The organism is Terrabacter sp. 2YAF2 (assembly GCF_052114705.1).
Lineage (GTDB): Bacteria > Actinomycetota > Actinomycetes > Actinomycetales > Dermatophilaceae > Terrabacter.
This window is the reverse complement of sequence record NZ_JBFRFG010000029.1, coordinates 1-43,029: the sequence shown is the minus strand read 5'-3', so window position 1 is coordinate 43,029 and position 43,029 is coordinate 1. Positions and strand designations below refer to the sequence as shown.

Annotated in this window: 35 protein-coding genes, 1 other RNA gene and 1 pseudogene; 27 read left to right on the top strand and 10 right to left on the bottom strand. The window is 71.1% G+C overall.

The genetic code is table 11. The features are described from left to right. Window positions 1-731, top strand: a pseudogene (locus AB4030_RS21030) (glycosyltransferase family 4 protein); the annotation flags it as partial. Window positions 732-764: 33 nt separating this feature from the next. After that, window positions 765-1,733 (top strand): lysylphosphatidylglycerol synthase domain-containing protein, encoded by a 969-nt coding sequence (locus tag AB4030_RS21025; RefSeq protein WP_442281150.1) that lies wholly within the window; start codon window positions 765-767, stop codon window positions 1,731-1,733. 27 nt (window positions 1,734-1,760) lie between these two features. Here AB4030_RS21025 and AB4030_RS21020 read toward each other — a convergent pair whose 3' ends face one another. Together AB4030_RS21020 and AB4030_RS21015 are read right to left on the bottom strand one after the other, a co-directional pair. Further along, entirely contained in the window at window positions 1,761-2,195 is a 435-nt protein-coding gene (locus AB4030_RS21020) for a nitroreductase family deazaflavin-dependent oxidoreductase (protein ID WP_442281149.1), read from the bottom strand. A 61-nt stretch (window positions 2,196-2,256) separates the two neighbouring features. Beyond that, window positions 2,257-3,000: a DUF3105 domain-containing protein gene (locus tag AB4030_RS21015; protein WP_442281148.1), complete on the bottom strand. Its 744-nt coding sequence runs from the start codon at window positions 2,998-3,000 to the stop codon at window positions 2,257-2,259. A gap of 125 nt (window positions 3,001-3,125) precedes the next feature. Here AB4030_RS21015 and AB4030_RS21010 point away from each other — a divergent pair, with 125 nt between their 5' ends. Beyond that, on the top strand, window positions 3,126-4,052 hold the full coding sequence (locus tag AB4030_RS21010) for a DNA-3-methyladenine glycosylase family protein (RefSeq protein WP_442281147.1): 927 nt from the start codon (window positions 3,126-3,128) through the stop codon (window positions 4,050-4,052). Window positions 4,053-4,106: 54 nt separating this feature from the next. On the opposite strand, the gene AB4030_RS21005 is transcribed toward AB4030_RS21010, so the two are convergent. Both AB4030_RS21005 and AB4030_RS21000 read right to left on the bottom strand, forming a co-directional pair. Continuing rightward, window positions 4,107-5,057, bottom strand: a complete 951-nt coding sequence (locus AB4030_RS21005) for an acyl-CoA thioesterase (protein ID WP_442281146.1) — start codon at window positions 5,055-5,057, stop codon at window positions 4,107-4,109. 106 nt (window positions 5,058-5,163) lie between these two features. Next, window positions 5,164-9,504: an FtsK/SpoIIIE domain-containing protein gene (locus AB4030_RS21000; RefSeq protein WP_442281145.1), complete on the bottom strand. Its 4,341-nt coding sequence runs from the start codon at window positions 9,502-9,504 to the stop codon at window positions 5,164-5,166. Window positions 9,505-9,844: 340 nt separating this feature from the next. Between AB4030_RS21000 and AB4030_RS20995 the strand changes: the two genes are divergently transcribed. The 13 genes from AB4030_RS20995 (at window position 9,845) to AB4030_RS20935 (ending at window position 22,351) form a co-directional block, all read left to right on the top strand. Beyond that, window positions 9,845-11,083: a CpaF family protein gene (locus tag AB4030_RS20995; RefSeq protein ID WP_442281144.1), complete on the top strand. Its 1,239-nt coding sequence runs from the start codon at window positions 9,845-9,847 to the stop codon at window positions 11,081-11,083. After that, a complete protein-coding gene (locus AB4030_RS20990; protein ID WP_442281143.1) occupies window positions 11,080-11,949 on the top strand; it encodes a type II secretion system F family protein in 870 nt (289 codons plus the stop codon). Before AB4030_RS20995 ends, AB4030_RS20990 begins: the two co-directional genes overlap by 4 nt. Continuing rightward, window positions 11,946-12,923, top strand: coding sequence for a type II secretion system F family protein (locus AB4030_RS20985; RefSeq protein ID WP_442281142.1), 978 nt, complete (start codon window positions 11,946-11,948; stop codon window positions 12,921-12,923). Before AB4030_RS20990 ends, AB4030_RS20985 begins: the two co-directional genes overlap by 4 nt. Before the next feature lie 53 nt (window positions 12,924-12,976). Continuing rightward, window positions 12,977-13,192 (top strand): hypothetical protein, encoded by a 216-nt coding sequence (locus tag AB4030_RS20980; protein WP_442281141.1) that lies wholly within the window; start codon window positions 12,977-12,979, stop codon window positions 13,190-13,192. 155 nt (window positions 13,193-13,347) lie between these two features. Then, entirely contained in the window at window positions 13,348-13,722 is a 375-nt protein-coding gene (locus AB4030_RS20975) for a TadE family protein (RefSeq protein WP_442281140.1), read from the top strand. Further along, the gene (locus AB4030_RS20970) at window positions 13,719-14,273 is read left to right on the top strand and encodes a pilus assembly protein (protein ID WP_442281139.1); all 555 of its coding nucleotides are present in this window, start codon (window positions 13,719-13,721) and stop codon (window positions 14,271-14,273) included. The genes AB4030_RS20975 and AB4030_RS20970 overlap by 4 nt, the downstream gene beginning before the upstream one ends. Further along, window positions 14,270-14,800, top strand: coding sequence for a pilus assembly protein TadG-related protein (locus AB4030_RS20965; RefSeq protein WP_442281138.1), 531 nt, complete (start codon window positions 14,270-14,272; stop codon window positions 14,798-14,800). Before AB4030_RS20970 ends, AB4030_RS20965 begins: the two co-directional genes overlap by 4 nt. An 89-nt stretch (window positions 14,801-14,889) precedes the next feature. Continuing rightward, window positions 14,890-16,002 carry a peptide chain release factor 2 gene (gene prfB, locus AB4030_RS20960; RefSeq protein ID WP_442281137.1) on the top strand — a complete coding sequence of 371 codons (1,113 nt, stop codon included), beginning with the start codon at window positions 14,890-14,892 and terminating at the stop codon, window positions 16,000-16,002. A 178-nt stretch (window positions 16,003-16,180) separates the two neighbouring features. Next, on the top strand, window positions 16,181-17,110 hold the full coding sequence (ftsE, locus tag AB4030_RS20955; protein ID WP_442281136.1) for a cell division ATP-binding protein FtsE: 930 nt from the start codon (window positions 16,181-16,183) through the stop codon (window positions 17,108-17,110). A 24-nt stretch (window positions 17,111-17,134) separates the two neighbouring features. Beyond that, window positions 17,135-18,040 (top strand): permease-like cell division protein FtsX, encoded by a 906-nt coding sequence (ftsX, locus tag AB4030_RS20950; protein ID WP_442281135.1) that lies wholly within the window; start codon window positions 17,135-17,137, stop codon window positions 18,038-18,040. Between the two features lie 76 nt (window positions 18,041-18,116). Next, on the top strand, window positions 18,117-19,637 hold the full coding sequence (locus tag AB4030_RS20945) for a peptidoglycan DD-metalloendopeptidase family protein (protein WP_442281134.1): 1,521 nt from the start codon (window positions 18,117-18,119) through the stop codon (window positions 19,635-19,637). A 157-nt stretch (window positions 19,638-19,794) separates the two neighbouring features. Further along, on the top strand, window positions 19,795-20,268 hold the full coding sequence (smpB, locus tag AB4030_RS20940; RefSeq protein WP_442281133.1) for an SsrA-binding protein SmpB: 474 nt from the start codon (window positions 19,795-19,797) through the stop codon (window positions 20,266-20,268). Window positions 20,269-20,377: 109 nt separating this feature from the next. Then, window positions 20,378-22,351: a DUF2207 domain-containing protein gene (locus tag AB4030_RS20935; RefSeq protein ID WP_442281132.1), complete on the top strand. Its 1,974-nt coding sequence runs from the start codon at window positions 20,378-20,380 to the stop codon at window positions 22,349-22,351. Here the strand turns inward: AB4030_RS20935 and AB4030_RS20930 are convergent. Continuing rightward, window positions 22,274-23,527, bottom strand: a complete 1,254-nt coding sequence (locus AB4030_RS20930) for an MFS transporter (RefSeq protein ID WP_442281131.1) — start codon at window positions 23,525-23,527, stop codon at window positions 22,274-22,276. The two genes, AB4030_RS20935 and AB4030_RS20930, sit on opposite strands and share 78 nt — an antisense overlap. 53 nt (window positions 23,528-23,580) lie before the next feature. Here AB4030_RS20930 and AB4030_RS20925 point away from each other — a divergent pair, with 53 nt between their 5' ends. Further along, window positions 23,581-24,426 carry a winged helix-turn-helix transcriptional regulator gene (locus AB4030_RS20925; RefSeq protein ID WP_442281130.1) on the top strand — a complete coding sequence of 282 codons (846 nt, stop codon included), beginning with the start codon at window positions 23,581-23,583 and terminating at the stop codon, window positions 24,424-24,426. Between the two features lie 59 nt (window positions 24,427-24,485). Here the strand turns inward: AB4030_RS20925 and AB4030_RS20920 are convergent, their stop codons facing one another. Then, window positions 24,486-27,860 carry a pyruvate carboxylase gene (locus AB4030_RS20920; RefSeq protein WP_442281129.1) on the bottom strand — a complete coding sequence of 1,125 codons (3,375 nt, stop codon included), beginning with the start codon at window positions 27,858-27,860 and terminating at the stop codon, window positions 24,486-24,488. A 218-nt stretch (window positions 27,861-28,078) separates the two neighbouring features. On the opposite strand from AB4030_RS20920, the gene ssrA reads away from it, so the two are divergent. Further along, window positions 28,079-28,445: a transfer-messenger RNA gene (gene ssrA, locus AB4030_RS20915) on the top strand. A gap of 216 nt (window positions 28,446-28,661) precedes the next feature. Here the strand turns inward: ssrA and trxA are convergent. Both trxA and AB4030_RS20905 read right to left on the bottom strand, forming a co-directional pair. After that, the gene (trxA, locus tag AB4030_RS20910; protein ID WP_442281128.1) at window positions 28,662-29,057 is read right to left on the bottom strand and encodes a thioredoxin; all 396 of its coding nucleotides are present in this window, start codon (window positions 29,055-29,057) and stop codon (window positions 28,662-28,664) included. A 39-nt stretch (window positions 29,058-29,096) separates the two neighbouring features. Then, entirely contained in the window at window positions 29,097-29,714 is a 618-nt protein-coding gene (locus AB4030_RS20905; RefSeq protein ID WP_442281127.1) for an SIMPL domain-containing protein, read from the bottom strand. A 71-nt stretch (window positions 29,715-29,785) separates the two neighbouring features. Between AB4030_RS20905 and AB4030_RS20900 the strand changes: the two genes are divergently transcribed. The 8 genes from AB4030_RS20900 to AB4030_RS20865 all read left to right on the top strand — a co-directional run bounded on the left by AB4030_RS20900 (window position 29,786) and on the right by AB4030_RS20865 (window position 39,851). After that, window positions 29,786-30,154 carry a VanZ family protein gene (locus AB4030_RS20900; RefSeq protein ID WP_442281126.1) on the top strand — a complete coding sequence of 123 codons (369 nt, stop codon included), beginning with the start codon at window positions 29,786-29,788 and terminating at the stop codon, window positions 30,152-30,154. Between the two features lie 289 nt (window positions 30,155-30,443). Beyond that, window positions 30,444-32,630, top strand: a complete 2,187-nt coding sequence (locus tag AB4030_RS20895; RefSeq protein ID WP_442281125.1) for a DEAD/DEAH box helicase — start codon at window positions 30,444-30,446, stop codon at window positions 32,628-32,630. A 28-nt stretch (window positions 32,631-32,658) separates the two neighbouring features. After that, on the top strand, window positions 32,659-33,219 hold the full coding sequence (locus tag AB4030_RS20890) for a YqgE/AlgH family protein (RefSeq protein WP_442281124.1): 561 nt from the start codon (window positions 32,659-32,661) through the stop codon (window positions 33,217-33,219). 1 nt (window position 33,220) lies between these two features. Beyond that, window positions 33,221-34,135, top strand: a complete 915-nt coding sequence (locus AB4030_RS20885; RefSeq protein ID WP_442281123.1) for a glutamate racemase — start codon at window positions 33,221-33,223, stop codon at window positions 34,133-34,135. A gap of 9 nt (window positions 34,136-34,144) precedes the next feature. After that, window positions 34,145-34,468, top strand: coding sequence for a DUF3039 domain-containing protein (locus AB4030_RS20880; protein WP_442281122.1), 324 nt, complete (start codon window positions 34,145-34,147; stop codon window positions 34,466-34,468). Between the two features lie 139 nt (window positions 34,469-34,607). Then, window positions 34,608-35,576 carry a zinc metalloprotease gene (locus AB4030_RS20875; RefSeq protein ID WP_442281121.1) on the top strand — a complete coding sequence of 323 codons (969 nt, stop codon included), beginning with the start codon at window positions 34,608-34,610 and terminating at the stop codon, window positions 35,574-35,576. A gap of 138 nt (window positions 35,577-35,714) precedes the next feature. Then, window positions 35,715-37,475, top strand: a complete 1,761-nt coding sequence (locus AB4030_RS20870) for a DEAD/DEAH box helicase (RefSeq protein ID WP_442281120.1) — start codon at window positions 35,715-35,717, stop codon at window positions 37,473-37,475. A 135-nt stretch (window positions 37,476-37,610) separates the two neighbouring features. Beyond that, entirely contained in the window at window positions 37,611-39,851 is a 2,241-nt protein-coding gene (locus AB4030_RS20865; protein WP_442281119.1) for a bifunctional metallophosphatase/5'-nucleotidase, read from the top strand. On the opposite strand, the gene AB4030_RS20860 is transcribed toward AB4030_RS20865, so the two are convergent. Both AB4030_RS20860 and AB4030_RS20855 read right to left on the bottom strand, forming a co-directional pair. Continuing rightward, a complete protein-coding gene (locus AB4030_RS20860; protein ID WP_442281118.1) occupies window positions 39,769-41,079 on the bottom strand; it encodes an alpha-amylase family glycosyl hydrolase in 1,311 nt (436 codons plus the stop codon). The genes AB4030_RS20865 and AB4030_RS20860 overlap by 83 nt on opposite strands. Before the next feature lie 61 nt (window positions 41,080-41,140). After that, window positions 41,141-41,650: an Lrp/AsnC family transcriptional regulator gene (locus AB4030_RS20855; RefSeq protein WP_442281117.1), complete on the bottom strand. Its 510-nt coding sequence runs from the start codon at window positions 41,648-41,650 to the stop codon at window positions 41,141-41,143. A 107-nt stretch (window positions 41,651-41,757) separates the two neighbouring features. On the opposite strand from AB4030_RS20855, the gene hppD reads away from it, so the two are divergent. Continuing rightward, window positions 41,758-42,990, top strand: a complete 1,233-nt coding sequence (gene hppD / locus AB4030_RS20850; protein ID WP_442281116.1) for a 4-hydroxyphenylpyruvate dioxygenase — start codon at window positions 41,758-41,760, stop codon at window positions 42,988-42,990. Window positions 42,991-43,029 lie beyond the last annotated feature (39 nt).

Below are 43,029 nucleotides of genomic sequence, written 5' to 3'. Positions count from 1 at the left end.
GACGTCTCGTCTCGGGCGCGGCCCGCCGCGTCGCCGGCCGGGCCCGGCGCACGGCCACGCGGGCCGTCGCCGCTCGCCGTCCGCTCGTCTCCCTGCGCCCCGACGACCTGCCCGAGTGGGTGCTCGCCACCGACGTGCTCGGCGAGCCGGACGAGGCCGACGACGCCCGTCGGCTCTCGCGCATCCTCGGCCTGCCACGGTCGCTCGACAGCGTCTCGGCCTGGGCCGCTCTCGGGGCGCTGGCGGCGATCCTGCGCGTGCGCGACGACGGCCGGCGCAGTGCGGTCATCGTCGACGAGGGCGGCACGCGGTCCCTGCTGTCACGGTGGGCCAGGGCCGTCGGTTTCGCGCCCGTGGAGATCGACTTCACCGGCTCCCACCCGAGCGTGGCGGCGCTCGACGTCGACACCGGCTCCCTCGACGTCATCGTGCGGATCCACCCCACCGGCTGCGACGCCGACGACGTCGACCACGTGCTCGAGCAGGCGTCGTGGGCGCTCCGCTCCGGCGGACTGCTCGTCGTCACGATCCCGATCGGGCCGCGCGCGGCCGAGGGCGCGGTCGGCCCGGCAGACGTGCGCGGCATCCTCGCGCGGGCCCACGACCTCGGTTTCGTGCTCGTGGGGGACCTCGACGGGGACGTCAACGCGCGGATGCGGGATGCGGCGTCACGTGCGCGCGCCGACGACGCGGCATACGGCCTCGTCCGGCTGACCCTGCGGCGGCGCTGAGCAGCCCCGTGCCCCTGCGATGATGGTGCGGACATGACGCGCAAAAAGATCCTCACCGTCCTTCGCGTGGCCATCGCGCTCATCACGCTCGCTGCCGTCGTCTATGCGATTGTCCACAACTGGGCCGAGGTCTCGGTCCACCTCGACCAGATCTCGTGGTCGACGTTCCTCTGGTCGACGCTGGCCGCCGCCGTCGGCACCTGGCTGACGATGATCGGGTGGAAGACGCTGCTGCGCGATCTCGGCTCCGACCTGCACCTGGCGCCCGCGTCCGGCGTCTACTTCGTCGGGCAGCTGGGCAAGTACCTCCCCGGATCGCTGTGGTCGGTGCTCGTGCAGGCCGACATCGCGAGCCACCTCAAGGTGCCGCGCCGGCGCACCGCGGTGACCGGGCTGCTCGCGCTCGGCCTGTCCCTGCTGACCGGCCTGCTCGTGGGGCTGCCGGCGGCGTCCTTCCTCCTGCGCAGCGACTCGTCCGGCTTCGACTGGTGGCTGCTGCTCGGCATCCCGATCCTCGTCGTGCTGTGCGTCCCGCAGCTGCTCAACGCCATCATCGACCGGACGCTGCGCCTGCTGAAGCGCGAGCCGCTCGAGCACAGCCTGTCTGCCGGTGCGGTCCTGCGAGCGGTCGTGATCTTCATCTCCGTGTGGGTCGCCTTCGGGGTGCACACGCTGCTGCTCGCCCGCGCGGTGGCCGGCGACGGCGCCCACCCCGACCTCACGACCGCAGCCATGACGGGCTATGCGCTGTCGGTCTCCCTCGGCATGCTCACGGTCGTCCTGCCGGCGGGGCTCGGCGCGCGAGAGGGGCTGCTGACGATCATCCTTGCGACGGCGATGCCGACACCGGCGGCGGCAGCCGCGGTCGCGATCATGTCGCGCTTCATCGTCACCATCGTCGACGTCGTGGCGGCGCTGGGGGGCTGGCTCTACGCCCGCGCGCACCACCTCGTCACCGAGCACCACGCCGCCGACGAGCGCGAGCGCGGCATCAGCGTCTGACCCCTCCGCGCCCGGTGGGGACCCGCGCTACCGACGCTCGAGGACGAAGACGGGGATGAGCCGGTCGGTCTTCGTCTGGTAGCCCGCGTAGGAGGGGAAGGCGCTGACGCACCGCTCCCACCACTGCTCGCGCTCCTCGCCCTCGAGCTCACGGGCGTGGACGGGGAACGTCTCGGTGCCCGCCTGGAGCTCGATGTCGGGGTGAGCGAGCAGGTTGTGGTACCAGTTCGGGTGAGCCGGGGCTCCGCCCTGGCTCGCGACCGCGGCGAAGGCCCCGTCGTGCTCGACCCGCATCAGGGGGACCTTGCGGATGGCGCCCGTCTTGGCGCCACGCATCGTCAGCATGACCACGGGCAGGCCCATGATGTCGACGGAGTCGGTCGTGCCGGTGCGCTCGATCGTCTCGACCTGCTTGCGCACCCAGTCGCTGGGGCTGGGGACGTACTCGCCGGTGATAGCCATGCGGGCAGGCTAACCCGGCAGGGCGCGAAAGCCCCAGCGGGAGGGGGGCGCCCAGGCGGGCTCAGGCGGCGCCGGGCTCGGGTGCCGAGCTCCACGGGTGGTTCTTGACGAAGTCCTCGACGACCGTGGTGTTGAGGCCGCCGCAGAGCTGGCGGTGGCCCATCTGGGTCCCGACCTTGCCGGTGGCCTGGTCGACGTCGGCCGACCAGTGCGACAGGGCGTACTTCTTGCCGGCGGGGAAGGCGCCGTAGGAGGGGTCCCACGGGCTGATGAGGAACTTGTTGGCAGACTCCTTCATGGCGTTGACCTTCGTCGCGAGCGCCTGGAACGCGCCGGCCTGCTCCTTCTCGACGGAGCGGTCGTACCAGAGGATGGTGTAGCCGTGCTCGAGGTTGTGCACGAGGGTCTCGATGCGAGGCGCGTCGGCGACGGTGTAGACGCGGCGCGAGTCGACGGCGGGGACCACGAAGTGCTTGCCGCTCGAGGGCGGGACCGTGGAGTACTGGATCTTGGTGACGCCCGCCTGGTTGGTGCCGGGCCCGACGTGGTCGCTCGACCCGCTGGCGGGGTCGTTCGTCACGGCGTCGCACGAGGCAGCGGCGATGTCACCGTTGATGTTGGCCAGGGCCTCGTTCTTCTTGTTCTGCTCACCGATGATCGCCCAGGCGACGGCGGCGGCGATGATGGCGACGACGGCGACGCAGGCACCGATGACGACGAAGAGCCGACGGCGTTCGGCCCTCTTCTGGGCCGCCTGCATCTCGGCGACGCGCTCGCGGCGGTCCCGGCTCGTCTCGCGGGCCATCGTTCCTCGTTCCTGTCGGTCCGTCGGCAGCGCCGGGGGACCCCGTGGGGGCTGGTGTGAGCTGGTCGCCGTCCGGTCCGGATGTCGCCCGTTCAACAACCGTGCCGAGTGTAGGCGAGGATGGTGTGGTGCCTGAATCGTCGACCCGTCGCTGGCGCAGCGGCCGCGAGATCGCGCTCCGCGCCCAGCTCGGGATCTTCCGCCGGGGCTCGGGCGACCCGACGTCACGGTTCGGACGGGACGGCACGGCAACACGGGCGGTCCAGACGCCAGAGGGCGTCGGCACGCTGCATCTCGTGTGCCGTCCCGGCGACTCGGAGGTGCACGCCCAGGCATGGGGGCCGGGTGCCTCGTGGCTGCTCGAGTCGGTGCCGACGCTGCTCGGCGACGAGGACGACCCCTCGGGGTTCCAGCCCCACCACGACGTCGTCGCCGAGGCGTGGCGTCGCTTCTCCCACTGGCGGGTGCCGCGTTCGGGCCTCGTGCTCGACGCGCTCGCCCCCGCCGTCATCGAGCAGAAGGTGACGGGCCAGGAGGCGTTCGCCGGCTACCGGGTGCTCGTCCGCCGTTTCGGGGCGCCGGCACCGGGGCCGTTCCCGGGGCTCATGGCCCCGCCGACGGCGGCCGGCTGGGCGGCGGTCCCGTCCTGGGCGTGGTTGCAGGCGTCGGTCGACGGCGCGCGCTCGCGGACCGTCGTGCGAGCCGCGGGGTATGCCGGCCGGCTCGAGGAGGGTGCGTCCGTGTCGGTCGCCGAGGCGCACCGTCGACTGCGCGCCCTTCCCGGCGTCGGGGTGTGGACCGCGGCGGAGGTCGCCCMGCGCGCGCTCGGCGACCCGGACTCCGTCTCGTTCGGCGACTACCACGTGGCCAAGGACATCGGCTGGGCCCTGACCGGCACCCCGGTCGACGACGACGGGCTTGCGGAGCTGCTCGAGCCCTACCGTGGCCACCGCTACCGCGTGCAGCACCTGCTCGGTCTCGCGGGTCATCACCGACCGCGGCGCGGACCGAGGATGGCGCCACGGACGCACCTGCCGACGCGCACCCGCTGACCCGCACGGACTCGGTCACCGCCGGCCGGCCGACGTCGTGGCAACTCGGCCGAGTCAGGGGATGTGGCGCTCGGCGTCGACCTGGTTGCGCATCGCGACGAGCTGGAGTGCGTGGTCGCGCAGGGCGACGTCCTCGTCGCTGACCGGCGTCCAGGGCCTGGCGGCGACGGCGGTGCCGTCGGTGTCGAGGGGCACGAACACGATGAGGGAGTGGGTGGTGAGGTCGAGCTCGTCCGTGGCCGGGTCACCCGATCGCACGTGGACGCTGATGTGCATGCTCGACGTGCCGGTGAGGAGCAGCCGGGCCTCGACCTCGACGAGGTGCCCGATCCGCAGCGGCCGGTAGAAGCGCACTCCACCGGCGTAGACGGCGACGTTGGAGGCCGACCCGGTCCACCGCGTGGCGAGCACGTGCGCGGCTTCGTCGATCCAGCGCATGACGATGCCGCCGTGCACCTTGCCGCCCCAGTTGACGTCGGCGGGCGCTGCGAGGAAGCGCAGCACGACCCGTGGCGCGGTGCCTGCGTCGCTGTAGGTCTGGGCCTCCATGGCAGCAGCGATCTCGCCCCGCAGCGCGATGCGCGTGACGGCGCTCTCCTGCCACTCGCGGTCGCGCTCGTCCTCGGGGACGAGCTGGGGGACCGGGGTGGGCTTGCCGTGCTCGTCGACGGCGACGAAGACCATGATGCAGTCGGTCGTCGGGCGCAGGTCGCCGTCCTTGGGGTTGCCCGCCGAGACGGTGACGAGGATGTGCATGCTCGTCGTGCCCGTGTGGATGACCCGGGCGGTGGCTTCGACGAGGTCGCCGACCTGGACGGGGCGCGTGAAGCGCACGTTGCCGACGTAGGCCGTGACGCTGTAGGTCCCGCTCCATCCCGCTGCCGCGGCGTAGCCCGCCTTGTCGATCCACTCGAGGACCCGTCCTCCACCCACGGTGCCGGAGTAGCCGGCGTCGGTCGGCGCAGCGAGGAAGCGCAGGGTGATCTCTCGGGCGCCGCGGGGCATGGGTCCTCCTGGATAGGGGTTTCGGCCACGAGCGTGGCAGACCTGGCGGCATCGTGGCGCGCGGGTCCGACCCGCGGGAGGCGGTCGGGCGAGGGCGGCGACCGGGTCAACAGGCCGGGCGCCGCCCATCGTCCCTGTACGGCATCGGTGGGGGCGAGGTCAACGCCGTCGTCGGGTCGAGCTGTGCGACCTGGATCGCCGTCGCGCAGCCGTCGACCACGAGGTGTCCGCGGCCGGGGCGGCGGATCCGCTCGGGGTCGACGCGGACGCCCAGGACGTCGCCGTCTGCAGGCACCGACGCACCGAGGAGGATGCCGAAGCCGTCTCGGGCAACCTCGGGCACGAGACCTCGAAAAGCGGTGTTGGCTCGTGCGAGCTCGCTGGCGACCACGAGAACCCCGTCCGTGTCGTCGACGAGCCGCGCGACCTCGACGAGCGGTGCCTCGACAGGGCTGCCGTCCACGAGCTCCACGTCGTCGACGAGGAGGCACAGGTCCGGGTCGGACCGTCGAACCGCGATGAGGTCGTCGGCGTCGTGCTGCGTCAGCTGCTGGCACCCGGCCGCGCTCGCCCAGGCGGACAGGGCCGATCGCCGGGGCGAGACGACGGCGAGGTGTCGCCCCTGCTCCAGCAAGCCCGCTCCGATGGTCGCGAGGCTGGACGATCGGCCGGACCGGTTCGGTCCGGCCACGACGAGTCGACGGCGCCCGGGTCCGAGCGGCAGCTTCGTCGGGGCCGCGTCGTCGCCCGCGAGCCCGAGCCACAGGCCTTCGCCGGCGGGCATGGTGTCGACCGTGACCCGCTCTGGCAGCGCCGTGATCCGCCACGGCGGTCGATTCGGCGCGAGGGTCGACGAGCCGCGTCCGCTCGTGGTCGAGCGGCTCGAGGGTACGGCGCGAGCCAGCGCGCGAGCCACGCACTGGGCGGCCGGCTCGAGCGGGTCACCACCGCCCGGGAGGGCCAGCTGCAGCTCGTGGCCGGTCTGCAGGTCGATCGCCCGTCCCGGGGGACGGGGTGAGGCGGCGACCGACGGCGCGACGCCGGCCAGCGTGAGGTCCAGGGGGTCCGGCATGTGCAGCACCAGTCGTCGTTCCAGCAACCCGGGCAGCCGTCCGGACAGGATCGCCCGTCCACCGGTGACGGCGAACCTGACGCCCGCTGCGGGCCCGTCCCGAAGGAGCCGGTGGAGGTCGTCGACAGGTGCGCCGTGATCGATGCCCGCCAGGGACTCCTCGAGGGACTCCCAGCCGTCCACGAGCACGACGGTGTGTGCCGGTCCCACCTCGTCTCCGTCGACCAGGCGGAGCAGGCGCAGCACCAGCCGCCGGCTCAGCGCCGGGTTCCCGGAGTCGGTCACCGTGCCGACGTGGGGGAGCTGTGCGAGCGCCGCGCAGGGTCCCGGGGCGCCCTGGAGCACGTGGACGTGCACGTCGCGCGCCACTGCGGTCTCGGCCAGTCCGACCGCCAGGGTCACCAGTGCCGTGGATCGACCTGAGCGGGGACCCCCGGCGATGCCGAGGTGCCCGCGCTCCTCGTGGCGCCAGCAGAAGGTCTCGCGCCGCTGTTCCGCGGGCACGTCGACCAGGCCCAGCGGTACCCCTACGGCCCTCGCCGCGGTCTCGGCCCCGGTCGTGACCGCGCCCAGATCGAGTGCGGTCACAGCCGCTGGGAGCGGAGCCAGCCAGGGCGGCGTCGACGCGTCGATCCCGAGGCGGCGAGCGGCGGCGTTCGCGGCCGCGACCACGGTGTGCAGCTCCGTCGGGCGGTCCGAGGCGTCCGTCGGCGGCTCGACGTCTCGCCGAGGGGCGGGCGACACCAGGTCCCGGACCATGACGCGGATCGGGCGACCAGCCCTGGGGGCATCCGGGAGCGGGCGACCGAGGTAGGCGGTCTGCACCGTCGTCAGCGTCCGGTCACCGACGCGCAGGCAGGCTCGCCCGGGCGCCCGCGGGTCCAACGACGCTGCGTCAGCGGCATCGATGACATCCTCGCTGTCGGCGCGGTCGCGGACCCTCAAGGCGATGCGGCACGCCACGTTGGCGCGCATGTCCGCCGACACGATGCCCGCAGGGCGTTGCGTCGCGAGGACGAGATGGAGTCCCAGGGACCGGCCGAGGGCAGCCACACGAACGAGTCCGTTGATGAAGTCGGGGAACTCATCGGCGAGAGCCTTGAACTCGTCCACGACGATGACGAGCCGTGGCAGGACCGGCAGCTCACGGCATACGGAGGCAGCGCGGCGGTAGTCCTCGAGGTCTCGTGCCGACGCCTTGGCGAGGAGCCGCTCGCGGCGTCTCATCTCGGCGTCGAGCGACGTGAGCGCGCGGGCGGTGAGATGGGCGTCGAGGTCGGTGACGAGACCGACCGTGTGCGGCAGCCGGGCGCACTCGCTGAAGGCCGAACCGCCCTTGTAGTCGACGAGCACGAAGCCGAGCTCATCGGGCCGGTTGGTCACGGCGAGGCCGGTCACCAGGGCCTGGAGCAGCTCGGACTTGCCGGAGCCCGTGGTGCCACCCACGAGCACGTGCGGCCCGTCAACGCTCAGGTCGACCGTGAGGCGCCCGTCGGACGTGCGTCCCAGCAGCGCGACCGGACGCCCGGTGCTCCGCGTCCACGACTCCACGAGCCCGTCGGCCGTGCCCGGGTCGAGGCCGGTTCCGCGGTGCAGGGCGATGAAGGACACCGCCCGCGGCAGCGCCGCGTGCCCGGACTCGGGGGTCGCGTCGACGAAGGGGGCCATCGCGCGGCTCACCCCCTCGAGCCAGCCCCGCGAAGGCAGGTCGGGCACGATCCCGGAGAGCGTCCGACCGTCCTCGCGCAAGATCGCCTCCTCTCCTGTGTGGGCGATGTCCAGGGACACCCGCGTCTCGGCGGGCAGCGAGGTGATGTCGCGGTCGATGCAGAGGAAGCCGAGTCCCGCCGGTGGGCCGTCCCGGAGCAGCTCTGCCATGCCGGGTAGAGCCCGCATGACGCTGGCCCCGTCCAGGACGACGAGGAGGTCCGGGAACGCGCGGCCCGAGATCCTCGCCTCGCCGCCACGTGCAGCGAGGCGGCCGTCGACGAGCGCCCGCAGAGCAGTGACGTGTCGCAGAACGTCCGCGGCGCCACCGGCCACGCGGGCACCCGCCCCATCGTCGTCACGCAGGTGCGGCAGGTGAACGGCCCACTCCCAGTCGACGAGGTGGCGTGCGGTGTCAGCCAGCACCTGGAGTCCCAGCCGGCGGGGCGTGTGCCAGGTCGCAGCCTGGACCATGAGGGCGCCCACGAGCGACAGCGTGTGGTCGCGACGGCCCGCGATCCCGACGACGCCCGACGTGGCGAGGTCCACCACCGCAGGTAGCCCGTCGATGGACGGGAGCCCTTCAGGGACAACTCCGCCGACCGCGACCGCCGCAGGCTGCGCCGCGGTGCCGACCCGGAGGACGAGGTGGTCGTCATCGTCCGGCCGTCGCTCCCACAGCCGGGTGCCACGCCTGCGCACGACGGCTTCGAGCAGGCCCAGGTCCGGATGCCGCGCGTGTCGAGTCGCGGCATCCGCGACGGTGGCCCGGGCGAGGTCGGCCCGTGCCTGCTCCAGCTGGGCGGCATGCTCACGCACCAGTCGGCGGTACGACTTCCGGCCCGCACGCCGGTCGCTCCACCACTGTCCGAGGAGCATCACGGGTGACAGCAGCGCGAAGAGGAGGAGCGCCGGCGAGGAGAGGGCTACGGCGAGTCCGGCCGACACCACCAGCGGCGCGAGCGACCCGAGCAGGGGCATCCGGTGGTGGTCCGGGCGTCTCGGGGTGTCGGGGAAGGTCACCTCCAGCGGAGTGCCGCCGTCACGGAAGCGCGGCTGCCGGTGGATGTGGACCTCGCCGTCGATGACCTCGTGGTGGCCGCCTCGGACGTCCGGATGTCCCAGGACGATCGTCGTCGACCCGACCGTGAGGCGCCGGCCGGGCTCGAGCCGCGTGCCCTCCTCCGACAGTTGCACGCCGTCGAGCCGGGACCGGTTCGTCGGCTCGAGGTCGCGCACGGTGACGCCCTCAGTGGTGACGACCACGACGGCGTGCGAGCGGGAGATCCCAAGGTCGTCGAGGCGTACGTCCGCGGACGCCGCGCGGCCGACCACGTGCTGTCCCCGGCCGAGGGGGATGACGCGACCGGCGCCGACCCCGCCGACCACACGCAGCTGCACCGCCCCTCGATCCGGGTCTGCCGCGGGCGAGTCGTCGGGGCGCGCCACCGTCAGGAGGACGCCACGCAGCAGCGGGGGAGCTCCGAGGAGGTCCGTGTCGGCCAGCAGCCGCCGCTCGACCCGGAACCCGCACCCGGGGACGCCGGCGATGTCCGCCAGCTGTGACCGGACAGCACCGAAGGGCGTGCCCGACTCTGCGTCGACGAGTACATGACGGGGGGCGACGGCCGCGCGCTGCGTGTCGATGACGGTCATGGTCAGGTGCACCTGGGTCTCCTTGTCGTGATGTGCCCATGAGACGGCCCACGGCTTCAGCGGCGCAGGGTCTGTGCACAGGTGTGGACGGCTTGCCCCTGGGGAGCGGCAAACCGGCTACGGTGCACGGCTCCCCCGGGGGACGCGGGCGGGACGCGGGCGGGACGCGGGCGGGACGCGGGCGGGACGCGGGCGGGACGCGGGCGGGACGCGGCGCGGTGCCGCTCGACCGAGGCGCCTGTGGATGACCACAGCGCGGTGATTCCCAGACGGCCTAGCTTTAGCGAGCCAAGATCGCCGCCCAGCGGGCAGGATGTCGGGCGAAGCAACTCACAGGGGTCAGGGGAGACGCATGTCCACTCAGGAAGCGGTGCGCCATGTCGAGGGTGAGGTCCGCGAGCTGATCCGCCGCTCGGGTCTGGACCCGGCGAGCGACACGAAGGCCGTGCGGCGCCTGGTGCAGGACGCCGTGCAGGACTACGACGAGCGCTCGCTGCACGGCGGCCTGCCTTCTCTCGGCGACCAACGACTCGCAGTTCACTCGATCCTCGCGGTCGTGGCCGGCTACGGCCCGCTCCAGCAGTACTTCGACGACCCCGCGGTCGAGGAGATCTGGATCAACGAACCCTCGCGCGTTTTCGTCGCTCGGGGCGGGATCGCCGAGCTGACCCCGACGATCCTGACGGCGGACGAAGTGCGCGACCTCGTCGAACGCATGCTCAAGAGCAGTGGCCGGCGCGTCGACCTCAGCAGCCCCTTCGTGGACGCGACCCTGGCGGACGGGTCGCGGCTCCACGTCGTGATCCCCGACATCAGCCGGTCCCACTGGCAGGTCAACGTCCGCAAGTTCGTCGTCAAGGCCGACCACCTCGACGACCTGGTTCGGCTGGGCACGATGCCCCGGCAAGCGGCGACGTTCCTCGAGGCGGCCGTCGCGAGCGGACTCAACGTCCTTGTCGCCGGCGGCACGCAGGCCGGCAAGACGACCTTGCTCAACTGTCTCGCTGCAGCCATCCCGCCGCGTGAACGCATCGTCACGTGCGAGGAGGTCTTCGAGTTGAAGATCCCGCAGCGCGACGTCGCCGCGATGCAGTGCCGGCAGCCCAGCCTCGAGGGCACCGGCGAGGTCCCTCTGCGACGGCTCGTCAAGGAGGCGTTGCGCATGCGTCCGTCACGGATCATCGTCGGAGAGGTGCGTCAGGAGGAGAGCCTGGACCTGCTCATCGCCCTCAACAGCGGCGTTCCGGGCATGTGCACGGTGCACGCGAACAGCGCCCGCGAGGCGGTGACCAAGATGTGCACACTCCCGCTCCTGGCCGGGGAGAACGTCTCGAGCCGGTTCGTGGTGCCCACGGTGGCCGCGGCCGTCGACATCGTCGTGCACGTCGCCCTTGAGCGTGACGGGGTCCGCCGTGTCCGCGAGGTGGTCGCGGTCCCGGGTCGAGCCGAGGGTGATGTCATCGAGATCGCCGATCTCTTCGTCACGCGCGGGGGAGTGCTTCGCCGCGCCGACGGGTTCCCGCCGCACCGTGAGGCCTTCGAGCGAGCCGGCTACGACGTGACTGCCCTTCTCGCTCAGGCGGACTCATGATCTCGCCCCTGTTCGTCGGACTCCTCCTCGCGGCCGGCGTCTTCTTCATCTACTGGTCGTTCTGGCCCCAGGAAGCCCGCCGGCAGCAGGCCCGGCAGGACGGCTTCATGGTCGAGCTACGCGACCACCTGACCCAGGCGGGCTACTCGTCAGTGACGCCGACCAATCTCGTCGCCGGTTCCGTCGTGCTGTTCCTCATCGCCTTCGTCATGGTCCTCGCCCTCACACGCGTCGTGCCCATCGCGCTGTGCTTCAGCCTGATGGCAGGCGCCGTCCCGATCTCCCTCGTGCGGATGCGAGCCCGCAGTCGTAGAAACAAGCTCCGTGACCTGTGGCCCGACGTCGTCGACAACATCACCTCGGGGGTGCGCGCTGGTCTGGCGCTGCCCGAGGCACTCTCACAGCTCGCTGTGCGCGGTCCGGCAGAGCTGCGACCGGCCTTTGCCGCCTTCGCGGAGGACTACCGGACGACCGGGCGCTTCCAGGACTGCCTCGACCGGCTCAAGGACCGGCTCAGCGATCCCGTGGGGGACCGCATCGTCGAGTCCCTCCGGATCGCTCGCGAGGTCGGCGGCAGCGACCTCGGCAAGCTGCTGCGCACGCTGTCGTCCTTCCTGCGCGAGGACGCCCGCACGCGGTCCGAGCTCGAGACCCGACAGAGCTGGACGGTCAATGCCGCCCGTCTGGCAGCGGGGGCCCCTTGGGTCATTCTCGGTCTGCTCGCGCTGAACGGCAGCTCCCTCGCGGCCTACTCCTCGCCGACGGGTTGGGTCGTCCTGGCAGTGGGTGCAGGCCTGTGTCTGGTCGCCTACCGCGCCATGATCTGGATCGGTCGTCTCCCCGAGGAAGAGCGGGTCCTGCGGTGAACGGGTTGTCCGCCCGGGTGGGCGACCTTGTGGGGCAAGGATGGTCGTGGGTAGGGGCGACAGCCGGCTTGCTTCTCCTCGCTGGCGTCGCGCTCGTCGTCGCGGGCCTGCCGAGCAGCCGTCGCCCCACGCTCGACGACCGACTCGAGCCCTACCTTCGCGACACGCCCCGTCCCTCCACGCTGCTCTCACAACCGGCACCACCTCGCGGGCCGTTCGGCTTCGGCGAGCTGCTCGCGCCCTACGTGGCCAGGCTCGGAGCCGGGGTGGGGTCCGTGCTCGGCGGTGCGCCGTCGGTGGTGCGCCGACAGCTGCGGGCAGGACAGCCGGCGGACGTCGAGCGGTTCCGCGCCGAGCAGGTCATGTCCGGCGCTGCCGGCGCCCTGGTGGGACTGCTCTTCACCGCTGTCGTCGCGGTGGCTCAACACCGGTTCCCGGTGTCGGTCCTCGTCTCGATGGTGGTCGTCGGCGTCCTGGGTGGCATCGCGGGTCGCGACTACCTCCTCAGCCGGGCTGCGGCCCGGCGTGAGGCGCGCATGCTGACCGAGTTCCCCACGGTGGCAGAGCTGCTCGCGCTCGCGGTCAGTGCGGGGGAGGGTGCGGTCGGCGCGCTCGAACGCGTCTGTCGGCTCTCGCACGGGGAGCTGTCCGACGAGCTGCGCCGGTGCCTGGCAGACGCTCGCGCCGGAGCCAACCTGACCGCGGCCCTGCAGGGACTGGCCGATCGCACCGGCCTCATGAGCCTGACCCGCTTCGTGGACGGCATCGTCGTGGCCGTGGAACGGGGGACCCCTCTCGCCGAGGTGCTCCGTGCCCAGGCGCAGGACGTCCGCGAGGACGGTCGACGCACGCTCATGGAGCAGGGCGGCAAGAAGGAGATCTACATGATGATCCCGATCGTCTTCCTGACCCTGCCTGTCACCGTGCTCTTCGCGCTCTACCCGGGACTCAGCTTCCTCCACCTCAAGCTCTGACACCCGGCACTCCGGATGTCCAACCACCGCACCACCGCACAGGGAGAAAGAGAATGACTCACATCATCACAGCCCACGCCCGTGCCCGAGCGTCCGTCACGGCGGCCGTGTCTCGCCGCATCGCCGGTCCGCGGGACCGCGGCGACGTCCCCGGCTGGGTGCTCATCACGATCATGACCGCCGGGCTCGTGACCGCGCTGTGGGCCATCGCCGGTCCACAGCTGGGCCAGCTCTTCAGCGACGCCATCTCGAGCGTCAAGGGCCCGTGAGGGGGCAGAGTCTCGCGGCAGGCCTGCGCTGCCGACCCTTCCCCGAGATTGTCCGGCAGGGGGCAGCGTCCCGCGAACACCGACGCCGGGCTGCCGGGACGTCCGGAGCGCCGCTGAGCCCGGTCGTTGGATGCGTCCGCGAGCACGGCTCTGCCGTGGCCGAGTTCGTGATGGTGGCTGCCCTGCTGCTGTTCGTCGCCATGGGGGTCTTCCAGCTCGGCCTGGCGCTGTACGTCCGCAACACCCTGATCTCGGCCGCCTCCGAGGGTGCACGCTACGGAGCTCGGGCCGACGCGCAGCCCGGCGACGGGGTGGGCCGCACCGAAGCCCTCATCACCTCGGCCCTGAGCGCGTCTTTCGCCCAGGACGTCCGTGCCGTGCGCTCGGTGACGGCGTCGGGAGTGCGGGTCGTCGAGGTACGTGTCACCGCGCCACTGCCCGTGATCGGTCCGATCGGTCCCGGTGGCGCGCTCAGCGTGTCCGGGCGGGCCTTCAGCGAGGAGCAGGTCGTGTCCGGAGCCGGCCCATGATCGACCCCCACGGTCGCGTCGCCCGCGTCGCCCGCGTCGCCCGCGTCGCCCGCGTCGCCCACAGAGTCCGAGCCGCGCAGGCGGGCGGGCTCGCGGACCGTCTCCCGCCCACGGGCGACCCGTCCCGTGGGGCACGTGACGAGGGCCGGGCGATCCTCGAGTTCATCTTCCTGGGCATCCTGCTCCTGATCCCGTTGACCTACCTCGTGCTCACCGCGGCCCGCCTTCAGGCCGCGTCCTTCTCCGCCTCGCTCGCGGGTCGGGAGGCCGGGCGCGCGTTCGTCACGGCGCCCTCGGACTCCGAGGGGTATGCCAGGGCCCGCGCCGCGGCTGCCCTCGCCTTCTCCGACTTCTCGTTCGACAGCGAAGCCCAGGTCTCGGTGTCGTGTGACGGCACGCCGTGCCTGCGTCCCGACGGTTCCGTCACGTCGACCGCGCGCATCGAGGTCCAGCTGCCGCTCGTGCCGGACTTCATCGCAGCCCACGTGCCGGCCTCGGTGACGATCTCGTCGACCCACGTCGCCTCCGTCGACCGGTTCGTCGCGCGATGAGCGCCGAGACGAGGCGGTATGCCGTCTGGCGAGGTGTCCCTGCCCGATCCCTCAGAGGTCGGCTCGACCGCCGGGTCCTTTCCGCCACCTCTCGCGAGCAGGGGCAGATCGGGGTGCTCGCCCTCGGGCTGTTCGTGCTGGCGGCGATCCTGGTCCTCGGCGCCATCGACGTCACGGCCGCACAGCTCGCCCGCATGCGGCTGCTCGACGCCGCCGACTCGGCCGCCCTCGACGCCGCCGACGCCCTCGACGAGCGGGCCGCCTACGAGGGCGGCGTCCTCGACCACCTGGCCCTCACGGACGAGTCGGTGGCGGGGGCCGCCGGTGCGCACCTGGCTCGCACGCCGATGCCGCCGGGAATCACGTCGTGGTCCGTCGTCCCCGACACCGGCACGACGGACGGCGCGACCGCCGTCGTCACCATCCGCGGCACGGCGACCCTGCCGATGAGCGGCTGGGTGCTCGAGTCGCTCGGCGGCAGCGTCACCATCACCGTGTCGTCGCGCGCGCGAGCCCCTCTGGGTTGAGCCCGAGCCATCCCTCCCGACAGGCCCGGGTCTGAGGCCGCTGCCCGATGTGCGCGGCGCGCCTCGGTGCTGCCGTAGGCTGTTCGATCGTGGCTGTTGACTTCACGCAAGAGATCAAGGAACTGCGCGCGACGATGGATTCGGTGCGCGGGGTCACGAACCTCGACGAGCTCGCCCGCACCATCGACGAGCTCGAGCAGCAGGCCTCCGCCCCCGACCTGTGGGACGACCCCGACGCCGCCCAGCAGGTGACGAGCGCCCTGAGCCGCGCCAACTCCGAGCGTGACCGCGTCCTCGGCATGGACGCGCGCATCGAAGACCTCGAGACCCTCGTCGAGATGGGCCAGGAGGAGAGCGACGCGGCGACCCTCGAGGAGGCCGAGCGCGACCTCGCCACGCTGAAGAAGGACGTCGGCGAGCTCGAGGTCCGCACCCTGCTGTCGGGGGAGTACGACGAGCGCGAGGCCGTCGTCACGATCCGCTCGGGCGCAGGTGGCGTCGACGCCGCAGACTTCGCCGAGATGCTCATGCGCATGTACCTCCGCTGGGCCGAGCGCCACGGCTACCCGACGAAGGTCATGGACACCTCCTACGCCGAGGAGGCGGGCCTCAAGTCGGCCACCTTCGAGGTCAACGTCCCCTACGCGTTCGGCCACCTCTCCGTCGAGGCGGGCACGCACCGCCTCGTCCGGATCAGCCCGTTCGACAACCAGGGCCGTCGCCAGACGAGCTTCGCCGCCGTCGAGGTCATCCCGCTCATCGAGAGCGACGACTCCATCGACATCCCCGAGAACGAGCTGAAGATCGACGTCTTTCGCTCGAGCGGACCCGGTGGCCAGAGCGTCAACACCACCGACTCGGCGGTGCGCATGACGCACCTGCCGACCGGCATCGTCGTGTCGATGCAGAACGAGAAGAGCCAGATCCAGAACCGCGCTGCCGCCCTGCGCGTCCTCCAGTCGCGACTGCTCCTGCAGCGCAAGGCCGAGGAGGCCGCCGTGAAGAAGGAGATGGCGGGCGACGTCAAGGCGAGCTGGGGTGACCAGATGCGCTCCTACGTCCTCAACCCGTACCAGATGGTCAAGGACCTCCGCACCGAGTACGAGACGGGCAACCCGAGCGCGGTCTTCGACGGCGACATCGACGGTTTCATCGAGGCGGGGATCCGCTGGCAGATCGGCCAGAACCGCCAGCAGGACTGAGTCCGCCCCACCCCGCCCCCGCCACGCCGGGCGGCTTGCTTTCCCGGGGGTTGCGCCCGGCTGCACGTAGCCTCGTATGCGGTTCCGTGCACGCCTGCCGACGTATGCCGGCACGTGCCCTCCCATCCCAGCCGCCGTTCCGCTGATGACCAGCCCAGTACGAGTCGAGGCACGACCCATGATCCTCTTCGAGAACGTCACGAAGACCTATCCGCGGACCACGCGTCCGGCGCTCGACGACGTCAACCTCGAGATCCCGCGGGGCGAGTTCGCCTTTGTCGTCGGCACGTCCGGTTCGGGCAAGTCCACGATGATGCAGCTCGTCATGAAGGAGCAGGACGTCACGCGCGGCCGCATCCTCATCGCCGGTCGCGACCTCGACCGCCTGCCGGAGCGCAAGGTGCCGGCCCTGCGCCGCGAGATCGGCTGCGTGTTCCAGGACTTCCGCCTGCTGCCCAACAAGACGGTCTTCCAGAACGTCGCCTACGCCCTGCAGGTCCTCGGCAGCAGCCGCGCCCGCATCCGCCAGACCGTGCCCGAGACGCTCGAGCTCGTCGGACTGGCAGGGATGGAGAAGCGCCTTCCGCACCAGCTCTCCGGTGGCGAGCAGCAGCGTGTCGCGATCGCCCGGGCCTTCGTCAACCGACCGCCGATCCTGCTCGCCGACGAGCCCACGGGCAACCTCGACCCCGACACCAGCCTCGGCATCGTCCAGCTGCTCGACCGCATCAACCGCACCGGCACGACGGTCGTCATGGCCACCCACGACACCGTCACGGTCAACGCCATGCGCAAGCGCGTCATCCGGCTCGACCGCGGGGTGTTGGTCAGCGACATGGAGGCGGGGGACTACACGACGGGCTCCATCCCGCGCGTGCGGCTCGACGAGGAGACGGCGGCGCCGCGACGCGCCGACCAGCCAGAGGTGTCCGACGGCCACGACGACGGGGACCCCGCGGCATACGCCGGCGGTGCGGACGGTGACGAGGCCGGCGACCCGGTCGAGCAGCCGGACACGATGCCGCCCATCGGGCGGGACGCGGACGCGCCACGCGCCAAGGGCGGGATCTTCCGCAGGCACAAGGCCGTCCAGACGAGCGACCGCTGAGCGCGAGACGGAGCGAGACACGACATGCGATTCCAGTTCCTCCTCGGCGAGGTCGGCAACGGCCTCCGGCGCAACCTCTCGATGGCCGTCTCGGTCGTCATCGTCACGATGATCTCGATGTACCTCCTCGGTCTCGGCCTCATGGGCCAGCGGCAGGTCGACACCATGAAGGACTACTGGTACGACCGCGTCCAGGTGACGGTCCTGCTCTGTGCCGAGAAGACCCGCTTCGCCAACTGTGCGGGTGAGCCGACGACCGACGCGCAGCGCACGGCCATCAAGGCCGAGCTCGAGGCGCTCAAGCCGACGGTCAAGGAGGTCTACTACGAGTCGCGTGACCAGGCCTTCGACCGGTTCAAGCAGACCTACAAGAACTCGCCCCTCGCCCGCGCGGGGGAGTCCTACTTCGCCGACTCGTACCGGGTGAACCTCAACGACGCCAACAAGTTCGACGTCGTTGCGAGCTCGATCAAGGGCATGCCGGGTGTGGCTGACGTCCAGGACCAGAAGAAGCTCCTCGAGAAGTTCTTCACCTTCATGAATACCGTCTCGTGGGCCGCGATCGCCCTGTCGTCGCTCATGGTGCTGGCGGCCGTGATGCTGATCTCGACGACGATCCGCCAGACCGCCTTCAGCCGGCGCCGCGAGACCGGGATCATGCGCCTGGTCGGCGCCTCGAACTTCACCATCCGTTTCCCGTTCGTCATGGAGACCGTCCTGGCCAGCGTGCTCGGGGCGGTGCTGGCGATGGGCATGCTGTGGGCCACGGTGCGCTACGGCGTCGTCGGCTTCCTCAGCCAGACCCTCACCGACACGGCGTTCATCGGCGTCGCGGACGTCTACTACGTCGCCCCGTTCGTCATCGTCGGCGTCGTCGGGCTCTCGACCCTCACGTCCTGGGTCACGCTGCGCCGCTACCTGCGGGTGTGAGGTCCAGCCATGCGAAACGATGACGAACTCTCGCCAACGCGAGTGACCTGTGGTACCAATTGGGCATATGTGGCTCATGAGACGTTATGAGAAGACCGGTCCCGCGGCCAGGCTGACGGCCGCGGGCCTCGTCGTCGCATGCTCCGTCTCGGTGGGCTCGGCCCTCGTCGCGCGTGCGGACTCCGTCTCGGACCAGAAGAAGCGCAACGACCAGAAGATCGCCGCGCTCGGACAGCAGCTCGAAGGCACCAACGCCTCGCTGGCGCGCGCCTTCGTCAACCTCGAGCGCACCAACGCAGCCCTCCCGCTGGCCCAGCAGCGCGTCGTCGCAGCCCAGGGGGCCCAGGCCCAGGCGCAGGCGGCGCAGGTCGCGGCGGAGGCCACCGAGGCCCGCGCGATCGACGCCGAGGCCAAGGCCCGCGCCCACAACGAGGACGTGGCCCAGCGGCTCGCGGTCGCCCAGGCCAACCAGCAGCGCGCCACCGAGCAGCTCGCCAAGAGCTCCACCGAGCTCGTCACGAGCCAGGACGCCCTCGACTCCTACGCCGCCGAGGTCTTCCAGGGCTCGGAGCAGGAGTCCCAGCTCGGGATGGTCTTCGGCTCGACGTCCCCTCAGGACTTCGCCAACCGGCTCGTCATGGCCGACACGGCCAGCGCCGTCGCGAGCGACACGATCGACAAGCTCGCGGCGATGACGGTCGACAACACCTCCACCCGCTCCTACCTGACGTCCGTGCGCGGCGAGATCGCCGACCTGAAGCGCCAGGCCGAGGCCGCGCTCCGGGGCGCCGAGGCCGCTGCCGCCGCAGCCACGCAGGCCAAGAATCAGGCAGTCGTCGCCAAGAACAACGCGATCACCGCCACGCAGAACGCCGCCGCGGCCAAGACGCAGCTCGACCAGCTCAAGGCGAAGCAGTCGGCCCAGGCCGCCGACCTCGCGGTCCAGCGGAAGAACGAGGCTGCGGATCTGGCGGCCGCGCAGGCCGAGTCGGCGCGGCTGCAGGCCGTTCTCGTCGAGCAGGCCCGCAAGGCGCGCATCGCCGAGCAGAAGCGCGTCGCCGCGCTCAGGGCCAAGCTCGAGCGTGAACGTCAGGCCAGGATCGCCGCGGAGAGGGCCAAGGCGGCCGCGGCCGCGCAGAACGGCTCGAGCTACACCCCGAAGCCGCAGCCGCCCGTCACGGTCCCGACCGACTCCACGCCGTCGAACTTCCTGACCTACCCCGCCAACGGTCCGACGACGTCCGGTTTCGGTATGCGGTGGCACCCGATCCTGCAGAAGTGGATGCTGCACGACGGCCTCGACTGGGGCATCCCCTGCGGCACGCCGGTGTATGCCGCCGCGCCGGGCCAGATCATCCGCGCCGGCTGGCGGGCGAGCGGCTGGGGCAACCAGGTCGTCATCGACCACGGGATCCACCGCGGAGTCGACCTCGTCACGACCTACAACCACCTGACGAGCATCGTGGACTTCGGCGGCGCCGTGAACCGCGGGCAGCTCATCGGCTACTCCGGGACGACCGGCTACTCGACCGGCTGCCACCTGCACTTCGGCGTCTACGAGGACGGCACCCCCGTCGACCCGCGCGGATGGCTCTGACCGGCTTGAACAGCACCTGAGGGAAACCGGCTCGGAGCCGGTGAGCTCCTCGGGGTAGCGTTGGTGCGCTGAGCCCCGCCGAACATCGGCGACAGACCACGCACCCGCGCACGCCCCGTGCGCGTCGGTGGCAGACCCGAGTCGGAAGGACGGTCCGGTGCCCAAGGAGAAGGGGCGGTCGCTCATCGCGAGCAACCGCAAGGCCCGACACGACTACCTCATCGACGACACGTTCGAGGCGGGCATCGTCCTGTCCGGCACCGAGGTGAAGGCCCTGCGGATGGGGCGGGCGTCGCTCGTCGACGGCTTCGCGATGTTCACCGGCGACGAGCTCTACCTCGAGAACGTCCACATCCCCGAGTACCTCAACGGCACGTGGAACAATCACGCCCCTCGCCGCAAGCGCAAGCTGCTCCTGCACCGCGCCGAGCTCGTGAAGATCGCCCACAAGACCCGCGAGAGCGGGCGCACCATCGTGCCGCTGTCCCTCTACTTCAAGGACGGCCGCGCCAAGGTGGAGATCGCGATCGCGACCGGCAAGAAGGAGTACGACAAGCGTCATGCCCTTCGCGAGCGCCAGGACAACCGTGAGGCAGACCGCGCGATGAGCGCGGCCAACCGACGACGCTGAACCCCTCGCTCACGGCCGCACGACTCGGCGCCCTCGCTACCGGAACCGGGGGCACCCCACGCGCGTCCGGTGTCAGGATGGACGGGACGAACGACGTGGAGGCACCCCGATGGCTGGATCGACCGGCTCGACCCGATCGAGCGTGAGGCACGGCCGGCGGCTCGGCGTGCTGGGGCTCCTCCTCGCGGCCGCCCTGCTCCTCGTCGCGCCCATGAGCAGTGCGTATGCCGCGGGCGACGAGGGCATGGACTCCTTCGTCGCCGTCTACGACCTCCAGCCCGACGGCAGCATGAAGGTCACGGAGACCATCACCTGGCGCTTCCCGACCGGCGAGCAGCGCCACGGCATCTTCCGTGACGTCGTCGTGCGGATGGGGTGGAACAACGAGGAGAACCGCTACCGCTACTACGACATGAGCGACGTCGCGGTCTCGAGCCCGAGCGGCGCCCCCGCCACCTTCAGCGTCAGGGACAACGGCGCTGCGCGGGAGATCCGGATCGGGTCGGCAGACCAGTACACCAGCGGCACCCAGGTCTACAAGGTCAGCTACACGCTCCACAACGTGCTCAACCCGGTCACGGCCGACGGCAAGCCGTCCACGGACCCGAGCCAGACCGACGCGGTCGAGCTCTACTACAACGTCTTCGGGACCAACGAGACGACGCCGCGCGACCGCGTCTCGATCACCGTCAACGCACCGGCGGGGTCGACGAAGGCCGCCTGCTACCAGGGCATCAGCCGGTCCGACACGCCGTGCCAGGCCACGTCCGGCGACCCAGCGCGCTTCTCCGCCGAGGGCCTCGCCCCCGGCGACGCGATGTCCGTGGTCGCCTCCTACCCGCCCTCGGCCTTCGGGGACGTGCGGCCCGACGTCCGACAGGGTGACTCCGGGGCCTCGATCGGCTCCGACGCTGCTCCGGCCGCCAACGCGGCGGCGTGGGCCGGCGCCATCGGTGCTCCCGTCCTGGCGCTGGCCGTGATGGGTGCGCTCGTGTGGACGCGCGGACGCGACGAGCGTTACGCCGACCTCACCCCGGGCCTGTCGCCGGCGTTCGGCACCGGGGCCACCGGCGACGGCACGCCCGGCGCGGCCACCGTCCGTGGCGGCTCGACCACCGTGGCGGTCCAGTTCCAGCCACCCCGGGGTGTCCAGCCCGGCATGGTCGGCACCATCATCGACGAGACCGCCAACCCGATCGACGTGTCGGCCACGGTGATCGACCTCGCAGTGCGCGGCTTCCTGCGCATCGAGGAGATCGGCGGGGAGGGCGTCTTCAGCCGGACCGACTGGACGCTGACCCGACTCACACCGCCGTCCGACGAGCGCCTGCTGCCCTACGAGCGCCAGCTGCTCGACGGGATCTTCTCCACCCGCGGCGACGTCGTGCCCCTCTCAGAGCTGAAGAACACCTTTGCGAGCACCCTCAAGCGCATCCAGGGCGCGATGTACCAAGAGGTCGTGACTCGCGGGTGGTTCCGCTCCTCGCCCCAGACCCAGCGCGGGGTGTGGCAGGGCATCGGGCTCGTCATCGCCGCCCTCGGCGGCCTCATGCTCTTCTACGGCCGTCCGGCGATCAGCTCCATCCTCGGCGGCGGCTTCAGCGGGGGAGTGGCGCTCGGCATCGGGCTCGTCGTCGCGGGTCTCATCGTCTGGGTCCTCGGTGGGCGGATGGCCGCGAAGACGGCCGAGGGGTCCGCGGTGCTCGCGCAGTCGCTGGGGTTCAAGGAGTACCTCACCACCGCGGAGGCCGGCCAGATCGAGTTCGAGGAGGCGTCCAACGTCTTCAGCCGCTACCTGCCGTATGCCGTCGTCTTCGGTGTCGCGGACCGGTGGGCCCACACGTTCGCCGAGGTCGCCAAGGCCGCGGAGGCGGCGAACCAGCCCCTCCTCATGCCGACGTGGTACGTCTGGAGCGGCAACGCGTTCCCCGACTTCACCAGCATCGCCGCAGGAGTCGACTCGTTCTCGACGACCTCCACCGGAACCTTCACCTCGACGCCCGGCTCATCCGGCTCGTCGGGCTTCGGCGGAGGCGGTTTCTCCGGCGGTGGTGGCGGCGGCTCGTCCTCCGGCTCCTGGTAGGCCGGTCCGCGCCGACCCTTCACCGACCCGACCGGCGGCGAGCGCCAGCACGGCGCCGGTGCCGGCCACGACGCCGCACAGCGGCCAAAGCAGGCCCGGCGCCGCGGCATACACGATCCCGCCCAGCGGCGCCGAGAGCATCGTCCCGCTCGTGGCGGCGCCGGTGTACAGCCCTTGGTACTGCCCGACGAGGTGGCTCGGGGCGGCATCGAGCACGTGCGCGGTGGCGGTGGTCTTGTAGAGGATCTCTCCGGCGGTCAGGACGACCATGGCCGTGACTGCCGCGACGGCGACGCCGAGCCAGGTCAGTCCGAAGATCACGAATCCGACTGCGACGAGGGCATACCCGGTCGCGATGACGGGCATGGCTGGACGGTCCCGCAGCCAGAGGGCCACCGGGATCTCGCAGGCGAGGATGAGCGCTGAGCCGATCGCGACGAGGGCGGTGTAGAGCCCGAGCGGCTGGCCGTGGTCGTGCAGGTGCAACGGCAGGGTGGCGTAGAGCTGTCGGTAGACGAGGTCGACCAGCACGACTCCCGGCAGGAGCAGCAGGAGGGAGCGGTCGGACCGGACCGCCCGCCAGAGCCCCGCCGGGGCGTCGGGCTGGCGCACCACCGGAGCCTCGTCGGGCAGGAAACGGGACGTCACGTGACGCAGGACCAGGGTGAGGACGCCGTCGAGGACGAAGAGCGTGTCGTAGCCGCGCGTGGCGAGCAGGGCGCCGACCGGAGGGCCGATGACGAAGCCGGCGTTCGAGGCCGCGCGGCTCACCGCGACGGACGACCGCCTCGACCCGGCCGGCACGGCGAGCGCAGCGAGGGCCCCCTGCCCGAGCGAGGCGACGGCGCCGAGGTAGCCCGTGACGGGCATGGTCACGGCCAGCAGCCAGACCGGCTGCCACGGGATGAGGGCCGTGAGGACACCGACGACGCTGGCCGTGAGGAGCAGGACGCGGCGGTGGCCGTGGCGGTCGCCGAAGCGGCCGCCGGTGAGGTTACCGAGCAGGGCTCCGACGCCGTTCGAGCCGGCGATGACACCGGCCGGCACGACCCCCAGCCCTCGAGGCCCGGTGAGGTAGAGCACGAGGAAGAGCATGAGGAAGGCGCTGGCGGAGCTGACGAACCGGCCGGCGGCCAGCACCCAGACGACGCGGGGGAGGTCTCGCAGATCTCTCACGGGGACATCAGACCACAGTGAGTCTCTTTTGGGAACTGAGTTACGATGGCGACATGACGCGGCGACACGCGGCCCCCGAAGACCCGTGCGGCATCGCCCAGGCGGTGGGTGTCCTCGGTGACCCGTGGAGCCTGCTCGTGCTCCGCGACGTCGCCGGCGGCCGCACGCGCTTCGATGAGCTCGTGGCCGAGACCGGCATCTCACGCAAGGTCCTGACCCAGCGTCTCGACGCGCTCGTTGCCGACGGCGTCCTCGCGCGCCGCGGCTACTCCGAGCGACCCCCGAGACACGAGTACGTCCTCACGGCGCTGGGTCGCGGTGCGCTGCCCGTGCTCAGCGCCTTGCAGGAGTTCGGTGACACGTGGCTGCTCGGTGACGGTCGGCCCGACGCGGGCGCGGCCACCGACTCCAACGAGGCGGCTCGGGTGAGCAGCCTGGTGGGAGAGGCGATCCCACGGCTGCACGCCCTCGACCCCGTCACCGACGCGGCCTTCACCGTCGTCTACTGCTACCCCGGCAACGCCTTCCCCGGCGCCGACGAGATCCCCGGCGGCATCGGCTGCACCCTCGAGTCATGCACGTACCGCGACCGGCTGGGCGAGTTCGCGACGCTGGGTGCCGCGGTGGTCGGGGTCTCGACCCAGCGCGCGAGCGAGCAGGCGGCGTTCGCCGCGGTCAACGGCATTCGCTTCCCGCTCCTGTCGGACGCCGACCTCGAGCTGACCACGGCCCTGCGGCTGCCGACCTTCCGCGCTGGGGGGACGACCCGGCTCAAGCGGCAGACGCTGGTGGTCGACCGTGACCGCGTCGTGCGCGGCACGCTCTTCCCCATCCCTGACGTCACCGGCTCGGTCGAGGACGCCCTGCGCCTCGTCGACGACCTGCGCCCGACGGCCTGACACGCTCGCGCGGACGCTCGGCCCGACACGCTCGGGCGCACGCGCCCTCGGTCCTCGTGTCAGCCGATCACGACGAGGAGGTCGCCGCCCTCCACCTGCTGCTGCGTCCCGATCGCGACCCGCGACACGGTTCCACCGCCGGGGCTCGTGATGTTGGCCTCCATCTTCATGGCCTCGATGGTCGCGACGACGCCGCCGGCCTCGACGGAGTCACCCTCCGCGACGGCGAGGGTGACGACGCCGGCGAAGGGTGCGGCAACGTGGCCGGCAGCGCTCGGGTCGGCCTTCTCGGCCGACTTGACGGCCGCCTCCACCGACCGGTCGCGCACAGAGATCGGGCGGAACTGGCCGCCCAGTGTGCACATGACGGTGCGCATGCCCTTGGGGTCGGCCTCGCCGATGGACTGCACGCCGATGATCAGGACCTTCCCGGGCTCGATCTCGACCTCGTACTCCTCGCCCTGCTCCAGGCCGTGCAGGAACTCGACGGTGCCGAGCACGGAGAGGTCGCCGTACGACTCGCGTGAAGACTCGAACTCCTTCGTCGGGCCGGGGAAGAGCAGCTGGTTGAGCGTCCGCCGCGGAGCCTCGTCGAGGTCCTTCTCCTGCTCCGGCGTCAGCTCGGTCAGCCGCGGCCTCGCCCGGCGGCCGGCCAAGGCCTTGGTGCGGAACGGCTCGGGCCAGCCGCCGGGCGGGTCGCCGAGCTCGCCGTTGAGGAAGCCGATGACGGAGTCCGGGATGTCGTACTTCTGGGGGTCGTCCTCGAAGTCCTTCGGGTCGGCGCCCGCGCCGACGAGGGCGAGGGCGAGGTCGCCGACGACCTTGGAGCTCGGCGTCACCTTGACGAGGTTGCCGAGGATGCGGTTCGCCGCGGCATACATGTCCTCGATGGCCTCGAAGCGGTCGCCGAGGCCGAGGGCGATCGCCTGCTGGCGCAGGTTGCTCAGCTGGCCGCCGGGGATCTCGTGGAAGTAGACACGCCCGGTGGGGGAGTCGAGCCCGGACTCGAAGGGACGGTAGAGATGACGCACGGCCTCCCAGTACGGCTCGAGCGCGAAGACGTGACCGATGTCGAGCCCGGTCGGTCGGTCGGTGTCGTCGGTCGCTGCCACGAGCGCCGAGAGCGAGGGCTGGCTCGTCGTGCCCGCCATGGTGGCGGTGGCGGCGTCGACGGCGTCGACCCCCGCGTCGATGGCCGCGAGCAGGGTGCCGATCTGGCCGCCGGCGGTGTCGTGGGTGTGGAGGTGCACGGGCACGTCGAAGCGCTCACGCAGAGCCCGGACGAGGCGGGCGGCCGCGGGGGCGCGCAGCAGGCCGGCCATGTCCTTGATGGCGAGGACGTGGGCACCGGTGTCGACGATCTGCTCGGCGAGCCGCAGGTAGTAGTCGAGCGTGTAGAGCTTCTCGCCGGGCGACATGAGGTTGCCGGTGTAGCAGAGCGCGACCTCGGCGACCGCGGTGTTCGTCTCGAGCACCGCCTCGACGGCCGGGCGCATCTGCGAGACGTCGTTGAGGGAGTCGAAGATCCGGAAGATGTCGAGGCCCGTCGAGGCTGCCTCACGTACGAAGGCGTCGGTGACCGCCGTCGGGTAGGGCGTGTAGCCAACCGTGTTGCGCCCGCGCAGGAGCATCTGCAGGGGGATGTTGGGCATCGCCTCGCGCAGGGCCGCGAGGCGCTCCCAGGGGTCCTCGGCGAGGAAGCGGAGCGCGACGTCGTACGTCGCGCCGCCCCACGCCTCCATCGAGAGCAGCTGGGGCGTCAGGTGCGCCACGTGCCTCGCCACGTGGAGCAGGTCACGGGTCCGCATGCGGGTGGCGAGGAGCGACTGGTGGGCGTCCCGGAAGGTCGTGTCGGTGACGGCGACGTCGTTCGCCTCGCGCAGGGAGCGCGCGAAGGCGGCCGGCCCGTCGGCGACGAGCCGGTCCCTGGCACCAGGCGGCAGCGGGGCTTCCGGCAGCTGGGGGAGCTTGCTGCGCGGGCGGACCCGCGTCGTGACGGCACCGTTGGGCCGGTTGACGGTGACGTCGGCGAGGAAGGTCAGCAGCTTCGTCGCCCGGTCGGCACTGACCCGCGCCGAGAGCAGCTCGGGTCGCTCGTCGATGAACGACGTCGTCGCGAGACCGTCCTGGAAGACCGGGTCGGCGAGGACGGCCTCGAGGAACGGGATGTTGGTGGAGACCCCGCGGATGCGGAACTCCGCGAGCGCGCGCTGGGCGCGCCGGACGGCGATCGGGAAGGTCATGCCACGGCACGTGAGCTTGACGAGCATCGAGTCGAAGTGGGCGCTGACCTCGGCGCCGACGAAGACGGTGCCGCCGTCGAGGCGCACGCCGCTGCCGCCGGCGGAGCGGTACACCGTGATGGTGCCGGCGTCGGGACGGAAGCCGTTGGCGGGGTCCTCCGTCGTGATGCGGCACTGCAGCGCGAAGCCCTTGGTGCGGATGTCGTCCTGGCGCAGCCCCATCGACGCGAACGTGTCGCCCGATGCGATCTGCATCTGCATGACGACGAGGTCGAGGTCGGTGACCTCCTCGGTGACCGTGTGCTCGACCTGGATGCGCGGGTTCATCTCGATGAAGACGTAGCGGCCGTCCTCGCCGAGGAGGAACTCGACGGTGCCGGCGTTGACGTAGCCGATCGAGCGGGCGAACGCGACGGCGTCGGCACACATGCTGGCGCGCGTGTCGGTATCGAGGTTGGGCGCAGGCGCGATCTCGACGACCTTCTGGTGACGGCGCTGGAGCGAGCAGTCGCGTTCGTAGAGGTGGACGACCTCACCGGTGCTGTCCGCCAGCACCTGGACCTCGATGTGCCGCGGGTTGACCACGGCCTCCTCGAGGTAGAGCGTCGGGTCGCCGAAGGCGGACTCGGCCTCGCGCTGGGCGGCCTCGAGGGCGTCGCGCAGGCCCTCGCGCGTCTCGACCCGGCGCATGCCGCGGCCGCCACCACCGCTGACCGCCTTGACGAAGACGGGGAAGCCGATCTCGTCGGCCGCCGCCGCCAGGACGTCGAGGTCGGTGCCGGGCTCGGCTCCACGGAGCGTGGGCAGTCCGGCCTCGCGAGCGGCCGCGATGGCGCGGGCCTTGTTGCCGGTGAGGTGCAGCACCGACGGCGGTGGGCCGATGAAGGTGATGCCGGCCGTCTCGCACGCCTCGGCGAGGAGCGGGTTCTCGGAGAGGAACCCATAGCCCGGGTAGATCGCGTCGGCGCCGGCCTCGACGGCCTGGGCGACGATGGCCTCGTGGTCGAGGTAGGCGCGGACCGGGTGGCCCTCCTCGCCGATCTGGTAGGCCTCGTCGGCCTTGAGCCGGTGCTCGCTCTTGCGGTCCTCGTAGGGGAAGACGGCGACGGTCCGGGCGCCGAGCTCGGTCGCGGCCCGGAAGGCCCGGACGGCGATCTCGCCTCGGTTGGCGACGAGAACCTTGCGGAACATCGGACCTCCAGGGGGCCGGGGGCGACGGGGGTGGTCCGCGTCGACCACGTCGGCAGCCTAGTGGCGCGTCGGGTCCACGCGAGTCCGCGTCCCGATCCGGACGCGGCGCCGGGAATGACGTGGACCGCCCGAGCGTTCCTCCTGCATACTGTGGGCTCCACTGCGGTGGAGCGCAGGGCAGCTTGACAAGTGAACAGCGTGACGTGGACACCCCTCATGGGGGTGATCGGTTTCGACGGTGGTCGACACACCAGGGGAAGCGGGTCGAGGATGCAGGGTTATCTCGTAAACGCTCCTTGCAAAACAATAGGTGCCAATTCTTCGCGCACCGACTTCGCCCTCGCCGCCTGAGCGAGCCTCGAAGTCTGTCAGCCTGAGCTAGTTTCCGACTCAGTGCCTGGCATCAGCTAGGAAACTTGCTGCGCAGTCATGTTGGGGGGCTGCGCGGGACTCTTACTCAACTGGGCCTGTCAGGGGACGTGTGCGTGCGAGCCCTGGGGCCGAGAAAAGCCAAAGCGCACTGCACCCGGAGAAGCCCTGGTTTCTCGTCATCGGACGCGGGTTCAATTCCCGCCACCTCCACCACTCTCGTGGTGGCCACGTCACGCTGTCGCTCCAGAGCAGCAGGAGGGCGTCCCGTCTCGCGGGGCGCCCTCTTGCGTCCCTCCCTCCAATCGAAAGAGCGTTCCGTCCGGACGGAACGCTCTTTCGATCGGAAGGAGGGGCTCGTCACGTGATCGAGAGAGCGATCCGTCCGCGTTGCCTCTAGGGACTGGACGTATGCCGTGCCTCCGGGCGCTGTCAGGCCTGCTCGGTCGCGACGGAGCCGGCCGACGCCTCGGCCGCCATCTGCTCCTTGATCGGGGCCATGTCGAGGTTCTTCACCTGCTCGATGACGTCCTGAAGCGCGGACTGCGGCAGCGCGCCGGGCTGGGCGAAGACGAGCACGCCCTCCTTGAAGGCCATCAGGGTCGGGATGGAGGTGATGTTCGCCGCCGACGCGAGGGACTGCTCGGCCTCGGTGTCGACCTTGCCGAACACGATGCCCTCGTTGTCACCGCTCTGCGAGGCGGCGTCGTAGACCGGGGCGAACTGTCGACACGGGCCGCACCAGGACGCCCAGAAGTCGACCAGGACGATGTCGTTGTCGAGAACGGTCTTCTCGAAGGACTGCGCGGTCAGGTCAGTGGTAGCCATGTCTCTCCCAACGGATCGTGCGGGACGGGTATTCCGACGTCAGCGCAGCTCCCACGTCACGGTGACGGTGGCGCCGAGGTCGAGGTCGCCGCCCTCGACCGGCATCCCGCCCGCGAGATCACGGGACGCAGCCATCGCCTTGTACGCGACGGGCGCGACGGCGCCGGCCTCGGCCACGCCGAGGACTGCGCCGAGCTGCGAGCCGGAGAGCGCCGCATACTGCTCCGCCTTGTCGCGCGCGTCCGCGAAGGCGGCGTCGCGCGCGCGCCGCAGCCCCTCGCTCCGGTCGGACACGTCGAGCCGCACCTGGTCGACGAGGAGCGCGTTGCCGACCGCGGACGCGGCTGCTTCGAGGATCTCGCCGACCGACTCGAGGCGGCGCACCGTCACGGCGAGGCGCTGCTGCGCCGTGAAGCCGATCGCCGTGCCGGTGTTGTCCCAGCGCTGGTTGACGCCCGCATCGAGGGTGCGGATGTCGGCGTCGGCGACGTCGTGGTCGCGCACGACCGCCCCCACCTTGGTGATGCCCTCGGACGCCCCGGAGAGCGCCGCCGCGACGTCACCGGCGTCGTGACCGACCCGCAGGTCGAGCCGGACGACGTCGGGGGACACGGCGGCCCGGCCGCTGCCGATGACGGTGACCGTGCGCTTGGCCATGGGGTTCCTCTCGTCACGGCCCGCGCAGGGGTTTCCGGGCTCTCGTCGCAACCTACCTAGACTGCGATGCCATGACGACCCTCTCGCCACGTTCCGCCCCCCGCTCCCGGGTCGTGGTCGGTCTGGCCGTCGCAGCCGTCGTCGTGCAGCTGCTCGTGCTCTACTGGCCCGTCGTCACCGTCGAGGGCCCGGTCAGCTGGACCGACAAGGTCGTCCACCTCCTCGTCTTCGCCGTGCCCACGTATGCCGTGGGGCGCGCCCTCGGGTCCGTGCGGACCGCGGTCCTGGTCTTCGCGGTGCACGCCCCGGTGAGTGAGCTCGTCCAGCACTTCCTGCTCCCCGGACGCTCGGGCGACGTGTGGGACGCCGTGGTCGACCTCGTCGGCGTCGCGCTCGGCGCCGCCGTGCTGGTGGTCAGGGCACGGCAGCGCCGCTGGTAGACTGGGCGGCATCCGACTCCGAGGTCTCCTCGGATCACGACGGAAGAGATGGCGCCGGGGATGCCCGGCGGGCAGGCTCGTCCGACGGGGTGACACCCCACCGGCAGATCGCGCAGACGGCGCGGCCCGGCACCGACGCGGAGCGGATCCGATCGCCGGACGGCACAGATGCCGGGCACCGGTACACATGGGGCGCAGACATTCCTGCGCCTGAGGCTCGTCTGCATGGTCGTGGTGTGACTCACGGCTCGAGGCGAAGTCTGCTCGAGTCAAGAGAGTTGAATACGCAATGCCCAAGCACACCTCCTCCGGCGCGCCCAAGAAGGCCCGCTGGTCTGCCGAGAAGAAGTCCGCAGCGACCAAGAAGCCGCACCGCGGGCAGGGTGGACCCAAGTCCACTGGTTCCTTCTCCGGCCCCAAGTCCTCCCGCCCGGCCTCGTCGGGCTCCTCCCACGTCGGTGGGCGCGAGTGGCGCGCCCCGCGTGACGAGCACCGCTCCTCGGACCGGCGCGATGACCGTGGCGACCGCGGTGGCTACCAGCGTCGTGACGACCGTGGTGACCGTGGTTTCCAGCGTCGCGACGACCGTCCGTCGTTCGACCGCCGCGATGACCGTGGCGGCGACCGCGGTGGGTACCAGCGTCGTGACGACCGTGGTGACCGTGGTTTCCAGCGTCGCGACGACCGTCCGTCGTTCGACCGCCGCGATGACCGTGGCGGCGACCGCGGTGGCTACCAGCGTCGCGACGACCGTCCGTCGTTCGACCGCCGTGACGACCGTGGCGGCTACCAGCGTCGTGACGACCGTCCGTCGTTCGACCGCCGTGATGACCGTGGYGGCGACCGTGGCGGCTACCAGCGTCGTGACGACCGTGGTGACCGTGGTTTCCAGCGTCGCGAGGACCGTCCGTCCTTCGACCGCCGCAACGACCGTGGCGACCGCGGTGCCGACCGCTTCGCCAGCCCGGCTCCCGTGAGCTTCGAGGACGCCGAGGCCGAGCGCATGGACGCCGACAGCTGGACCAAGTCGACCCGCGCCGACGTCTCCGACGGTCCCGTCGACGTCGCGGCCGACAACGGCTTCGCCGCCCTCGGCCTGCCCGAGCGGATCGTCGAGCGCCTCGCCCGCGAGGGCATCACCTCCCCGTTCCCCATCCAGACCGCGACCATCCCCGACGCCCTCGCGGGGCGCGACGTCCTCGGCCGTGGCCAGACCGGCTCCGGCAAGACGCTCGCGTTCGGGCTGCCGCTCATCACGCGACTGCTCGAGGGCCAGGCCCCGCGCCGGCCGCGCAAGCCGCACGCCCTGATCCTCACGCCCACGCGTGAGCTCGCGATGCAGATCTCCGACGCGCTCGAGCCGCTCGTGCACGTCGCCGGCCTGCGCCACAAGCTCGTCGCCGGTGGCCTCAGCTACACGACCCAGATCAACGCCCTCAACAAGGGCGTCGACATCCTCATCGCGACGCCCGGCCGCCTCAACGACCTCCTCGAGCGCGGCGCCGTCGAGATGGACGACATCTCGATCACCGTCCTCGACGAGGCCGACCACATGGCCGAGATGGGCTTCATGGCCGAGATCACAACGAGCCTCGACAAGATCCCGGCCGACGGCCAGCGCCTGCTCTTCTCGGCGACGCTCGACCGCGGCATCGACGCGATCGTCGAGAAGTACCTCACCGACCCGGTGACGCACTCGACGAACGACGCGACGGCCTCCGTCGAGGGCATGGACCACCACGTCCTGCTCATCGACCCGCAGCACAAGAAGGTCATCACGGCCGAGGTCGCGAACCGTGAGGGTCGCACCGTCGTGTTCTGCCGCACCAAGCTGGGCGCCGACCGCATCGCGCTCCAGCTGCGCGAGCAGGGCGTCATGGCGGCCGCGCTCCACGGCGGCCTCAACCAGGGCCAGCGCAACCGCGTCCTCGGCGCGTTCCGTGACGGCACCCTCCCGGTGCTCGTCGCCACGGACGTCGCCGCCCGCGGCATCCACGTCGACGACGTCTCGGTCGTCCTGCAGGTCGACCCGCCGGCCGACCACAAGGACTACCTGCACCGCTCGGGCCGCACGGCCCGCGCCGGTGACAAGGGCACTGTCGTGACCCTTGCGCTGCCGCACCAGCGCAAGACGATGGAGCGTCAGCTCAAGGACGCCGGGCTCGAGATCTCGCCGGTCCGGGCCACGCCCGGCGACGCGATCATCGCCGCCACCGGTGCGACGACGCCCAGCGGTGTCGCCATCGCCGAGGACGACTTCCAGCGCCTCATCGCAGGTCCGAAGCAGCACCGTCGGGGGCCGGCCGGCCCGCGCGGCCCGCGCCAGGGCCAGCGTGGCGGCTCGCGCCCGCACCACGGTGGCGGTCGCGACGACCGACGGGACGACCGACGCGGTCATCGGGGCGACCGCGGTGACGGCCTCGTCTCCCGCTGGGGCGACGACGAGCGCGGCGGCCGTCGCGGCGCTCGCTTCTGAGCGGTCCCCGGTGTGGAAGGCTGGGCCCGTGCGCTCGACGTTCCACACCGGCCGCCTCCTCGTGGCGACGCCGTCCGTCGGGGGTGACGTGTTCCATCGGTCCGTCATCCTCATGCTCCACCACGACGACGACGGCGCTCAGGGCGTCGTGCTCAACAAGCCGCTGTCCGCCGAGGTGGACTCGGTGCTGCCCGGGTGGCAACGCGTCGTCACGGCTCCCCACGTGCTCTTCCAGGGCGGTCCGGTGTCGACGTCGTCGGCGCTGGGTCTCGTCACGGTCCCGGGCGACGAGCCCGAGCCGCTCGGCGTCAAGCGGCTCTTCGGCTCGATCGGGCTCGTCGACCTCGACGTGCCGACCCCGGTGGTCGCCGCGGAGCTCGCGGGTTTGCGGATCTTCGCCGGCTACTCCGGCTGGGAGGCGGGCCAGCTCGAGAACGAGGTGCTGCGTGGCGACTGGTACGTCGTCGACGCCGAGGTGCGTGACGCCTTCACGCCCGATCCCGAGGGACTGTGGCGAGAGGTGCTCCGGCGCCAGCGCGACAGCCTCGCATACGTCGCCAACTTCCCCGACGACCCGTCGATGAACTGACATGGACGTGCCAGAGATCGTGCTGCCCGAGCCCACGGAGGCTCCCGACACTTCAGGGTCGACGAGGCGAATTGCCTTCGTCGACAGCGGACTCGGACTCCTGGGGTATGCCGACGCCCTCCACGCGCTGCGCCCCGACCTCGGTCTCGTCCTGTCGCTCGACCCGGACAACATGCCCTACGGGCCGCGCACCCCGGACGAGGTGCAGCGGCTCATCCTCGCCTCGGCACGCGCCACCCTCCCGTACGAACCGGCCGCCATCGTCGTCGCGTGCAACACCGCCTCGGTCCACGGCCTCGGCGTCCTGCGTGCCGAGCTCGAGCCGGACGTGCCCGTCATCGGCACGGTCCCGGCCATCCGTCCGGCGGCCGCGGCCGGAGGGCCGGTCGCCATCTGGTCGACCGCGGCGACGACGTCGAGCGACTACCTCCGTGGCCTCGTCGACGCCTTCGCCGCCGACGTCGAGACGTATCCCGTGGCGGCGCTCGGCCTCGCCGAGGCCATCGAGTCCGGGGACCGCGCGGACATCGACGCGTGCATCGCGTATGCCGTGTCGCGCACCCCCAGGGGAGTGCGCTCCCTCGTGCTCGGCTGCACCCACTACGGGCTCGTCGTCGACCGCATCGTCGCCGCCCTGGGGCGCGAGGTGACGATCCACGACTCTCCGGTCGCGGTCGCCCGCCAGACCCTGCGCCGCATCGGCCTCGAGCCCGACCCGACCGCCCCCGAGGGCGGCGTCGAGGCCGTGCTCCTCAGTGGTCGAGCCGGTGCGCTCCCGACGTCGTGGGGGTCCTACCCCGCAGGTCGACGCCTGCTCGCCGCGCCGCCCCCGGTTCGACCGGCCGGAACGAGCCGTCGAAACGGCGTCAGGGAGCAGGAAGCCGGCGTCGTTCCGGCCGGTCGACCCCAGCCGTAGACTTCCGGCATGAGCACGATGCCTCCTGACCCGTTCGAGCCGGAGCCGCTGCGCGGCACGAGCACGGCCACGATCGAGCGCGAGGAGGTCCGTGAGGAGCTCCAGGAGCCCGGTGACCACGAGCGCTTCTCGCACTACGTGCGCAAGGAGAAGATCCTCGAGAGCGCCCTGTCCGGTGAGCCCGTCGTGGCCCTCTGCGGCAAGATCTGGGTCCCGGGCCGCGACCCGCAGAAGTTCCCCGTGTGCCCGGTCTGCAAGGAGATCTACGACGGCCTGCGCGACCCGCAGGACGGCGGCGACGGGGACAAGTCCGGCGGCGACGGGCAGTCCTGACCTGCTCGTCCGACACCGTCGCGCAGCACTTCCTGAAGGGTTCTTTACTCGCCCCGGCTCCGCCGCTGACTGTCGCCTGCCTACAGTCGCTGGGGTCGATGCCTGACCGGGCGTCGTGTCGGACGAGAAAGGTCACCCCATGAAGCTTCGCTCCCTGATGCTCGCGGCACCCCTCGCACTGGCCGCGGCGTCACTCGGCGCACCGGCCCAGGCCGCACCCGTGCTCGACGGCCACGACAGACCCGCCTGCGTCGACCCACAGGCCGTCGGCGCGGTCGGAGCCCGAGGCGCCCACAGCACGGCGAAGGACCCGCACGAGCTGACCGACGCGCAGGTGCGCGCCAACGAGGCGGCCCTCACGAAGGCCCTCGAGGCCAAGGGCCTGACCCGTGACTCATCCGGCAAGCTCGTCCAGCAGGCCCGGAACGGCAAGCCCGTCACCGGCGGCACCTTCGCCCCCGCGACGGTCAAGGTCTACTGGCACACCATCACCGACGGCAGCCAGGGCGCCGTCAGCAGCAGCGCGATCAGCAGCCAGGTCACCGTCCTCAACCGCGCCTACTCCGGCACCGGTCTCAGCTTCAGCCTCGCCGGGTCCGACTCGACGAGCAACCCGTCCTGGTACACCGTGACGCCAGGCTCGGCCGCCGAGAAGAGCATGAAGACGACGCTCCGCAAGGGCACGATGGCCGACCTCAACCTCTACTCGGCCAACATCGGGCAGGGCCTGCTCGGCTGGGCGACCTTCCCGAAGAGCACGTACGACGCCATGGACGGGGTCGTGATCCTCACCGGGTCGCTGCCAGGCGGCAGCGCCACGAACTACAACCAGGGCGACACGGCCACGCACGAGGTCGGCCACTGGGTCGGGCTCTACCACACCTTCCAGGGCGGCTGTAAGGGCAACGGCGACTACGTCGACGACACCCCCGCCGAGGCCAGCGCGGCCTACCAGTGCCCCACCGGCCGCGACACGTGCACCAGCCCGGGTCTCGACCCGATCAAGAACTTCATGGACTACACCTACGACGCGTGCATGACGACCTTCACGGCCGGTCAGGTCTCGCGCATGCAGGCCCAGTGGACGGCCTACCGCGCCGGCCGGTGACCGCCAGCGCCGCTGCCACACCCGCCACCGCACCCGGTCGCGAGGGCGACTGAACGGCATACCACCCAGCTCGAGGCCCCGTCCGCAGGGCGGGGCCTCGGCATGTCGCCGCCGGAGATTCGTTACGGTGATCCCTCTATGAGTTCCGGCGCCGCTTTCCACCTCCCACCCGCTTTCCCGGAGCGGGCCGCCTGGGGTACCGCCAGCAAGCTGCGAGCGTGGCAGCAGGAGGCCCTCGACCTCTACCTCGGCAAGGCGCCGCGTGACTTCCTCGCGGTCGCGACGCCGGGCGCCGGCAAGACGACGTATGCCCTGCGCGTCGCCACCGAGCTGCTGACCGCCGGCATCGTCCAGCGGGTCACCGTCGTGGCCCCCACCGAGCACCTCAAGACCCAGTGGGCCGACGCCGCTGCCCGGGTCGGCATCAGTCTCGACCCGAAGTTCAGCAACAGCATCGGTCGGCACAGCGACGACTACCACGGCGTCGCGGTCACGTATGCCCAGGTGGCGTCGCGGCCCTCGCTGCACCGCGAGCTGACGACGTCGCGCTCGACGCTCGTCATCCTCGACGAGGTCCACCACGGCGGTGACGCGAAGAGCTGGGGTGACGGCATACGCGAGGCCTTCGAGCCCGCGACCCGGCGCCTGTCGTTGACGGGCACGCCGTTCCGCTCGGACACCTCACCCATCCCGTTCGTCACCTACGAGCTCGACGCCGAGGGCACGCTCGTCAGCTCGAGCGACTACACGTACGGCTACGCCGAGGCGCTGCGCGACGGCGTCGTGCGCCCGGTGCTCTTCATGGCCTACGGCGGCAGCATGCGCTGGCGCACCAAGGCGGGCGACGAGCTCGAGGCCCGACTCGGCGAGCCGATGACGAAGGACTTCGTCGCGCACGCGTGGCGCACGGCCCTCGACCCCAAGGGGGAGTGGATCCCGGCCGTGCTCGCGGCCGCCGACCGCCGCCTGACCGAGGTGCGTCGCCACGTCGAGGACGCGGGCGGGCTCGTCATCGCGTCGAACCAGACCCAGGCGAGGGCGTATGCCGCGATCCTCCGCACGCTGACCGGCGAGGCCCCCACGGTCGTGCTCTCCGACGACCTCGGCGCGAGCAAGCGCATCGAGGACTTCGGGGCGAGCGACGAGCGGTGGATGGTCGCCGTGCGCATGGTGTCCGAGGGTGTCGACGTGCCGCGGCTGGCGGTCGGCGTCTACGCGACGTCGACCTCGACGCCCCTCTTCTTCGCCCAGGCCGTCGGCCGCTTCGTCCGGGCCCGTCGGCGCGGTGAGACCGCGTCGGTCTTCCTGCCGTCCGTCCCCGTCGTCCTCGACCACGCCTCGCGGCTCGAGGAGCAGCGCGACCACGCCCTCGACCGCAAGCCCGACCCTGACGACATCGGCCAGATGTGGGCCGAGGAGCAGAGCCTGCTCGACGAGGCCAACCGCGCCGACAAGGCGAGCGGCGCCCTCGACGAGGGGGCCTTCGAGGCACTCGAGTCCGACGCCCACTTCGACCACGTGCTCTTCGACAAGCAGCAGTGGGGCATGCACGCCCAGATCGGCTCCGAGGACGAGGAGGAGTACCTCGGGCTCCCGGGCCTGCTCGAGCCCGACCAGGTGTCGGCGCTGCTCCGCGAGCGGCAGAGCCGCCAGGTCAAGAAGGCGCCGCAGGGGGCCTCCGCGCCGATGCCCGTCGCCGCACACCGGGCCCTGGCCGCGCAGCGCAAGGAGCTCAACAAGCTCGTCTCGACCTACGCCCGGCAGAAGGGCCTGCCGCACGCCAACGTCCACATGGACCTGCGTCGGGTGTGCGGCGGCCCCGACCTCGCGGCCGCGTCGTCGGACCAGGTCTCGGAGCGCATCGACAAGATCCGGCACTGGCTCGTCGGACGTCGCTGACGGTTCACGATCCGGTCGACGGCTCGCCCCTTTTGGGGCCAGATGTCGGGCTAGGGTCTCCTTGCGCCTCGGGGGCGAGCCGCGCACCTGGACACGGGACTGCTCCGATCGAGCACCGAACAGACGAAGGACGACATGAGCACCGACCACACCTCCACGACGCCTGACCTCCTCGGCTCCTCGACCACCCGCCGCCAGCTGCTGGCGCTCGCGGCGGTCGGGGGTGCCGGACTCGCCACGGTGCGGGCTGCCTCGCCGGCCACCGCCGCGCCCGGGCAGGGCACCAACGGCAAGGTCGTGCGACTGACCGTACTCGGCACGACGGACCTCCACGGCAACGTCTACAACTGGGACTACTTCAAGAACGCCGAGTACGACGACAAGGTGCACAACGACATCGGTGTCGCCAAGGCGTCGTCCATCATCAAGGCGATCCGCGCCGAGGTCGGCGCCGAGCGCACCCTGACGATCGACGCCGGTGACACGATCCAGGGCACTCCTCTCGCGTACTACTACGCCAAGATCGACCCGATCACCGGTGGTGCGGAGCACCCGATGGCCGCCGCCATGAACCAGGTCGGCTACGACGCCGCGGCCCTCGGCAACCACGAGTACAACTACGGCCTCGACACGCTGCGGGCCTTCGAGAAGCAGCTGGACTTCCCGCTGCTGTCGGCCAACTCGGTCGACTGGAACACCGGCGCCCCCGTCTTCAAGCCGTGGGTCATCAGGACAGTCGAGGTGGAGGGCAGCAAGCCGATCAAGGTCGGCGTCCTCGGCCTGGTCACGCCAGGCGTCGCGATCTGGGACAAGGCGAACGTCGAGGGCAAGGTGAAGTTCCCCGGCATCATCGAGCAGGCCAAGGTCATGGTGCCCCGCCTCAAGGCGGCCGGCGCCGACGTCGTTCTCGTGGCGTGCCACTCCGGCGACAGCGGCAAGTCCTCGTGGGGCGACGCGCTGCCCTACGTCGAGAACGCGAGCGCGCTCCTCGCCGAACAGGTCCCCGGCATCGACGCCGTGCTCGTCGGCCACGCCCACCTCGAGATCCCGCAGCGCTACGTGACGAACCAGCAGACCGGCAAGCAGGTGCTGCTCTCCGAGCCGTACTACTGGGGCATGCGCGTCACCCGCATGTCGCTCGACCTGCAGAAGGTCCGTGGACAGTGGCAGGTCGTGCACTCCGAGGCGACCCTCTACAACTCCAACGTCGCACCCGAGGACCCCGCTGTGACTCGCGCCGTCGCCGCCGCCCACCAGAAGGTCCTCGCCTACGTCAACGGCGTCATCGGGACGTGCACGACGGCCATGTCGGCGGCCACGTCGCGCTACGAGGACACCGCCGCGATCGACTTCATCAACTACGTCCAGGCCGACGCGGTCAAGAAGGCCATCGCCGGCACCCCCGAGGCGTCCCTCCCCGTGCTGTCGATCGCCGCGCCGTTCAACAAGCTCGCCGCGATCCCGGCCGGCGACGTGACGATCCGTGACGTGGCCGGCCTCTACATCTACGACAACACCCTGCTCGGGATCGTGCTGACCGGGGCCCAGGTCAAGGCGTACCTCGAGAAGAGCGCCGAGTACTTCCAGCCCTGCACGACGACGGGCCCGGTCGCCGCCGACACCATCACCGGCGCGAACGGCACCCCCGACTACAACTACGACATCATGGGTGGGCTCGACGCCGACCTCACCTACGACATCGACCTCGCCAAGGCCGTCGGCTCCCGCATCGTGGGCCTCGCGTATGCCGGCACCCCCGTCGCGTCGGACGCCCGCTTCGTCGTGGCGATCAACAACTACCGCCAGTCCGGGGGCGGCGGCTTCCCCGGCGTCGCGACCGCCCCGGTCGTCTACAACCGCCAGATCGAGATCCGTCAGCTGCTCATCGACTGGGCGACGGCCAACAAGGTCATCGACCCGGCGACCTTCTCGAGCCTCGACTGGAAGCTCGTCAGCAACGGGAGCCCGATCACCGTCACGCGGGCTGACGTCGCCCGGGCGACGTCAGCCCTCCACACCGCCGAAGCGGCCGCGTGGTGTGTCCCGCCACGTGGGAGGAGAACGGGACACACGACCCCGAGCCGACGGTGGGTGGGACGTCGGCCGGGGCGCAGACGTACCCGCCGGGACAGGGGAGCACCGACGGGTACGCACCTCCATCCTCGCGGATCCGGGCCGTGTGCGTGGTCGATTTCGAGTGACCGTGTCCTGATCCGTGACCCTCTCCGCCGCCCGATCGAAAGAGCATTCCGTCCGCGCGGACGGAATGCTCTTTCGATCGGGCGGGAGGCGCTCAGGCGCCGACGAGGACCTGGTAGCCCCACGCCGGCAGGTGGTACTCCTGTCCCCGCGCCAGCTCGAGGGTCTCGCCGGTGAAGGCGTCGCGCCACGAACCGACCTGCGGACCGTCTCCGAGCGTGACCGTCAGGTCCTCGTCGCTGAAGTTGAAGGCCCCGAGGACCCGGTCGTCACCGACGGCCCGGACGAAGCTCAGCACCGCGGACTCGGCCGAGTTGGGGACGCGCACCATGCGGCCACCGGCGGCGCCGTTCCACAGTGCGGGGTGCTGCTTCTTGAGCGCGGACAGGGTGCGGTAGAGCTCGCCCTGCTCGTCCTCGCGCCACTCGATCTCGTCCTTGTCGAAGAAGACGAGCCGCTTGTCGCTGCCGGCCTCCTGCCCGTTGTAGACGAGGGGCACGCCCTCGCTGATGACGGACAGCACGATCGCGGGCACGAGCGCGTCGCCGAACTGCTCGTACTCCGTCCCCTCCCAGGCGTTCTTGTCGTGGTTGCTGACGAAGAGCATGCGGTAGGCGTCGCGTTGGTAGAAGCGGTCGTTCCAGGCGTAGTAGACCTTGAGCGCCTCGACGTCGGCCTTGCCGTGCGCGATCTTGTGCAGCGTCTCGTTCCAGCTCCAGCCGTACGTCATGTCGAAGGCGCGCACGTGCAGGTCGCGCGACTCCCACTCGGCGAGCATGAAGACCGGCTTGATCTCGTCGAGCTCGCGACGGACGTTGTCCCAGAAGTCCACGGGCACGAATCCGGCCACGTCGCAACGGAACCCGTCGAATCCGACATCGCCCACCCAGTACTTCATGGCGTCGGTCATGTAGCGACGCAGGCCGGGGTTGTCGTAGTCGAGGTCGATGATGTCGTCCCAGTCCCACCACGGGGTCGGGCGGAAGTCGCCCTTCCAGTCACGGGCGTACCACTCGGGGTGCTCCTCGACGAGACGGTTGTCCCACGCCGTGTGGTTGGCGACCCAGTCGAGGATGACGTGCAGGCCGAGGTCGTGGGCGGTGTCGACGAAGTGGCGCAGGTCCTCCAGGGTGCCGAACTCCGGGTTGACGCCGAGGTAGTCCTTGACGGCATACGGGCTGCCGAGCACGCCCTTGCGGTTCTCCTCGCCGATCGGGTGCACCGGCATGAGCCAGACGATGTCGATGCCGAGGTCGCGGATGCGCGGCAGGTGCGCCTCGGCGGCGCGGAAGGTGCCCTCGGGCGTGAAGTGGCGCTGGTTGATCTGGTAGATCGTCGCGCTGCGGCTCCACTCGGGGTGGGTCAGCTCGACGGCGGGCCGTGGGGTGTACGGGTTGGCGGTCACGGGAGCTCCTGGTCGCAGGGGGCGGTGGGCGAGGTCGAGCGGATGGTGCGGTCCTACCCCGTCACGAGGTGGCGTCGAGGAGGTGCTCGACGAGTGGGACGGTGCGGTGGTCGAGGCGGGTGGCGAGGGAGATGACGGTCGAGGCCCGGGTGACGTGCGCGTCGTCGACGACCTGGTCGATGACGCGTTGCAGGTCGGCGTTGTCGCGGCCGACGATGCGGATGAGCACGTCGCCCGAACCGGTGATGGTGTGGGCCTCGAGCACCTCGGGGATCGCGGCCAGGTGCTCGACGACGGGGGAGTGGCCCCCGCGGCCCTGTCGGATCTCGAGCGTGCAGAACGCCGTGACGGGGTAGCCCAGCGCCGCGGGGTCGACGTCGGGCGCCATGGACCGCAGCACCCCGGTGCGCTGCAGGCGGTCGAGGCGGGCCTGCACCGTGCCGCGGGCCACGCCGAGCCGGCGCGAGGCGCCGAGCACGCCGATGCCCGGCTCGGTGAGCAGCAGGAGCAGGATCCGGCAGTCCAGGTGGTCGACCGGCGGTCGCGGTGCTGGGCCTACGGCTGACGTCATGGTCAGAGTGTCCAGCATGACACGGCATACGGGCAACACTTTGTGCACTGTGTTCACCAGTGGCGACTGCTCTTGCACACCCACGTGCACTCGGCCACTCTCGGTCCATGACCGACACGATGCCCTCTGCGGCCGCCGACCTCACCGACCAGGAGCGCGAGGCCGACCTCGACCTCGACCAGCTCAAGCAGCTCGTCGGTCTCGTCGAGTACGACGAGAACACCGACGTCTTTCCCGTCACCGGATGGGACGCGATCGTCTTCGTCGCGGGCAACGCCACCCAGAGCGCGCACTACTACCAGAGCGCCTGGGGCATGGAGCTCGTCGCCTACTCGGGCCCCGAGAACGGCAACCGGGACCACAAGTCCTTCGTCCTGAAGAGCGGCTCCATCCGCTTCGTGATCATGGGCGCCGTCGACCCCGACAGCTCGCTCGCCGACCACCACCGCCGGCACGGCGACGGCGTCGTCGACATCGCCCTCGAGGTGCCTGACGTCGACCGGTGCGTCGCCCAGGCCCGCAAGGCCGGCGCCACGGTGCTCGAGGAGCCGACCGACCACACCGACGAGCACGGCACGGTGCGCACCGCGGCGATCGCGACGTACGGCGAGACCCGCCACACGCTCGTGCAGCGTCACGTGAACGGTCAGACGTATGCCGGGCCGTACCTTCCCGGCTACGTCGCCGCGAGCTCCTCCTACGAGAAGCGCGACGGCCAGCCCAAGCGTCTCTTCCAGGCCCTCGACCACATCGTCGGCAACGTCGAGCTGGGCCACATGGACGAGTGGGTCACCTTCTACAACAAGGTCATGGGCTTCGTGAACATGGCTGAGTTCATCGGTGACGACATCGCCACCGACTACTCGGCGCTCATGAGCAAGGTCGTCGCCAACGGCAACCACCGCGTGAAGTTCCCGCTCAACGAGCCGGCCATCGCGAAGAAGAAGAGCCAGATCGACGAGTACCTCGAGTTCTACCGCGGCGCCGGCGCCCAGCACCTCGCCGTCGCGACGAACGACATCCTCGCCTCGGTCGACGCCCTGCGCGCCAACGGCGTCGAGTTCCTCGACACCCCGGACAGCTACTACGAGGACGCCGAGCTGCGCGAGCGGATCGGCAACGTCCGCGTGCCGATCGAGGAGCTGCAGAAGCGCAAGATCCTCGTCGACCGCGACGAGGACGGCTACCTCCTGCAGATCTTCACCAAGCCGCTGGGCGACCGGCCGACGGTCTTCTTCGAGCTCATCGAGCGGCACGGCTCGCTCGGTTTCGGCAAGGGCAACTTCAAGGCGCTCTTCGAGGCGATCGAGCGCGAGCAGGACAAGCGCGGCAACCTCTGAGGCGGTCGCTGGTGCGACCAGCGACCCATCGACCGCGGG

What these genes read in the sequence shown, in the direction of transcription:
- AB4030_RS21025 (WP_442281150.1), top strand. Translation starts at nt 765, where the DNA reads ATGACGCGCAAAAAGATCCTCACCGTCCTTCGCGTGGCCATCGCGCTC.
- AB4030_RS21020 (WP_442281149.1), bottom strand. Translation starts at nt 2,195, where the DNA reads ATGGCTATCACCGGCGAGTACGTCCCCAGCCCCAGCGACTGGGTGCGC.
- AB4030_RS21015 (WP_442281148.1), bottom strand. Translation starts at nt 3,000, where the DNA reads ATGGCCCGCGAGACGAGCCGGGACCGCCGCGAGCGCGTCGCCGAGATG.
- AB4030_RS21005 (WP_442281146.1), bottom strand. Translation starts at nt 5,057, where the DNA reads ATGCCCCGCGGCGCCCGAGAGATCACCCTGCGCTTCCTCGCTGCGCCG.
- AB4030_RS20995 (WP_442281144.1), top strand. Translation starts at nt 9,845, where the DNA reads ATGTCCACTCAGGAAGCGGTGCGCCATGTCGAGGGTGAGGTCCGCGAG.
- AB4030_RS20990 (WP_442281143.1), top strand. Translation starts at nt 11,080, where the DNA reads ATGATCTCGCCCCTGTTCGTCGGACTCCTCCTCGCGGCCGGCGTCTTC.
- AB4030_RS20980 (WP_442281141.1), top strand. Translation starts at nt 12,977, where the DNA reads ATGACTCACATCATCACAGCCCACGCCCGTGCCCGAGCGTCCGTCACG.
- AB4030_RS20970 (WP_442281139.1), top strand. Translation starts at nt 13,719, where the DNA reads ATGATCGACCCCCACGGTCGCGTCGCCCGCGTCGCCCGCGTCGCCCGC.
- AB4030_RS20965 (WP_442281138.1), top strand. Translation starts at nt 14,270, where the DNA reads ATGAGCGCCGAGACGAGGCGGTATGCCGTCTGGCGAGGTGTCCCTGCC.
- ftsE (WP_442281136.1), top strand. Translation starts at nt 16,181, where the DNA reads ATGATCCTCTTCGAGAACGTCACGAAGACCTATCCGCGGACCACGCGT.
- ftsX (WP_442281135.1), top strand. Translation starts at nt 17,135, where the DNA reads ATGCGATTCCAGTTCCTCCTCGGCGAGGTCGGCAACGGCCTCCGGCGC.
- AB4030_RS20945 (WP_442281134.1), top strand. Translation starts at nt 18,117, where the DNA reads ATGAGACGTTATGAGAAGACCGGTCCCGCGGCCAGGCTGACGGCCGCG.
- AB4030_RS20935 (WP_442281132.1), top strand. Translation starts at nt 20,378, where the DNA reads ATGGCTGGATCGACCGGCTCGACCCGATCGAGCGTGAGGCACGGCCGG.
- AB4030_RS20925 (WP_442281130.1), top strand. Translation starts at nt 23,581, where the DNA reads ATGACGCGGCGACACGCGGCCCCCGAAGACCCGTGCGGCATCGCCCAG.
- AB4030_RS20920 (WP_442281129.1), bottom strand. Translation starts at nt 27,860, where the DNA reads ATGTTCCGCAAGGTTCTCGTCGCCAACCGAGGCGAGATCGCCGTCCGG.
- trxA (WP_442281128.1), bottom strand. Translation starts at nt 29,057, where the DNA reads ATGGCTACCACTGACCTGACCGCGCAGTCCTTCGAGAAGACCGTTCTC.
- AB4030_RS20905 (WP_442281127.1), bottom strand. Translation starts at nt 29,714, where the DNA reads ATGGCCAAGCGCACGGTCACCGTCATCGGCAGCGGCCGGGCCGCCGTG.
- AB4030_RS20900 (WP_442281126.1), top strand. Translation starts at nt 29,786, where the DNA reads ATGACGACCCTCTCGCCACGTTCCGCCCCCCGCTCCCGGGTCGTGGTC.
- AB4030_RS20885 (WP_442281123.1), top strand. Translation starts at nt 33,221, where the DNA reads ATGGACGTGCCAGAGATCGTGCTGCCCGAGCCCACGGAGGCTCCCGAC.
- AB4030_RS20880 (WP_442281122.1), top strand. Translation starts at nt 34,145, where the DNA reads ATGAGCACGATGCCTCCTGACCCGTTCGAGCCGGAGCCGCTGCGCGGC.
- AB4030_RS20875 (WP_442281121.1), top strand. Translation starts at nt 34,608, where the DNA reads ATGAAGCTTCGCTCCCTGATGCTCGCGGCACCCCTCGCACTGGCCGCG.
- AB4030_RS20870 (WP_442281120.1), top strand. Translation starts at nt 35,715, where the DNA reads ATGAGTTCCGGCGCCGCTTTCCACCTCCCACCCGCTTTCCCGGAGCGG.
- AB4030_RS20865 (WP_442281119.1), top strand. Translation starts at nt 37,611, where the DNA reads ATGAGCACCGACCACACCTCCACGACGCCTGACCTCCTCGGCTCCTCG.
- AB4030_RS20855 (WP_442281117.1), bottom strand. Translation starts at nt 41,650, where the DNA reads ATGACGTCAGCCGTAGGCCCAGCACCGCGACCGCCGGTCGACCACCTG.
- hppD (WP_442281116.1), top strand. Translation starts at nt 41,758, where the DNA reads ATGACCGACACGATGCCCTCTGCGGCCGCCGACCTCACCGACCAGGAG.